The organism is Chitinophagales bacterium (assembly GCA_019638515.1).
Taxonomy (GTDB): Bacteria; Bacteroidota; Bacteroidia; order Chitinophagales; family LD1; genus UBA7692.
Genome location: JAHBTS010000008.1, coordinates 57,672 through 115,342 on the forward strand (window position 1 = coordinate 57,672; position 57,671 = coordinate 115,342).

47 protein-coding genes and 2 tRNA genes (2 of these 49 cut by a window edge) are annotated in these 57,671 nt (G+C 39.9%); 22 read left to right on the forward strand and 27 right to left on the reverse strand.

Annotated elements, in window-relative coordinates; all coding sequences use genetic code 11:
• A protein-coding gene (locus KF872_11895) for a hypothetical protein (protein MBX2904241.1) crosses the window boundary here: on the reverse strand, positions 1–295 show its 5' portion. Its footprint begins 1,250 nt before the window's first position; only the first 295 of its 1,545 coding nucleotides appear in the window; its start codon is at positions 293–295; its stop codon lies beyond the left edge, outside the window.
• 73 nt (positions 296–368) lie between these two features.
• Complete coding sequence (locus tag KF872_11900; protein MBX2904242.1) at positions 369–1,019, reverse strand: hemolysin III family protein; 651 nt, start codon at positions 1,017–1,019, stop codon at positions 369–371.
• 75 nt (positions 1,020–1,094) lie between these two features.
• Here KF872_11900 and KF872_11905 point away from each other — a divergent pair, with 75 nt between their 5' ends.
• Complete coding sequence (locus tag KF872_11905; protein ID MBX2904243.1) at positions 1,095–1,877, forward strand: T9SS type A sorting domain-containing protein; 783 nt, start codon at positions 1,095–1,097, stop codon at positions 1,875–1,877.
• Positions 1,878–1,881: 4 nt separating this feature from the next.
• Here the strand turns inward: KF872_11905 and KF872_11910 are convergent, their stop codons facing one another.
• Positions 1,882–2,052, reverse strand: a complete 171-nt coding sequence (locus tag KF872_11910; protein MBX2904244.1) for an AtpZ/AtpI family protein — start codon at positions 2,050–2,052, stop codon at positions 1,882–1,884.
• A 153-nt stretch (positions 2,053–2,205) separates the two neighbouring features.
• Here KF872_11910 and KF872_11915 point away from each other — a divergent pair, with 153 nt between their 5' ends.
• Both KF872_11915 and creD read left to right on the forward strand, forming a co-directional pair.
• A complete protein-coding gene (locus KF872_11915; protein ID MBX2904245.1) occupies positions 2,206–3,000 on the forward strand; it encodes a DUF4163 domain-containing protein in 795 nt (264 codons plus the stop codon).
• Positions 3,000–4,370: a cell envelope integrity protein CreD gene (gene creD, locus KF872_11920; GenBank protein MBX2904246.1), complete on the forward strand. Its 1,371-nt coding sequence runs from the start codon at positions 3,000–3,002 to the stop codon at positions 4,368–4,370. Before KF872_11915 ends, creD begins: the two co-directional genes overlap by 1 nt.
• A gap of 5 nt (positions 4,371–4,375) precedes the next feature.
• Here the strand turns inward: creD and KF872_11925 are convergent, their stop codons facing one another.
• Positions 4,376–5,668 carry an N-acetylmuramoyl-L-alanine amidase gene (locus KF872_11925; GenBank protein MBX2904247.1) on the reverse strand — a complete coding sequence of 431 codons (1,293 nt, stop codon included), beginning with the start codon at positions 5,666–5,668 and terminating at the stop codon, positions 4,376–4,378.
• Positions 5,669–5,809: 141 nt separating this feature from the next.
• Between KF872_11925 and KF872_11930 the strand changes: the two genes are divergently transcribed.
• On the forward strand, positions 5,810–8,449 hold the full coding sequence (locus tag KF872_11930) for an LPS-assembly protein LptD (GenBank protein MBX2904248.1): 2,640 nt from the start codon (positions 5,810–5,812) through the stop codon (positions 8,447–8,449).
• Here the strand turns inward: KF872_11930 and KF872_11935 are convergent.
• The 5 genes from KF872_11935 to KF872_11955 all read right to left on the reverse strand — a co-directional run bounded on the left by KF872_11935 (position 8,446) and on the right by KF872_11955 (position 15,843).
• The gene (locus tag KF872_11935) at positions 8,446–11,001 is read right to left on the reverse strand and encodes a DNA translocase FtsK 4TM domain-containing protein (protein MBX2904249.1); all 2,556 of its coding nucleotides are present in this window, start codon (positions 10,999–11,001) and stop codon (positions 8,446–8,448) included. The genes KF872_11930 and KF872_11935 overlap by 4 nt on opposite strands.
• Before the next feature lie 142 nt (positions 11,002–11,143).
• Entirely contained in the window at positions 11,144–12,430 is a 1,287-nt protein-coding gene (locus tag KF872_11940; GenBank protein MBX2904250.1) for an acetyl-CoA C-acyltransferase, read from the reverse strand.
• A gap of 46 nt (positions 12,431–12,476) precedes the next feature.
• Positions 12,477–13,880 carry a hypothetical protein gene (locus KF872_11945; protein MBX2904251.1) on the reverse strand — a complete coding sequence of 468 codons (1,404 nt, stop codon included), beginning with the start codon at positions 13,878–13,880 and terminating at the stop codon, positions 12,477–12,479.
• Between the two features lie 107 nt (positions 13,881–13,987).
• Positions 13,988–15,055: a glycosyltransferase family 4 protein gene (locus KF872_11950; protein ID MBX2904252.1), complete on the reverse strand. Its 1,068-nt coding sequence runs from the start codon at positions 15,053–15,055 to the stop codon at positions 13,988–13,990.
• Entirely contained in the window at positions 15,055–15,843 is a 789-nt protein-coding gene (locus KF872_11955) for a polyphosphate kinase (protein MBX2904253.1), read from the reverse strand. The genes KF872_11950 and KF872_11955 overlap by 1 nt, the downstream gene beginning before the upstream one ends.
• Before the next feature lie 124 nt (positions 15,844–15,967).
• On the opposite strand from KF872_11955, the gene KF872_11960 reads away from it, so the two are divergent.
• From KF872_11960 to KF872_12000, 9 genes are all read left to right on the forward strand, one after another.
• Positions 15,968–18,841 carry a gliding motility-associated C-terminal domain-containing protein gene (locus KF872_11960; GenBank protein MBX2904254.1) on the forward strand — a complete coding sequence of 958 codons (2,874 nt, stop codon included), beginning with the start codon at positions 15,968–15,970 and terminating at the stop codon, positions 18,839–18,841.
• Positions 18,842–19,249: 408 nt separating this feature from the next.
• Positions 19,250–19,331, forward strand: a tRNA-Leu gene (locus KF872_11965).
• Positions 19,332–19,443: 112 nt separating this feature from the next.
• Entirely contained in the window at positions 19,444–19,791 is a 348-nt protein-coding gene (locus KF872_11970; GenBank protein MBX2904255.1) for a hypothetical protein, read from the forward strand.
• A 61-nt stretch (positions 19,792–19,852) separates the two neighbouring features.
• Positions 19,853–21,109: a TolC family protein gene (locus tag KF872_11975; protein MBX2904256.1), complete on the forward strand. Its 1,257-nt coding sequence runs from the start codon at positions 19,853–19,855 to the stop codon at positions 21,107–21,109.
• Positions 21,110–21,126: 17 nt separating this feature from the next.
• The gene (locus KF872_11980) at positions 21,127–22,233 is read left to right on the forward strand and encodes an efflux RND transporter periplasmic adaptor subunit (protein ID MBX2904257.1); all 1,107 of its coding nucleotides are present in this window, start codon (positions 21,127–21,129) and stop codon (positions 22,231–22,233) included.
• Between the two features lie 41 nt (positions 22,234–22,274).
• A complete protein-coding gene (locus KF872_11985) occupies positions 22,275–25,373 on the forward strand; it encodes an efflux RND transporter permease subunit (protein ID MBX2904258.1) in 3,099 nt (1,032 codons plus the stop codon).
• Between the two features lie 51 nt (positions 25,374–25,424).
• The gene (locus KF872_11990; protein ID MBX2904259.1) at positions 25,425–26,294 is read left to right on the forward strand and encodes a carbon-nitrogen hydrolase; all 870 of its coding nucleotides are present in this window, start codon (positions 25,425–25,427) and stop codon (positions 26,292–26,294) included.
• 7 nt (positions 26,295–26,301) lie between these two features.
• Positions 26,302–26,970, forward strand: a complete 669-nt coding sequence (locus KF872_11995; GenBank protein ID MBX2904260.1) for an ABC transporter ATP-binding protein — start codon at positions 26,302–26,304, stop codon at positions 26,968–26,970.
• 87 nt (positions 26,971–27,057) lie between these two features.
• Positions 27,058–28,596 (forward strand): acyl-CoA carboxylase subunit beta, encoded by a 1,539-nt coding sequence (locus KF872_12000; GenBank protein ID MBX2904261.1) that lies wholly within the window; start codon positions 27,058–27,060, stop codon positions 28,594–28,596.
• A gap of 287 nt (positions 28,597–28,883) precedes the next feature.
• On the opposite strand, the gene KF872_12005 is transcribed toward KF872_12000, so the two are convergent.
• The 5 genes from KF872_12005 to recQ all read right to left on the reverse strand — a co-directional run bounded on the left by KF872_12005 (position 28,884) and on the right by recQ (position 33,157).
• Positions 28,884–29,024, reverse strand: a complete 141-nt coding sequence (locus tag KF872_12005) for a hypothetical protein (GenBank protein ID MBX2904262.1) — start codon at positions 29,022–29,024, stop codon at positions 28,884–28,886.
• 18 nt (positions 29,025–29,042) lie between these two features.
• Positions 29,043–29,948 (reverse strand): ethanolamine ammonia-lyase reactivating factor EutA, encoded by a 906-nt coding sequence (locus KF872_12010; protein ID MBX2904263.1) that lies wholly within the window; start codon positions 29,946–29,948, stop codon positions 29,043–29,045.
• A 73-nt stretch (positions 29,949–30,021) separates the two neighbouring features.
• Positions 30,022–30,273: a DUF167 domain-containing protein gene (locus KF872_12015; GenBank protein ID MBX2904264.1), complete on the reverse strand. Its 252-nt coding sequence runs from the start codon at positions 30,271–30,273 to the stop codon at positions 30,022–30,024.
• Positions 30,274–30,280: 7 nt separating this feature from the next.
• Complete coding sequence (locus KF872_12020; GenBank protein MBX2904265.1) at positions 30,281–30,916, reverse strand: transglutaminase family protein; 636 nt, start codon at positions 30,914–30,916, stop codon at positions 30,281–30,283.
• Between the two features lie 36 nt (positions 30,917–30,952).
• Entirely contained in the window at positions 30,953–33,157 is a 2,205-nt protein-coding gene (gene recQ, locus KF872_12025; protein ID MBX2904266.1) for a DNA helicase RecQ, read from the reverse strand.
• 172 nt (positions 33,158–33,329) lie between these two features.
• Here recQ and KF872_12030 point away from each other — a divergent pair, with 172 nt between their 5' ends.
• Both KF872_12030 and KF872_12035 read left to right on the forward strand, forming a co-directional pair.
• Positions 33,330–34,409, forward strand: a complete 1,080-nt coding sequence (locus KF872_12030; GenBank protein MBX2904267.1) for an NTP transferase domain-containing protein — start codon at positions 33,330–33,332, stop codon at positions 34,407–34,409.
• A complete protein-coding gene (locus tag KF872_12035; GenBank protein ID MBX2904268.1) occupies positions 34,406–35,119 on the forward strand; it encodes a glycosyltransferase family 2 protein in 714 nt (237 codons plus the stop codon). Before KF872_12030 ends, KF872_12035 begins: the two co-directional genes overlap by 4 nt.
• A gap of 3 nt (positions 35,120–35,122) precedes the next feature.
• Here KF872_12035 and KF872_12040 read toward each other — a convergent pair whose 3' ends face one another.
• The 3 genes from KF872_12040 to KF872_12050 are packed head-to-tail and all read right to left on the reverse strand — an operon-like array spanning position 35,123 to position 37,957.
• Entirely contained in the window at positions 35,123–36,094 is a 972-nt protein-coding gene (locus KF872_12040; GenBank protein MBX2904269.1) for a cytochrome c, read from the reverse strand.
• 34 nt (positions 36,095–36,128) lie between these two features.
• Entirely contained in the window at positions 36,129–37,040 is a 912-nt protein-coding gene (locus KF872_12045) for a lipoate--protein ligase (protein MBX2904270.1), read from the reverse strand.
• Positions 37,041–37,042: 2 nt separating this feature from the next.
• The gene (locus KF872_12050) at positions 37,043–37,957 is read right to left on the reverse strand and encodes a ceramidase domain-containing protein (protein MBX2904271.1); all 915 of its coding nucleotides are present in this window, start codon (positions 37,955–37,957) and stop codon (positions 37,043–37,045) included.
• Positions 37,958–38,034: 77 nt separating this feature from the next.
• Here KF872_12050 and KF872_12055 point away from each other — a divergent pair, with 77 nt between their 5' ends.
• Positions 38,035–38,904 carry a hydroxymethylglutaryl-CoA lyase gene (locus tag KF872_12055; GenBank protein MBX2904272.1) on the forward strand — a complete coding sequence of 290 codons (870 nt, stop codon included), beginning with the start codon at positions 38,035–38,037 and terminating at the stop codon, positions 38,902–38,904.
• Positions 38,905–38,914: 10 nt separating this feature from the next.
• Here KF872_12055 and KF872_12060 read toward each other — a convergent pair whose 3' ends face one another.
• Positions 38,915–39,904, reverse strand: a complete 990-nt coding sequence (locus KF872_12060; GenBank protein ID MBX2904273.1) for a hypothetical protein — start codon at positions 39,902–39,904, stop codon at positions 38,915–38,917.
• 305 nt (positions 39,905–40,209) lie between these two features.
• Here KF872_12060 and KF872_12065 point away from each other — a divergent pair, with 305 nt between their 5' ends.
• The gene (locus KF872_12065) at positions 40,210–41,034 is read left to right on the forward strand and encodes an SDR family oxidoreductase (protein MBX2904274.1); all 825 of its coding nucleotides are present in this window, start codon (positions 40,210–40,212) and stop codon (positions 41,032–41,034) included.
• A 19-nt stretch (positions 41,035–41,053) separates the two neighbouring features.
• Here KF872_12065 and KF872_12070 read toward each other — a convergent pair whose 3' ends face one another.
• Positions 41,054–41,716 (reverse strand): protein-L-isoaspartate(D-aspartate) O-methyltransferase, encoded by a 663-nt coding sequence (locus KF872_12070; GenBank protein MBX2904275.1) that lies wholly within the window; start codon positions 41,714–41,716, stop codon positions 41,054–41,056.
• A 150-nt stretch (positions 41,717–41,866) separates the two neighbouring features.
• Here KF872_12070 and KF872_12075 point away from each other — a divergent pair, with 150 nt between their 5' ends.
• Together KF872_12075 and KF872_12080 are read left to right on the forward strand one after the other, a co-directional pair.
• Positions 41,867–42,694: an endonuclease/exonuclease/phosphatase family protein gene (locus KF872_12075; GenBank protein MBX2904276.1), complete on the forward strand. Its 828-nt coding sequence runs from the start codon at positions 41,867–41,869 to the stop codon at positions 42,692–42,694.
• A 54-nt stretch (positions 42,695–42,748) separates the two neighbouring features.
• Positions 42,749–44,644, forward strand: coding sequence for a glycosyltransferase (locus KF872_12080; protein MBX2904277.1), 1,896 nt, complete (start codon positions 42,749–42,751; stop codon positions 44,642–44,644).
• Positions 44,645–44,654: 10 nt separating this feature from the next.
• Here KF872_12080 and KF872_12085 read toward each other — a convergent pair whose 3' ends face one another.
• The 4 genes from KF872_12085 to KF872_12100 all read right to left on the reverse strand — a co-directional run bounded on the left by KF872_12085 (position 44,655) and on the right by KF872_12100 (position 46,149).
• Positions 44,655–45,254 (reverse strand): 1-acyl-sn-glycerol-3-phosphate acyltransferase, encoded by a 600-nt coding sequence (locus KF872_12085; protein MBX2904278.1) that lies wholly within the window; start codon positions 45,252–45,254, stop codon positions 44,655–44,657.
• Between the two features lie 53 nt (positions 45,255–45,307).
• Positions 45,308–45,841, reverse strand: coding sequence for a transcription termination/antitermination factor NusG (nusG, locus tag KF872_12090; protein ID MBX2904279.1), 534 nt, complete (start codon positions 45,839–45,841; stop codon positions 45,308–45,310).
• A gap of 4 nt (positions 45,842–45,845) precedes the next feature.
• Positions 45,846–46,043 (reverse strand): preprotein translocase subunit SecE, encoded by a 198-nt coding sequence (gene secE, locus KF872_12095; protein MBX2904280.1) that lies wholly within the window; start codon positions 46,041–46,043, stop codon positions 45,846–45,848.
• Between the two features lie 35 nt (positions 46,044–46,078).
• A tRNA-Trp gene (locus tag KF872_12100) sits at positions 46,079–46,149 on the reverse strand.
• 162 nt (positions 46,150–46,311) lie between these two features.
• Here KF872_12100 and KF872_12105 point away from each other — a divergent pair.
• Both KF872_12105 and KF872_12110 read left to right on the forward strand, forming a co-directional pair.
• Positions 46,312–52,176 (forward strand): gliding motility-associated C-terminal domain-containing protein, encoded by a 5,865-nt coding sequence (locus KF872_12105; GenBank protein ID MBX2904281.1) that lies wholly within the window; start codon positions 46,312–46,314, stop codon positions 52,174–52,176.
• Positions 52,177–52,247: 71 nt separating this feature from the next.
• Positions 52,248–53,264 carry a glycosyltransferase family 9 protein gene (locus KF872_12110; protein ID MBX2904282.1) on the forward strand — a complete coding sequence of 339 codons (1,017 nt, stop codon included), beginning with the start codon at positions 52,248–52,250 and terminating at the stop codon, positions 53,262–53,264.
• Here the strand turns inward: KF872_12110 and KF872_12115 are convergent.
• The gene (locus KF872_12115) at positions 53,261–53,836 is read right to left on the reverse strand and encodes a pentapeptide repeat-containing protein (GenBank protein ID MBX2904283.1); all 576 of its coding nucleotides are present in this window, start codon (positions 53,834–53,836) and stop codon (positions 53,261–53,263) included. The two genes, KF872_12110 and KF872_12115, sit on opposite strands and share 4 nt — an antisense overlap.
• Before the next feature lie 92 nt (positions 53,837–53,928).
• Between KF872_12115 and KF872_12120 the strand changes: the two genes are divergently transcribed.
• Positions 53,929–54,078, forward strand: a complete 150-nt coding sequence (locus KF872_12120) for a hypothetical protein (protein ID MBX2904284.1) — start codon at positions 53,929–53,931, stop codon at positions 54,076–54,078.
• Here the strand turns inward: KF872_12120 and KF872_12125 are convergent, their stop codons facing one another.
• The 3 genes in view from KF872_12125 to KF872_12135 are tightly spaced (at most 49 nt apart) and all read right to left on the reverse strand, a layout consistent with a single transcriptional unit that may run on beyond the window.
• Complete coding sequence (locus KF872_12125) at positions 54,079–55,095, reverse strand: zinc-binding dehydrogenase (protein MBX2904285.1); 1,017 nt, start codon at positions 55,093–55,095, stop codon at positions 54,079–54,081. It lies immediately after the preceding gene.
• Between the two features lie 49 nt (positions 55,096–55,144).
• On the reverse strand, positions 55,145–56,137 hold the full coding sequence (locus KF872_12130; protein ID MBX2904286.1) for an SDR family oxidoreductase: 993 nt from the start codon (positions 56,135–56,137) through the stop codon (positions 55,145–55,147).
• Positions 56,138–56,157: 20 nt separating this feature from the next.
• Positions 56,158–57,671, reverse strand: the 3' portion of a protein-coding gene (locus KF872_12135) for a long-chain fatty acid--CoA ligase (protein ID MBX2904287.1). Its footprint extends 280 nt past the window's final position; only the last 1,514 of its 1,794 coding nucleotides appear in the window; the start codon falls outside the window, past its right edge; its stop codon occupies positions 56,158–56,160.

The window sequence follows — 57,671 nt, forward strand, 5'->3', positions numbered from 1 at the left end:
AGGCAAAAGGCGGATGCGAAACATAATAGTAATTGCCTTGTACATCTATCATTTTACCCGAAGTATTGGCATGGTTGTTTATGAATTTATCGGCAGGTTTATTGAAATTCATGGCGGGGTTAAACCCAAAATTTTCTATACCACCGGTATCCCAAATTTTTATGATGCGCAGCGAAACCGCAGTGCAAAATTCATGATGCTTAGAAAGTGGGCGATTGAGCTGTGGTAAGCGCACCAATATGCTTACAGCAAAAATTACAAGCAGTAATGGAAAAGTTCTGGTGGCAAAAATCATGTGCTGCAAGGTAGCAAAGAATGTTTCAAACTTTATTGCTATTTAAAAAGAGGTGTAATTATTGAGTGAAAACTTATTGCAAATAAAGAGGCACACTATAGTAAATGGCAAAGTAGTGTGTAACAGTGCCACCCAAAACAAACAAGTGCCAAATAGAGTGATGAAAAGATAGGCTATGCCACACATAAAAGATAACACCCAGTGTATAACTTAAACCGCCAACAATGAGCAGTGTAAGAATATCGGTTGGAATTTTACTCGCCAGCGGACCTACAATAAAAACTGCCATCCAGCCCATGCCTAAGTATAAAAAGAGCGAGAGCGCTTCAAAGCGACCCGTAAAGAAGATTTTCTTTACCACACCAACCAATGCAATACTCCACAACAGTACTAGAAATTTAGTGGCAGTTGCTTCATCGGCATATTTTTGCAGAATGGGCGTATAGCTTCCGGCAATCATAAAAAAGATGCTGATATGATCCCAAATGCGCAGTTTGAATTTAGTTCCCGGATTTTGAATGGCATGATACAAAGTAGATGAAATATACACCATAAGCATACCTACGCTAAACATGCTTACGCTCCATACCGTAGCCGCATTTCCTTTGTCTATGGCATACGTTATTAAAAAAGGAATGCCTATGAGTGCAAAAATTACACCCGCGCCATGTGTAACGGCATTGGCTACTTCTTCTTTAAATGATTGTATGCGTTCATTATCCATAGCTCTGCAATATATGCTTATGAAAACGAAGAATACAATACTTTTGTTCCATTCTTAAAAATTTAACTTACTGCAATGCGCATACTTATACTCTCTGTACTTTCTGTAGGGGTCTTAAATATTTTTGCCCAGCAATATCCATTTTCGGAAGGCTTTGGCGGAACTCTAAATGGGCAACTCCCCGCTGGGTGGAGTGGCGATATTGCCGTGCAAGGCTATCACGGCATGGGCGATGAAAAAGGATTGGCTGCCCAACTTAGCAGTAGCGATACTCAAGATTCTATTGTAAGCCCTGCAATTGGTTCTGTGAATGCTTCCACCGTTTTAGTGTTTTATTACAGGTGGGTAATGGATTTTATTTACCCTTCGGATCCGCGTTATCCCAATATAAACGATAAATTAGAAGTGCTCGTTTCTACCGATAGCAGCCACTTTTCGGTAGTGTACAGTATAGATTCTTTTAACCATTTGCCTACGCTAAATTTTAAGCGCGTGCAAGTGCCGCTTGGCAACTTTGCAGGAAGCAATATACAACTCATGTTTAGGTGTTCTTGGGGTGGAGGTAAGTATTTTCAAGATATAGATTCAGTGGTGGTGCAAAATGGCGTAAGCGCTGTAGCAGAAGATATAAACGTAAACGATTTTCAAGTATATCCTAATCCTGCAAAAGGCAGGTTGCAGGTAATGTTTAGCAACAGCACTCCGCACGAAATTTCAATTGTAGATGTATCGGGAAAAGAACTTTTTAGGAAGGAAATTGAAAATAATGAAACCATAGATGTTGCAGGATTTTCTTCCGGTATATACTTTTTAAAGGCAGGTGCAACCGTGAAAAAAATAATGGTAGTGCCGCAATAAATGGCTATTTAATGAAATCTCTTACAGCTCTGTAAATAGCAATAATTACAAACACCAATGCCCCCGCGGCTTTACCATAAGGTGTAATATGAAATTGATTATCTGCTAAATGCCCTAAGCCAACGCCAATACCAATTGTAACCGCCATTTCAATAGCCACGGTGGAATATTTCATATAACTGTTTATCGGCTCTTTTTGCTTCATGTCTTAAATGTAGTGAATACAAGGAATACAATAGCACTAAAAGTGAATGCGCGTTAAATAAACTAACTCCGGCAGCAGTACTTTATTTTCAAATTGAATAAAATAGTTTTGCAAAAAATATTCATGAAGCAACTACTTTTTATACTGAGTTTACTGAGCTTGTTTGCATGTAATAATGCCAAGCAGGTAGTAAAATATACACAGCAGCAAGTTTTGGTAAAGGACGATACCTGCCAAACCAACGATTGCACTACCGTGAATTTTAAATACATAAGGTTTGAAGGAATGGCTGCCGATTCGCTTAATAAGATTGTGCAGGAAATGATTGGCTCTTCGTATTTCAACGATTCGTTTGTGGTATATGCTCCTAAAGAAAATGCCGAAAAATTTATTGCCGTATATCGAGAAAGCAGAGACGAATTTCCCGACCATGCAGCGGTTTGGACCTTAGATAAAGATTTGCGCGTAGATACCATTTTTAAGAATGTAATTACCCTTCGCTACGATGAAAGCAGTTTTGCAGGAGGCGCACACGGCAATTATTACACTCAGTTTAATCACTTTCAACTAAAGCCATTTAAAGTGCTGTGGTTAGCAGATTTTTTAAACCAACCGCAAGATACGTTTCAAGTAATTAAAATTGCAGAATCGGTTTTTAGAGAGCAACAAAAATTGGGCGCTTACGATGATTTGGAAGAAGCCGGATTCTTTTTTGAAAAAGGTATTTTTCGCCTAAACGAAAACTTTCATTTTACAGATAAGGGAATTGAATTTCATTTTAATATCTACGAAATTCAGCCGTATGCAAATGGCGAATATGGTTTGCTTATTCCTTACAAAAAAGTGGAGCATTTAATCAATAAAAAAATGCTGCAACCGTTTAATACATCTAATTTAGTTACCTCAATTTTTCAATAATGCAAGAAACTCCTTCTACGTTCGATCGCTTCAACAGTTGGTTACGCGATTCGGTTACAATTAAGTTTTTGATACTCGGATTTTTAATACTGCTGTTGCTTATTCCTTCGAGCATGGTAGATAATCTTATTTACGAACGGCAAAGCCTTCGCGATAGTGCCATTCAAGAAATAAGCAGCAAATGGGGAATGGAGCAAACCATTGGCGGCCCTGTAATTTCGGTGCCTTATACCGCTAGCGTAAAGAACGAAAAAGGAGAAATGGAAGCCAGAACTTACTATGCTCATTTTTTGCCTGAGCATATAAAGGTGAATGGTGAAATTTTTCCGCAAAAGAAATACCGCGGTATTTATGTGGTGGTGCTCTACAATGGTAAACTGCATGTAGAGGGCGATTTCAGCAATTTCAATTTGCAGGCATTAAATGTGGCGCCACAGTTTTTGCAATTCGATAAAGCCTTTGTAAGTGTTGGGTTGAGCGATATGAAGGGCATTAAAGAAAATATATTGTTGAAATGGAATGGAGAAGAAAAGCTTTTTGGCCCTGGTATTCCATCTGCCGATATTTTTAGTTCAGGCATAAGCGTGCCTATAAATTTAAGTACAGAAAGTTCATATAAGTTTAGTTTCGATATAGATATAAATGGTAGTGAGCGTATGCGCTTTTTACCATTCGGTAAGGTAACAGAAGTAGCGCTAAAAGGCAATTGGGGCGATCCTTCGTTTGAAGGTGCTTTTTTGCCCGATAAAAAAGAAATTACGGCTACTCATTTTACTGCTGCATGGAAGGTGTTGCAGCTAAACAGAAACTATGCGCAGCAAGGAGTTGGCGCATTTTTACCATTTGCAGGAAACAAGTTTAGTGAAGAAGAGAACTTGCGAGGTTCATTTGGTGTAAAACTCCTAATTCCTATTGATGAATATCAAAAAACAATGCGCAGTTCTAAGTACGCTATCATGTTTATTTGCTTAACATTCCTTACGCTCTTTTTTACCGAAATCTTAAACAGAAAACTTATTCATCCTATTCAATACTTATTGATTGGTTTTGGAGTAGTGTTGTTTTATGTTTTACTGCTTTCTATCAGCGAGCATTTAAAATTCGATTGGGCATACCTTATTGCAGGTTTAAGTATTCTTTCACTCATTGTTTTTTATGTGTGGAGTATGTTGCGCCATGTAGGTTTAACGGCTGTGGTAGGAGGTGTGGTAACGGTGCTTTATTTGTTTTTTTACTCGTTGCTGCAATTGGAACAGTATGCGTTGCTGTTTGGCAGCATTGGTTTGTTGCTAATCTTAGCTACGGTAATGTTTCTCACTAGAAACATCAATTGGTATAAGTTACATGAAGGGGAAGGGAGAAACTCCTAATGTACTTATTTTTTCAGCGCTTTGGTGGCATTTACATCTAAGCGCTTCCCGTTTTTATAGGCAATAACAAAGGCATCGGGAAAGCCGTTTGCAGCAGCTTTAGATTGTAGTTTTTCGGCTTCTTCGTAGCTGTTGAATTTTCCGGCCATAAAACGGTGTATGCCATTGGGAAGTGTTTCTACTTCTATATTTCCAAACAGCGGTTGTAATTTAGGATAAGCAGAAAGCGGTTTAGCCGAAGCTAAAAGTTGCAAGTAAAAGGCATATTCACTTTGCACAGAAGCAGCGGTTGCAGGTACTTCTTTTTTAGTAGAGGCAGTGGATGCTTGTTGGTTGGAATTGTTATTGCTTGGCTTGGTTGCCGATGTAGCAGCGGGCTGGGTGGAAGCAGCAGCGGTTTCCTGCCGGGCTGTTTTAGCAGCTGTTGGTTGGGCAGTTATTGGTGTTTCGTCATCGTTAGTAGTTGCCTTTTTGGGTGGCGTATTGGTATTGGCAATAATAGAATTATCGGCTTCTTGGTTGCTGCTTGTTTTGGTGGCAGTTGTATTGGTAGCTACTTTCGTACCTTTTTCGATGGTGTTTTTATAGTCGGTAAAGGCATTAAAAATACCATCGGCAATTTCTTCTTGACCCTTACTGCTGGCTAAATATTTTTCTTCGGTAGGGTTAGAAATAAAACCAATTTCTGCCAATAGCGAAGGCATAGAAGTTTTGTAGAGTACAAAGAAACCGGCCTGCTTTACACCCCTGCTTTTGTGCATACCGGTAAGTTTTGTTTCTATGCGTGCGGCAATATCAATACTTTGGTCTAAAAAAGCATTTTGCTTCATGCTCATAATGATGTGTCCTTCGGGAGAATTGGGATTGAAATCATAGTTTTTATCCACATCATCTTCTAACTCAATAACGGCATTTTCGCGTTTGGCAACCTCAAGGTTATCTTCAGATTTGTGCAAGCCGAGTACATACGTGCTGCTGCCTGTGGCAGTGCGGTTGGTAGAGGAGTTGCAATGGATAGAAATAAACAAATCTGCCTTGTTTTTATTGGCAATATTGGCTCTTTCTACTAAGGGGATAAATACATCGGTACTGCGTGTGTAAACGATTTTTACTTCAGGGAAGGCTTCTTTTACTTTTTTGCCTAAGTTGAGTGCCACAGCGAGCGCTACGTCTTTTTCTTGGGTTTTGTTTAACCCAATTGCTCCGGGGTCTTTTCCGCCATGCCCTGCATCAATTACAATAGTTTTTACTGTAAAATGCGGAGTAGCAATGCTCACTTTTACCAACAATACACTCAAAAAAAATAATATAAACGCAGTACGCACGTTTCGTGTTTTTTTAGCTTTGATGCCTGAATAAATAAAATCCACATTACACAAGGTCAAAAATATACTTCTTATTATCTTCTAAAACTGTTGAATATCACCACAGTTGCGCTATTGTCTATTTTTTTATTTTCAACAAGTGCAGTGGCGCAGCAGGGCGGAAAATCTACTTCTACCCGCCAGGCTTTAATGGGTGTGCGCGATACTTTGGCGGTTGCCGATACGCTTGCACCTAAGCGCGATACTGCCAAGGTAGAAAAGGTAGATACGCTTGCTTTAAAATTTGCAGATAGCGAGATTAAGAACCCTATCAACTACACTGCCGAAGATTCAATTGTGTATGATTTAGAAACGCGCACCATGCTGTTGTACAATAAGGCAGATGTAAAGTACGATAACATTGCGCTGGCAGCCGATTCTGTAGAGTTCGATTGGAAAACATTTACACTTTCTGCCGGAGGAAAGAAAAACGATTCTACCGGAGAGGTATCGGGCAAGCCGGTGTTTACTGAATCGGGAAAAGAGTATCGCGCAGGGCGAATGGCATACAATTTCAAAACCAAGCGCGGAAAAATTTTTGATGTAATTACCCAAGAAGGCGAGGCGTATATTCATAGTGAAGCTGTGAAGCGAAATGAATTTGAAGAATGGTATAGCCTTAGAGCCAAATACACTACATGTAATTTAGATCACCCGCATTTTTATTTTCAGTCTAAGAAGGTAAAAGTGGTGCCCAATAAAGTATTGGTTACAGGACCCGCCAATTTGGTGGTGGGTGGGGTGCCAACACCTTTGTTTATTCCTTTCGGTATTTTTCCGGCAAAGCAGGGCAGGCGTTCTGGTTTAATTATTCCTAAGCCGGGGCAAGATGTGCAGTATGGATTTTTCTTGCGCGAAGGCGGTTATTTTTGGGCTGTAAACGATTATTTCAATTTGAAGTTTACGGGCGATGTTTTCACCAATGGTACTTTTGGTGTAAATGTGGGTTCGCAGTATAAAGTAAACTACAAGGCCAGCGGTAATATTGCTTTTACTTATTACCGTACCCAGCCTGCCGATCCGGATTTGCCCAATGCAAAGGCCACCAATGCTTTTGGCTTTCAATGGAATCATACGCAAGACCCAAAGAGTATGCCCAACTCTAATTTTTCGGCAAACATAAATGCACAGAGTAGTAATTTTTACAATGCTTCCCGCGTAACCGATTCGCGTGTGTTGCAAACGCAGTTTAATTCCGGAGCTTCGTTTTCGCGCGTGTTTCCGGGCAAGCCGGTTTCGCTTTCGCTAAACTTTAACCATGCTCAAAATTTGTTGAACAAAACGGTGAGTATTCAGTTTCCTGTATTCCGTTTGAATGTGTCGCGCATTACTCCGTTTAAACAAAAAATATCAACCGGAAAACCAAAGTGGTTCGAGAATATCGGTTTTCAGTATTCGTTTGAAGCTAAGGCTGTGCTGAATACATACGATAGTTTATTTTTTAGGAAAGAGACTTTTACAAGAGATTTAAAGTATGGTATCAACCAGAACTTTTCAATAGATGCACCTATTACTTTTTTTAAGTACTTCAATTTTAATCCGGCATTCAACTATCAAGAACGATGGTATTTTCAAAAAGAAACCAAGCAGTGGAATCCGGATACTGTGTATGTGGTAAATGAAGGCACCGGAAAAATAGATACGCTCAACGGAAGAGTGCTCAACGATACTACTTTTGGTTTTTATGGAGTGCGCGATTTTTCGGTATCGGCTTCGCTTACTACTAAAGTTACGGGTGTATTTAATTTTAAGGGAAAATGGGTGAAAGCAATACGGCATATTTTTACGCCTTTGGTGGCATTTACTTACAAGCCCGATTTTGGTTCGCCACTATGGAAATACTATACCAATGTGCAGTCGAATGCGCAAGGCGATATGCTTAATTATTCACCTTATCAGATTTCTAATCCTGTGGGTTATGGAATACCATCGCAGGGGCAGGTTGGGCAAATTAGTTTTCAGTTAAATAACAACTTTGATGTAAAGGCGTATTCTAAAAAAGATACGGTAAATCATGTGCAGTATCTTGGCATTTTGGAGCGTTTTAATATCAGTGGCGGCTATAACTTTTTGGCCGATTCTTTGCGCTTGCAGCCGTTTGTATTTGCAGGTAACTCACGCATTTTAAGCAACTTGGTGTTAAACTTTAATTTTGTTTTCGATCCTTACGCTACCGATTCCAATAACCGAAAAATAAATACATTCTATTACAGTAAAACGGGGCAGTTGCTGCGTTTTTCATCGGCTAATTTTGCGTTGAATGCTACGTTCCAAGGTAAGCGTAAAAGCGGTGCTGCTGCGGCTGCTCCACTGCCTAAGGGTATGAGCGATTATGTGTCGCTTAATCCCGATGATTATTACGATTTCAATATTCCGTGGACGGTAAATGTGGCGTATAACTTTGATATTACACGCGGTACAGTGCAAAATCCCGATACGGTGGTTACCACACAATCGCTGCGTGTTGCCGGAGATTTTAACCTAACGCCCAATTGGAAATTTGCAGTTAGCACGGGGTTCGATTTTATGCAGAAGTTGCCTTCGCTTACCAATCTTTCGGTAATAAGAAATTTACATTGCTGGGAGCTGAGCTTTAACTGGACGGCCTTTCCGGTACAGTTGCAGCAATTTGTAATTGAACTGAAAGTAAAATCGAGTGTGTTGCAGGATTTGAAACTTACGCGCAGGCGTACCTTCTTGCAAGGTGGTTTTTAGCCACGCAATTTTTGAAGAAAGGCTTCTAACTCTGCTTCGGTTTTAAACTTTACTTCGCGGGCTTTACTGCCCACGTTTTCACCAACAATTCCTGCTTCTTCGAGTTGATCCATCAAGCGTCCGGCACGGTTGTAGCCCAGTTTCATTCTGCGTTGAATAAGCGAAGTAGAGCCTACTTGGTTTTGAACAATTATTCTGGCGGCATCTTCAAATAATTCATCGCGTTCTCCATCGGCAAAGAAATCGTCTTCGCCTCCGCTTCCTTTTTCGCTTTTAGGGTCAATATATTCAGGTAGTTCAAATGCAGTTGGGTAGCCCAATTGCTCTGCAATATAATTGCGCACCATTTCAACTTCTGGTGTATCTACAAAACCGCATTGTAAGCGCAGCATATCGCTGCCTACGCTCAAAAGCATATCGCCTCTACCAATAAGTTGTTCTGCTCCACCTTGGTCTAAGATAGTTCTGGAATCTATTTTAGAAGTTGTTTTAAATGCAATGCGCGCTGGGAAGTTGGCTTTAATAGTACCTGTAATAATATTTACCGAGGGGCGCTGTGTGGCCAAAATTAAGTGAATACCAATGGCGCGTGCCAACTGTGCCAAGCGGGCAATAGGCATTTCTACTTCTTTGCCTGCCGTCATAATTAAATCGGCAAATTCATCTACTACCAACACTATGTAAGGCAAAAATTTATGCCCGTTTTGCGGATTTAGTTTACGGCTAATAAACTTGGCATTGTATTCTTTAAGGTTGCGCGCTCCTGCTTTTTTCAGCAATTCGTAGCGGCTGTCCATTTCTACGCAAAGTGCATTGAGTGTAGTAACTACTTTTTTGGTGTCGGTAATAATGGCATCGGCTTCGCCAGGCAGCTTAGCAAGGAAGTGTTTTTCTAATGCTTCGTATAAACTCAATTCTACCTTTTTGGGATCTACCAATACAAATTTTAATTGCGAAGGATGTTTTTTGTAAAGCAATGAAACTATAATAGAGTTGATACCAACCGATTTTCCTTGCCCTGTGGCGCCCGCCATAAGCAAGTGTGGCATTTTGGCAAGGTCGGCTACGTAAATTTCGTTGCTAATAGATTTACCCAAGCAAATAGGTAAATCGGCTGAGGTGTTTTGAAATTTATCGCTCGCCAAAAGGCTTTTCATGGAAACTATTTCTTTATTGATGTTAGGCACTTCAATACCAATAGTTCCCTTGCCCGGAATAGGTGCAATAATGCGGATTCCAAGTGCTGCAAGGCTTAGAGCAATATCGTCTTCTAGGTTTTTAATTTTTGAAATGCGCACACCCGGTGCCGGCACTATTTCATACAAAGTTACAGTAGGCCCAACTGTGGCTTTAATTTTTGAAATCTCAATTTGGTAGTTGTTGAGTGTGGCAACAATTTGATTTTTATTGCGCTCTAACTCTTCTTTGTCTAGGTTTATTTTTTCGGAACCGTGCTCTTCGAGCAAGTTCAATGTGGGCATTTTGTAATTCGATAAATCTTCGGTGGGGTCGTAAGGTGTGGTGAGGTTGTGGTTTTGTACCACTACTTCTTCTTGTTCTCCGGTTTCAACAATATCTAAATCTAAGTTTTCTTCAACACTTGCAGGCGGTGCAACCACTTTGTTTTGCACGGTTACTACTTCTATGGTTTCATCAAATTCGAGATCGAGCGTGTTGGTATCCGTTTCTTTTTCGAGGTTATCTTTTGCAAAAATATTCTCGGAAGGGTCGCGATAATCGGGGGCGAAATCTACGGCTTGCGCAGTAGCGTTTTCTACTGAGGGTGCAATGGGTTGCTCTTTGCGTTTAAACCAGTGCAGCATATTGCCAAAGCTAATGTTGTAAATAGCTACGCCAATTACCAGTGCGGCAACAACTAGGGTTGCAAATACTCCGGGAATGCCTACTAAACCGGTAAGCCAGCCATAGCTTCCGGTTAAGAAATTACCAATGGCACCGCCCCACGCCAATACCGATTGTGGAAAGACCAAATAGTTGGTGAAGGCTAGTGCAGCAGAAAACCAAATGGCGAGCATAAGACCGTTTATGCTCATTTTGAGCACGTTGAAAATTCTTTTTTGCAACAGCAAGTTGAAGCCCGCGGCAAACGAAATGGCAACAACAATAAAAGATGAAAAGCCAAAGAGATTATTGAAAAACAAATTAGCTAATACAGCGCCCAATCTGCTCAGTGCATTTTTAGCTTTTACAGAATCATCGGTAAGTGTTTCTAATGAATTTCCATGAATGAGCGATTGATCTTCTTCTACGGTAAAGAGGAAAGAAGTGAGTGCTACTGCCAAAAAAAATGAAAATAGCAGCAGCAGCAGACCTGTAATTTTTAAGGCGCGTCCGTCCTTTAAAAAGTTGGGTTCTTCAACCGGAGTATCAAAGTTTTCTTCCTTTTTTTTCACGGTTTTTTTGTTGGTGTTATCTTTTGACTGTTTAGGCTTTTGAGGTTTTTCTTTAGCTTCTTCAGCTATATCCGGTTCTTGGGTGGCAGCCTTCTTTTTTTTCTCTTTAAATGTATTTTCAAAAACAACTTCTTCCATGGATGCTAATTCAACGAAACGAAATTTCGTTCATTGCATTCATATTGGTGCAAAACGATATAAACAGGCAAGAAAGTGTGTATAGGGAATTGTACCATTAGCCAAGCAGCGGTTGCGATAGATAGCGTACGCTGCTTGCTTTTTAAGCCTCGTATTTTTCTAAAATCATGGCATGGCCGTGTCCTCCGGCTGCACAGGCGGTAATGAGTGCGTATTTGCCATTTTCGTGGTGCAAACGGTTAGATGCAGTGGTTACTAAACGCGCACCGGTGGCTCCAAATGGATGACCGATGGAAAGTGAACCGCCCCAAAGGTTAAATTTGTCCATTGGGATATTTCCGATGGCTTTGTCGCGCCCTAATTTTTGGCGTGCAAAATCATCGCTGGCAATACATTTTAGGTTAGTGAGAATTTGGCCTGCAAAGGCTTCGTGAAATTCAAATACATCTATATCGCTGAGCGATAAACCTGTTTGCGTTAGTATTTTTGAAGTAGCATAAGTTGGACCGAGCAGCAACTCGTTTTCCATATCTTGAGCCACAAAGTTATAGGCATGTATTTTTGATTTTGGAAGAAGTCCGAGTTCTTTGGCTTTTTCTTCGGTGGTAATTAGCACACATGCTGCGCCATCGGTTAAAAACGATGCATTAGCAGCAGTAATGGTGCCCCCATTTTTTACAAAGGCAGGTTTTAATTTTGAAATTTTTTCGGAGGTGGTGTCGCCTCGGTAGCCATTGTCTTTGGTAATCTTTTTAAAAGATGGTGGCAATTCTACCGGCACTACTTCGCGTAGCAGTGTACCGTTATCGAATGCTTGTGCCGTAAGTTGGTGCGAGCGGGCGGCAAAGGCATCTTGTTCTTGGCGATTAACACCGTAGCGGGCTGCTAAAATATCGCAATCTAAACCCATTGTTTTTTGAGTTAAAAACTCTGCAATGGCGGGTGCTTCGGGAACAAAATCTTTTGGTCGTAATCCTAAAATAAATTTGAGCGTGTCTGCAAAGCCTTTTAATTTTTGAGCTTTAAAAAGCTTTTTACGCATGGCTTTGTTGAATAGAATAGGTGCATCGCTGCAACTATCGGTGCCGCCAGCAATTACTACTTCGGCTTGCCCGCTTTGTATAATGTTGGCGCCTGTTACAATTGCTTGGTTGGCACTAATACATGCCATAGTAACTGTGTGGCAAGGCGTGCTTTGCGGAATGCCGGCAGTAACGGCAGCTTCGCGCGCTACGTTTCCTGTTTTTACATTTTGTATAGTAGTGCCCATTACTACATAGTCCACTTTTTCTGGCGCTAAACCTGTTTTATGCAATAGGCCTTTTATGGCAAACTGCCCAAGTTGGTAGCTCATTAAATCCATGTAGTCGGTACCGGAACGCAAAAACGGAGTACGGCAACCATCTATTACAACTATATTCTTACTCATAATTTTGTATGAAGTGTTTAAAGATATTAGGCGTGAATTGATTGAATTAGCTCAATAATTCTTGTTTGGCTTTAATTAAAATCTCCTCTACTCTTTCGTGCGAAATTGCTTCTGCATAAACGCGGAGCAGTGGCTCTGTTCCGCTGGCGCGAATCATGAGTGTTTCTTCATCTTGTAAATAATATTTCCATCCGTCAATATCCTCTACTTTTGTTACCGGAATATCTCCGAACTTCTTGAAGTCGCCTGCTTTGCAACGTGCAATTATTTCTTGCTTTTTGTTCTCTTCTAAATGTAGATCTAAGCGGTTGTAGGCAAACTTTCCAACAATTTCATATACTTCTTCAATAAGTGCTTCGAGCGAAGTGTTTGTTTTGGCAAGGTGTTCAATTAAAACTAAGCCATCCCAAATGCCATCGCGCTCAGGAATGTGCCCTTTTACGGCAATTCCGCCACTTTCTTCGCCACCAACCAGCACGTCTTCTTCCTGCATAATTTCACAAATGTATTTGAAGCCTATTTTGGTAACTTGAACCGGTAAGTTATAGTGTTCGCAAAGCTTTTTTACCTTGTTTGAAACAGAGAAAGCAATTACTACTTTGCCATTTAATCCTTTGTATTTGTGCAGCACGTGAATAAGCAACAAAATAATATGATGGGCATCTACAAATGCTCCTTTGCGATTGTATAAGCCAATTCTATCGGCATCGCCATCGGTAGCGATGGCAACATCAATATGTTTAGATTGCTTTATGTACTCAGAAAGTTCTTGCAGGTTTTTGTGAATAGGCTCGGGGGCTTGGCCGTAAAACGAAGGATTGTATTCGCAATGCAATAAATCGGCATGCGGCATGAGGCGAGGGAAAATACTTTGCCCGGCACCGTACATGGCATCGTATGCTACCACTAGTTCCGAATCGCTGATGCCTTCTAAGTCGAAGTACGCAGAGGCGTGTTCAAAATACATGGTTTCTAAATCTACATATTCCAGTAATTGCAGTTCGCTCCAGTATTCTAAACTTTTATCGGCAAGGTGGTATTGCTCGGGCACTAGCTGTTCAATTTCTGTGATGTGTTTTTGAATAAGTGGTCCTCCGTGCTTGCTTTTTAGTTTGTAACCATTGTATGAAGGCGGGTTGTGGCTTGCCGTAAAAATTACACCTAGTTCGCAGTTTAGTTTTTTTGCAGCAAGCGAAATCATGGGTGTGCTTACAAAGTTGGTATCGTAGAATACTTTAATGTTGTTGGCGCAAAATACGTTAATGGCAGTATGCGCAAAGAGGCTGCCTCCAAAACGGCAATCGAAACCCACTACTACCGATGGGTTTGAGTTGTGTTGAAGCATCCAATCGGCAGTGGCTTTAGCTACCCGCATTACATTTTCTACCGTAAAGTCTTTTGCAATAATGGCACGCCAACCATCGGTTCCGAATTTAATTTCTTTGTTCATTGTAACGTAATTAAGAAGTCGAAAATAGAAGGCAATTCAAGTTTTGCAAAATGAAAATATAAATAGGCTGCTTTTAGTGCTCGAAAGCTGATGAAGTGCCCAATATACTATTTAAAGAGTTGTAAGAAGTTTGGTGTGTTTGCTTTTACCGAAAAGTGAGTTTGAATTTTTTGCTGAGCATTTTCTCCAAATGCGGTGCGGAGGTTTGGGTTGCTTAAAAGTTGCAGCAACGCATTTTCCCAATCTTGATTGGTGCTGCACAAAAAACCGTTTTGCTGGTGATCTACAATTGCGGTATTTACGCCCACGGGAGCTACTATGGCAGGAATGCCCAAGCTCATGTATTGCAAGGCTTTAAATCCACATTTGCCGCGGCTCCAATCGTCATCGGTAAGTGGCATAATGCCAATATGAAAGCGGAGTAAATCGTTTATTTCGGTTTCCTTTTTCCATGGAATAAATTCAACATTCTGTAAACTTAGTTCGGGATCTTTGTTTGAAATAATTACTAAAGAAAAGTTGATTTTGGATTGTACACTTTGTAATGCCGGAATAATATCGTTTAAGTATTTTAAGGTAGTGTGCGTGCCTGTCCAACCAATTTTTATTGGTGTGGTAGATTGATCTTTTTTACCACTGTGATAATTTTCTAAATCAATAGTTGTGGGATTGATTACCACATTTGAGTTGAACTGCTTGGCATAATTTGCCAAGAAAGCATTGCCACAACTGCATTTGTAAGCCCATTTGCAAATAAGTGCCGTTTTGCTGTGCCATTTAATAGATGCCACTATTTTGTTTTCTCCCGAAGTGTTTGGAAGCCATATTGCATCGTCAAAATCAAAGATTACTTTCTTTTTAAACAGCTTGCAAATAAGCCATTCAAAAATGGGAGGACCCAAAGGACTTGCTTCGCGGTGAATAAATACAAAATCGTATTTCCATAATTGAAAAAGGATAGCAAATCTCCGTAAAAATCCGGCTAAAATACCTATTACTTTCTTGAGTGTATAGCCCGGTTTATATAGGATTTTCCAAGTGCTAATGGAAATAAAACTTTGTACCGTAAAGGTATGTTTATTTGCGAGTAGGGCATTAAAATACTGTTCGAAACGGAATCGCTGCGAAGGCGCTTCGTTTATTGGATAGGGTACAAGAAATAAAATATTGCTCACTATTGTTTTTTCCCTTTTTTGGTTGCTGGCGTTTGTTCTATTAAACCTGCTTCTACTCTTGGATATTTCATTTTTAAATCTTCTAATGCTGCCACTACTTTTTGGGCAATTAGCAATTCTTTATACCAATTTTGATCGGCAGGTACTATGTGCCAAGGCACAGCATTACAATGTAAAAATACATCTTCGTATGCTGCCATATAATCGTTCCAGTATTCTCTTTCTTTTAAATCTTGTTGGTTGTATTTCCAGTTTTTAGTAGGGTCGGTTATGCGTTCATTTAGGCGGCTCAGTTGCTCTTCTGGCGAAACATGTAAGTAGAACTTAAGTACCAAAGTTCCTGATTCTACCAATAGTTTTTCGAATGCGTTGATGTGCTCGAACCTTCGTTTTACCTCTGCCATATCTACCCAGTTATGAACTCTTTGAATAAGCACATCTTCGTAGTGCGATCGATTAAAGATATGTATCATGCCTTTTTCGGGCACTTTGCTGTGTATGCGCCAAAGAAAATCGTGTTTCATTTCCAACTCGGTTGGTTTTTTAAATGAATACACTTTACAGCCAATAGGGTTTACGGCATCAAAAACATTCTTTACGGCTCCGTCTTTTCCGGCAGCATCCATGCCTTGTAGAATTACCAATAATGCATGTTTCCCTTCGGCATACATTAAGTTTTGGAGGTCTTCCATGCGAAACTGTAATTGCTGTAACAATTTTTTAGAAGGCTCTTTTTTGAAATTTTTGGGAGCGCGAGTATCAATTTTATTAAGTTTTAGCTTGTTCATATTACTATAAGGATGTTTTAAGCAAACGAAGTTAATTTTTAGAAATTGAAAACTGTTTTTGGTAATAAAGCCGTAACAAAAATCTTGAAAAGTAAAGTTACTTTTGCGCCCCATTTTATTTTTCATGATTCGTAGATTTATAGCAATTGCAGTTTGCCTTACCATCGCACAGTTTTTATCGGCACAGCTTGTACTAAACGAGGTTTCGCAAGGAAGCACGGGCAGTAGAGAGTATGTAGAGTTTGTGGTGGCAGGTACACCATCGTGCGCTTCTTCGTGTGTTGATTTGCGTGGGTGGATAATAGATGATAATAATGGCTTTCATGCTACCGGAAATGGGACCGGAATTGCGGCAGGCTGCTTGCGCTTTCGCAATATAGCACAATGGGCGTGTGTTCCTTATGGTTCAATTATTTTAATATACAACGAGAATGATAAAAACAATTCTATTGCACTGGCAGATGATCCAACAGATGCCAATAACGATAGCGTGTATGTAATTCCGGGTAATTCTACGGTGTTAGAAGGAAATGCCAATTTGCCTTCGGTACCCAATGGCCCATCTTATTCTAGCATTACTTTTACCTCTCCCGGTTCCTGGAATTATGTGTTGATGGGTAATAGCGATGATGCATTTCATTCTGTTTCTCCGGCAGATTTGGCCAATCCGCATTTTGCACTTGGTTGGGGAAACAATACAAGTAATGTGAATATCTACTTTAGTGGTACTGCGGGTGGCAAGGTTTTCTATAATGGAAACGGTACAAATAACAGTCCTTCTTTACAAGCCAACTGGGTTTCGGCAAGCGTTGCCGGCAATGAAACGCCTGGAGCTCCCAATAATGTTGCCAATGCCAATTGGATAGCATCGTTGCGCGCTCAGTCTGCAACTGCTGCTCCGGTTTATACTAATAATGCAGTATGTATTTTAAATGGAGAAAGTATTGTATTGGCAGGGCAGCCAAGAACTACTGCGGGTATTTACAACGATACATTACAGGCAGCCAATGGTTGCGATAGCATTGTTTCAACAACATTAAGAGTAAGTACACCAATTACATTTCCAATTAGTGCACCACCTGCCTGCGATAGCTTTGTGTTTCAGGGTATGGTTTTTAGAAACGATACCATTGTGCGCGATACACTACAAACCTCGTTGGGCTGCGATAGTATTTACAGAGTAGCCACTATTCAGATAAAGCATTCTAAAAGAGATACCGTTGCTGCCTGTATAAATCCGGGCGGCAGCTATTTTGCGGGCGGTGCAAACCAAACTGTACCCGGTTTTTACAGCGATGTTTATACTGCTGCCAATGGTTGCGATAGTGTAAGGGTTACCAATCTTAAACTAGTGTCGCCAACTACGGTTTCGCAAACTGTGCAGGCATGTGGTAGTTATGTGTTTAATGGAAATACCTATACAAGCAATACTATAGTAAGCGATACCCTTCAAACTTTATTGGGGTGCGATAGTATTTATGCAGTATTGAATATTCAAATTACAAGTGTATTGCGCGATACAATACAAGTATGTATCCTTTCGGGCGATAGTTATTTTGCAGGAGGTGCGCTTAGAACAACAGCAGGATTTTATAGCGACACTTTTCATGTAAGTAGTTGCGATAGCATACGCGTGATAGCTCTAAGCGTAGTAGCACCAAGTGCCCAACAGCAAACTGTTTTGGGTTGTGGTAGTGTGGTGGTCAATGGTATAACTTATACAAGCAATACGGTTGTAACCGATACCATACAATCTGTTTTAGGGTGCGATAGTGTGTGGATGCAGTTTACCATTCAGGTAAACCAGGTGGCTGCTACAGTACAAAACGTGTGTATTAACCAAGGGCAAAGTTATTTTGCGGGAGGTGCGAACCAAACTACTTCGGGAACTTATACCGATACGCTGCCTGCTGCCAATGGTTGCGATAGTGTAGTTTCTACCGTTTTAGATGTAATAACAATTGCTAATCAAAATAATTTGCAGCAAGGCTGCGACTCTGTGGTTTTTAATGGTGTAACATATCTGCAAAGCACCACGGTGTTTGATACGCTTCGCAATAGCGCGGGATGTATTACACAAATAACTGCTACTGCTATTGTGGTAAGAACCGCCACTGAAGACACTGTGTATGTTTGTATCAATTCCGGTGGGCAGTATTTTGCGGGCGGAGCTATGCAAACAACAGCAGGACTGTATAGAGATAATTATGTGAGTAACGCAAGTTGCGATAGTGTTGTAATTACAAACTTATCGGTAGTTTCATTCACTAGTTTTGATACAACAATTGCTGCATGCGATTCATTGTTTTTTAATGGAAACATGTATTACCAATCTACCCAGTTGGCAGATACATTGAGGAATGCAGGCGGCTGCGTAACGGCAGTTTCAACCTATCGCATCAATATCGGTAATGAAAAGTACGATAGTGTTTATGCCTGCATAAATCCTGGCGAAAGCTACTTTGCAGGTGGAGCTAACCAAACTGCTTCAGGCACTTTTATTGATACAATTACATCTTCCAACATTTGTAATACCTACCGAATTACATACCTTACACTCATTGTTCCGCTCAGCGACACATTGCCATTGGTTACAGCCATAGATGCTTATGATTGGAATGGCGAAACTTTTACAAGCGATACACTAGCTCAAAAAGTAGTGCTGTCGAAAAATGGCTGCGATAGCATTGTGCGCATACAACCAATTAAAATAAACAAAGTATTGCCATACAATATTTATATGCCCAATGTTTTTTCGCCTAATGATGATGGTGTGAATGATATTCTGCTGCCATTGCATACAGATAATATTGAAGTTCTCGACTTTAAGATTTTTAACCGCTGGGGCGAATTGGTGTATAGAGGAACCGAAGGTTGGGATGGCTATTTTAATGGTGCCAAGCAAAAGCCCGACACTTATGTTTATACCCTGAAAGCACAAGAAAAAGTGCTGAAAACAGTAGAGTTTCTTACCGGAAGTATTACGCTGATACGCTAAAGGTTACAACGTACATTTAGTATTTTTAGAAAGTATTTTCCGATCGCTTTCAATACTGGTGCAGGCTTGTGAAGCCACTTTTTTTGAAGCGTTTTTTACATCTATTGTATAGCCATCGGTGCAAGAACAGCGATACTGTGTACAAGAGCTTATTGTGAAAATAGCAACAGCTAAAACAATGGTTGAATAAATCAGTTTCATAATTCCAAATCTATGTTTATTGCTCGAAATGCAAAATACAGGAAAAAATAAACTAGCAGAGGATAGGCTATAAGCTATGTAACTGAATGTGAATTTTAATTGGAAATAATCGGAATTTATATTTTCGCGCCCATCTGAAACAATTGCTTTATTCTTTGAAAGAAAAAGTTTTCTGCTGATGCAGAAGTAAAATTAAACTGCGCTATTGCCCGGATGGCGAAATTGGTAGACGCGCTCGTTTCAGGTGCGAGAGCCGCAAGGTGTGGGGGTTCGAGTCCCTTTCCGGGCACAAGAAAGCGAAGGTGTGTACCTTCGTTTTTTTTATTTAACACTTTGCCGATAAAAGTGCTGTTACTTTCGCATGGGTGAAAAATTTCGTTTCGAAATTATACTGCTTGATTATGGCTATTGCTACGCTGAATTCGAGTGTAGATGTGCCCGATAATTTGCTGTATAAAAGTGTTGCAAGCAATCGTATTGCAGGCTTTAACGAAATGGAAAGCATTGCAGAGGTAATTGTAGAATTTGCATCGGAAACTAATCAACCTTTCCAAGAGCGAAGGAGTGATGATAGTAACGATGAACATTTCATTAAAAAGGGCAATAGCTTAAAGTTTGCACAGTCTTGTACCATAGAGTCTTTCATTTCTTCCACACGTGTTTTTTTACAGCGCAGAATAGAAGTTCCTTCGCAATACGCATGTAAGTTTATAGAAGAAATTACACCGCCTCCTCCACAGAGTTGTTAGGTTTTTTCTATGCCCATTCAAAGGAGTGGGATTCGCAGTTTTTCTATTAAAATTTTATGGAATGAAGACACTTTTTTTAGTGGCTTCGGTATGCTTGTTTACTATAAGCAATTATGCGCAGGATACGTTGAAAGTAACGCTTGCCGATGCTGAAAGCCGCTTCTTAAAAACTAATTTATTGGTACTTGCCGGGCAATATAATGTAGATGCTCAGCAAGCATTGATAGCCCAAGCTAAGCTATGGGAAAACCCCCGATTTAGTGCAGAATTGAATGCTTACAATGCCGATGCTAATCGAGCATTTGATGTTGGCAGGAACGGGCAAAAAATATTTTCGCTAGAGCAAGTTTTTTACATAGGTGGAAAGAAAAAATGGGAAGTTGAGTTGGCTCGCCAAAATAAAAATGTGGCGGTATTTGAATTGCAAGATTTACTGCGAAGCCTAAAGCTCCAACTTCGTAAAAATTTTTATTCGCTCTACTACGATGGGCAAACCATGAAGAAATTTAATACACAACTTGGTTTGCTGAAAGATATAATTTCTGCCTACGAAGAGCAAGTTCAAAAAGGTAATATATCGCTAAAAGAAGTAGTGCGTCTTAAAGCAATTTACTACGAATTAAATAATCAAAAAACAGAACTGCTCAAGAGCATAATTGATGCTCAGGGGAACCTGCAAGTGCTTTTAGATACTGAAAGCTTTGTGGTGCCAATGGTAGATTCCGGCTTTACCGGAAGGTATAAAAATGCCGTGCTTTCTGTGGAGCAATTGGTAAGCGATGCATTTGCCAATCGCCCCGATTTCAGTATTGAAAAAAGTAAAATGCAAAGTGCAGAAACCAATTTAAAATGGCAGAAGAGTCTTGCCGTTCCGGATTTATCTGTTGGAGGTGTGTACGATCAGCAAGGAAGTGCTTTTAAAAACTATGTGGGGCTAACATTAGGCATGAATTTGCCGTTTTGGAATGTAAATCAAGGCAATATAAAAGCAGCTAAAATTGGCGTGAATGCCACTCAGGCACTTTTGCAACATACAGAGCAGGCACTTAAAGCCGAAGTAAAGGCAGCGTATGAAAAGGTAAAGCGTGTAGAAGAAGAATATCAAACAATAGACAAAACCTATTCTCCTGCATTTGAAGCATTGAATAGTGGTGTAATTGCCAATTTTCAAAAGCGGAATATTTCACTCATCGAATTTGCAGACTTCTTGGAGTCATATAATAATTCGCAAAGTGAGCTAAATAAACTTTACAAAGCACGGATTGCCGCTTACGAAGATTTGAATGCAGCCGTTGGCAAAGAAATTTTTAATCCATAAAACTAATGAGTAACCGTATGAAAAGTAATAGATGTAAACTAATGGCACAACTGCCAATTGCAATAATTAGTAGCATAATAGTAATGATAAGCGCTTGCGGGAAAACGCCTAAACCCGCAACAGAACAGCAGTTTGAACTTTCTGATACCATGTTAGAAAGAACACGTTTTGCTACTGCACATACTGTAAAGCTGCGCAACGAACTTAAAATGTTTGGAAAAATAAAGGCCGACAACAACAAGTTGGTTGAAATAGTGCCGGTGGTTGGCGGTTATGTAACAGCGGTGAATGTGGAGTTGGGCGATTACGTAGAAAAGGGGCAAACCCTTGCCATTATTAGAAGTGGAGAAGTGGCAGAATATGAACGCGAAAAGCTTTCAGCACAAAGTGATGTGTTATTAGCAGAGAAAAATTTGCAGGTAGCAAGAGATTTGTTTAATAGCAAACTCACTTCAGAAAAGGATGTAATAGCAGCTCAAAAAGAATTAGAGAAAGCACAGGCAGAACTAAAGCGCATTACTGAAGTGTTCTCCATTTATAGCCTTTCAAATAATGCGGAGTATTATGTAAAAGCGCCCATTAGCGGTTTTGTAGTGGAGAAAAGCATTAATCGCGATATGCAGTTACGTAACGATCGCAGCGAAAACATTTTTGACATTGCTCAAATAGACGAGGTGTGGGCAGTAGCTAATGTAAACGAAAGCGATATAGCTAAAATTAAGCTGGGTTACGAAGCCGATGTAAAAACAATTAGTTATCCCGATAAAGTTTTTGTAGGTAAAGTAGATAGGATTTTTAATGTGCTTGATCCGGAAACGCGCTCCATGAAAGCGCGCATTAAAATGGCAAATAAAGACTACCTCCTTAAGCCGGAAATGAACTGTTATGTTACACTTAGGTACGAAGAGAATACAAGCATGATTGCTGTTCCTGCTGCTGCTTTGGTGTTTGATAAAAGCAAAAATTTTGTAATGATTTTTAAAGACCGAAAGCATATAGAAACACGGCAGGTAGAGGTGTTTAGGCAGGTGGGAGATATTGCCTACATAGCATCCGGCTTATCGGAAGGTGAAAAAATAATTTCTCAAAACCAACTGCTTATTTACGATGCACTCAACGATTAGTGCAAGTACATTTTCTTAATGGCAATTAAAGTAGTAATAGTATGAATCGGTTTATTAGAAATATAGTTGGCTTTTCGCTCAAGAATAGATTCTTCACCTTCTTTATGGTGGGGGTATTAGTAATAATTGGTATAGTGAGTTTCACCAAAATGCCCATAGAGGCATTTCCAGATGTTACCAATACACAAATAATTATTGTAACGGAGTGGAATGGGCGCAGCGCAGAGGAAGTGGAGCGCTTTGTTACAGTGCCCATAGAAGTAAGCATGAATGCTGTGCAGCGCAAAGTAAACGTACGCAGCGTAACCATGTTTGGACTGAGCGTAATAAAGATAATATTCGAAGATGGCGTAGAAGATTTTTTTGCCCGCCAGCAGGTGAATAATCAATTGCGGAATGTTATGCTGCCCGATGGTGTAGATCCAGATGTGCAGCCGCCTTACGGCCCCACCGGAGAAATTTTTCGCTATGTACTTAAAAGTTCCGATCGCGACACGCGCGAATTGCTTACACTGCAAAACTGGGTGATAGATAGGCAGCTTAGGCAAGTGCCTGGTGTGGCGGATGTGGTGGCATTTGGAGGGCAAGAAAAAATTTATGAAATACAAGTAGATCCCTATAAACTTCAGAAGTATGGTATTACACCATTGGAGGTGTTTGAAGCTGTGAGCAAAAGCAATTTGAATGTAGGAGGAGATATAATCGAGAAAAATGGACAAGCCTATGTAGTGCGCGGTCTTGGACTACTTTCATCTAAAGAAGATATTGAGAATATTATTGTAGATGATTTTAACGATAACCCCATTTTGGTTCGCAACTTGGCAGAGGTAAACGAGAGCAGCGCTCCACGCGTTGGGCAAGTTGGCTTAAACGAAAATAATGATGTTGTAGAAGGAATTATAGTAATGCGCAAGGGCGAAAATCCGAGCGATGTATTAGCTCGTGTAAAGGCAAAAATTGCTGAAATAAACGAAACCATTTTGCCCAAAGATGTAAAAATGGAAACCTTCTACGACCGCGATAACTTAATGACTTATTGCACGCATACAGTAATGCACAACCTTATAGAGGGTATTGTGCTGGTAACTGTTATAGTGTTCATATTTATGGCAGATTGGCGCACCACATTTATAGTGGCGCTCATTATTCCGCTCTCACTTTTATTTGCTTTTATGTGTTTGCAGCTAATGGGCATGAGCGCCAATTTGCTTTCTCTAGGTGCCGTAGATTTTGGAATTATTATTGATGGTGCAGTTGTAATGGTAGAAGGCATGTTTGTAGCGCTCGATTCACTGGCGCATAAGAGTGGCATGGAACGCTTTAATAAGTTGAGTAAGTTGGGCTTAATTAAGCGCACCGGAGGCGAAATGGGCAAAGCTGTTTTTTTTAGCAAGCTCATCATTATCACTGCCTTGTTGCCCATTTTTTCTTTTCAAAAGGTGGAAGGAAAGATGTTTTCTCCCTTAGCTTATACGCTTGGCTTTGCCTTACTGGGGGCACTTATTTATACCCTAACTTTGGTACCGCTTTTGGTTTCTATATTGCTGAAAAAAGACGTAAAGGAAAAGCACAACTTTTTTGTAGTAGCCATAAATAATAGTGTTGAAAAGGCGTTTGGATGGTGCTTTGGAAATAAGCGTTTGAGCCTTACTATTTCTGTAGTTTTTTTGTTACTCACATTGCTTTCTACCCAATTTTTAGGCACAGAATTTTTGCCACAACTCAATGAAGGCGCATTGTGGGTAGAAGCAAAACTGCCTATGAGTTCATCGCTAAGCGAAACGGTAAAAATGGTACATACCTTGCGTAAAGAGTTAATGAGTTTTGATGAAGTAAACGGTGTGCTGTCGCAAACAGGAAGAAGTAACGATGGTACCGATCCCAGTGGATTTTACTATGTGCAAATGCAAGTAAATCTAAAACCAAAAGAAGAGTGGAAACGAAAAATTTCTGTGGACGATTTAATTGAACAAATGGATGAAAAACTGAAGCACTACCAGGGAATAGTGTATAATTATTCGCAACCTATTATTGATAATGTTGCAGAGGCGGTTGCCGGAATAAATGCATCGAACGCGGTGAAGATATATGGCGATGATTTAGATAAGTTAGATGAATATGCCAATGCAGTAATAGCGCAAATACAGCATGTGCGTGGTATAAAAGATGTAGGCATTTTGCGCAATATAGGCCAGCCGGAAATGAGTATTGTAATGGATAAAGAAAAAATGGCGTTGTATGGCGTACAATTGGCAGATGCGCAAGCCGTAATAGAAATGGCAATTGGTGGTAAAACGGCTACACAGAAATACGAGGGCGAGAAGAAATTTGATGTGCGGATACGATACAAAGAAGAATACCGGAAAAGCCAAGAAGATATAGAGCTATTAATGGTGCCAAGTATCAGAAGAGGAAAAATTCCATTAAAAGAAATTGCTACCATTAAAACTCTTACAGGGCCTGCTTTTATTTATAGAGATGGAAAAAGATTTATTGGCGTAAAATTTTCGGTGCGCGAGCGCGATCTCGGCAGTACTATTCAAGAGGCACAAGCAAATGTTGCCAAAGGCATTAAGTTACCTCAGGGTTACAGCATTGCTTGGACCGGAGAGTTTGAAAATCAGGTACGTGCCACCAAGCGTTTACTACAAGTAGTTCCAATAAGTTTGGCGGCAATTTTTATACTGCTCTTTATTACCTTTGGCAATGCGCGCGATGCTTCTTTGGTATTGGTAAACGTGCCATTTGCGCTCATTGGAGGTATTTTGGCATTGCATGTTACAGGTATGAATTTTGGTATTTCTGCCGGTGTTGGATTTATTGCGCTGTTTGGAATTTGTGTGCAGAATGGTGTAATTCTTATTTCAGAATTCAACAAAAATTTGCACAATAAGATGAGCTTAGCCGATAGTATTTTGTTAGGAGTGCGCAATAGAACGCGCCCCGTGGTAATGACCGCTATGATGGCTGCAATAGGTTTACTGCCAGCAGCTATTTCAACCGGCATTGGCAGCGAAAGTCAAAAACCGTTGGCAATAGTAATTATTGGTGGTTTAATTACGGCTACGGTACTTACGTTGCTTATTTTTCCGAATGTGTATTGGTTGTTTTATAGAAAGCAACACGATATGTTAAGATAGTTTTAGGCAACTGTTTTGCAGAAAGGCTATCTTCGCAACTTCATTTAAGTTATGAAGAAAGTAAAAGTTGGATTAGTGCAAATGAGTTGCACTGCAGATGTAAAAGCAAATGTAGAAAAGGCAATAAATGGTGTGCGCGAAACTGCGGCCCAAGGTGCTCAAATTGTATGCCTGCAAGAGCTGTTTACCAGCCTGTATTTTTGCGATGTAGAAGATTATGAGAATTTTAAACTGGCAGAAGCCATTCCCGGAGAAACTACCAACACGCTGTGTGCTTTGGCAAAGGAATTAAACGTTGTAATTATTGCTTCGCTGTTTGAAAAAAGAACCGAAGGTTTATACCACAACACCACAGCAGTAATTGATGCCGATGGAGCTTATTTGGGTAAGTACCGCAAAATGCATATTCCGGACGATCCTGCTTATTACGAGAAGTTTTATTTCACTCCGGGCGATTTAGGCTATAAAGTTTTTCAAACAAAGTTTGCGAAAATAGGTGTGCTTATTTGTTGGGATCAGTGGTATCCGGAGGCTGCACGCATTACCGCACTCATGGGAGCCGAAATTTTGTTTTATCCTACCGCAATCGGTTGGGCTACTTCGCAAGAAGAAGCTACCAATATCGAGCAGTACGGTGCTTGGCAAACTATGCAGCGAGCACATGCTATTTCAAACGGTGTGCATGTGGTAAGTGTAAACCGTGTGGGCTTTGAGCAAAATGGTGCTATGAAGTTTTGGGGCGGTAGTTTTGTGAGCAATCCGTTTGGCAGTTTGCTTTATTTGGCTTCGCATGACAAAGAAGAAAATAAAGTAGTGGAGTTAGATTTAAAGGCTACAGATTTTTACAGAACACATTGGCCGTTTTTGCGCGATAGAAGAATAGATTCTTACGCACCAATTACCCAACGTTTTATAGACTAATGCAAGCATGTTGCGCGCTACCAACATAGAAAAAAGTTATGGGGCACTGCAAGTGCTAAAGGGCATTTCTCTAGAAGTGGCACAGGGCGAAATTGTTTCGCTTACAGGCGCATCGGGTGCAGGAAAAAGCACACTGCTTCACATTCTTGGCACATTAGATAAACCCGATAAAGGCGAAGTGTTTTTACACGATAAGAATATTTTTAAGCAAGGTGAAAAGCAGTTAGCCACCTTTAGAAATAGTGCCTTAGGTTTTGTTTTTCAGTTTCACCACTTGCTGCCGGAGTTTACAGCATTAGAAAATGTGTGTATGCCTGCTTTTATTGCAGGAAAAGATAAAAAGGAAACACAAGAGCGTGCAAAAGAATTGTTGGCACTGCTCAATGTTGCACATCGGCTTCAGCATAAACCAGCAGAACTTTCTGGCGGGGAACAGCAAAGAGTGGCGGTAGCACGTGCATTTATCAATAAGCCATCTGTAATTTTAGCCGATGAGCCTTCGGGAAATTTAGATACAGCCAATGCCCAAAGTTTGCACGAATTGTTTTTCGATTTGCGCAAGGCTTTTAATCAAACCTTTATTATTGTTACGCATAATCAAGAATTAGCACAAATGGCCGATCGCTGTATTCATTTAAAAGATGGGCAAATAGACCATACGTACATACGTTCATAGGTGTTTTCTACAGTATAATTTTCGGCAGCTAATTTTTCTCTTTTTTCTTTTGGCGATTGCTCTATGTTTGTTCAATATTAGTACAACATGAAGCCGTTAGAAATTCTTCAACAAAAACAAGCGCAAGCATTGCTTGGCGGAGGCAGCGATAAAATTGATGCTCAGCATAAAAAAGGAAAACTTACTGCCCGCGAACGCATAGATTTATTACTCGATGCCGGAAGTTTTGAGGAAATTGGCATGTTGGTAGAGCATCGTGCCCGCGATTTTGGTATGGATAAACAAGTGTTTTTGGGCGATGGTGTGGTAACAGGTTATGGCACTGTAAATGGTCGTTTGGTGTATGTTTTTTCTCAAGACTTTACAGTTTTTGGAGGCGCATTAAGCGAAACACATGCCGAAAAAATTTGCAAGATAATGGACTTGGCAATGCGCAATGGCGCTCCGGTAATTGGCTTAAATGATAGTGGTGGTGCTCGCATTCAAGAAGGAGTGGTAAGCTTAGGAGGTTATGCCGATATTTTTTATAGGAATACGCTTGCAAGTGGCGTAGTGCCTCAAATTTCGGCTATTTTGGGACCGTGTGCAGGTGGTGCTGTGTATTCTCCGGCAATTACGGATTTTATTATGATGGTTGAAAATACTTCATACATGTTTGTAACAGGCCCCAACGTGGTAAAAACCGTTACACACGAAGAAGTAAGCAGCGAAGAATTAGGCGGAGCCAATACACATGCCGCTAAAAGTGGTGTTACGCATTTTTCGTTTGCCAACGAAGTTGCCTGCATTCAAGGAATAAAAACCTTGCTGAGTTTTATTCCTCAAAATTGTGAAGAAGAAGCTCCGGCACTTACTTATGAAGTATCTGATGAAGTGCGGCCGAAATTAAATGCTGTTATTCCAGAAAACCCGCAGCAGCCTTACGATATACGCGATGTAATTGCAGAACTTGCCGATGCAGATTCATTTTTTGAAGTGCATAAGGATTATGCAGAAAATATTGTAGTGGGCTTTGCAAGAATGGCAGGTAGAAGTATCGGAATTATAGCCAACCAACCTGCGGTATTGGCTGGTGTGTTAGACATAAATGCATCAAAAAAAGGAGCGCGGTTTGTACGTTTTTGCGATGCTTTCAATATCCCATTGCTTACATTGGTAGATGTGCCGGGTTTTCTTCCGGGAACCGATCAAGAGTGGAACGGAATTATTACCAATGGTGCTAAATTGCTATTTGCTTTTTCTGAAGCCACTGTGCCAAAAGTTACGGTAATTGTGCGTAAAGCGTATGGTGGAGCTTACGATGTAATGAATAGCAAGCACATAGGTGCCGATATGAATTTTGCTTGGCCACAGGCCGAAATTGCAGTAATGGGTGCCAAGGGTGCTGCCGAAATTATTTTTAAGAAAGAGATTGCCGCTGCCGAAGATAGAGTTGCCAAATTAGCAGAGGTAGAAATGCAGTATAAAGAAACATTTGCTAATCCTTACAAGGCAGCAGCACGCGGGTTTATAGACGAAGTAATTGAACCTGCTGCTACACGCAAAAAACTAATTAGCACGTTTAAAATGTTGGAAAATAAAGCGGTAAAGCTGCCTCGTAAAAAACACGATAATATTCCTCTGTAAGAATATTGTGTTGCAAAGATAGGTTGAAGGGAAGTTACCTTTTCACGATTTCTACACCATCTACAAAGTAGTTTGTTTCACCCTGCCAAAAGAAGTTTTTTAGTACTTCATGATAGTGTAGGCTTACATATTTTCCTTCGCAGTTTTTAAGTTGTTGTGCTGTGGCTTCATCTTTTACAGAAAAATGCCAGATGAGATTTACACCAACTGTTTCGGGACTTGGCTGTAAGCCCCCAATATTAAGTTCGCCTTCATACGTTTTAAAGAAATAGCCTTCTTTGTGGAATTTAATGAGCAGCCCTGCTGCGGTTTCCTTCGCTGTAAGTATAGCCGCTAATAAAGTAAGCTATTACAGCAATTACAATTAAAATAAACGCAAACCATAGGAAGATTTTAGTAAGGAGGCTTTTAATAGAATTAGTATCCATAATTAAGAGTTTAAATTGTTATCTAGTCGCAGTTGTACTGTTTTTATACTCTGTGTACACCTCTCTTACAATACCATCGCTCAAACCGATTTTTGGAACGTATATTTTTTTTGAATTGGTGCAGCGCATGAGTGTAAGAAAAATTTCTCCGGCAGGAATAATTACATCGGCACGGTCGGGGTTTAAATCTAAGAGTTTAATGCGATCGTCTATGGAAAAAGATTTTATGTGTTGAACTATTTCGTTCAATGTATCAAAACTCATGGCTTTGCCGGATTTTAGCTGTGCAATTTTCGATATGCGGTTAATGTTTCCACCGGAGCCAATCATCGAAAAATTTTCAACTCCTTTTAGTTGTTTTTTCAACCAATCTTTTAGGAGTTTCCAATCTTTTGGGGTTACTTGATTTTGTAAAATTCTAATGGTGCCGATATTGAATGATGTGGCGGCTATGGCTTCTTTATTCACAAAAATAGTAATTTCTGTGCTGCCGCCACCAACATCTACAAATACACAGTTGGTACCTATTTTGGCAGCTTGTGCATGTTGGCTGTTAAATATCATACTGGCTTCGCTGTTGCCGGTAATAATGCCAATTTCTATACCGGCTTCTTCGCGTATACGCTTTACGATTTCTTTTCCGTTTTTGGCCTCGCGCATGGCGCTGGTGGCGCAGCCTTTGTAGTGTACTACTTCGTTGGCAATCATAAGGTGTTTAAACCCTTTCATGGCTTCAACCAATCTATCTACTGTGGCTTTGGGAATTTTATGTTCAGAAAATGCAGTGCCGCCCAAGCGAACGGGTACTCTAATGAGTGCACTTTTTTTAAATAGGGGAGTAGTGCCGTTTTCTACCACATTAGCAATGAGTAAACGAACAGAGTTGGAGCCAATATCTATGGCTGCTACTTTTTTAATTTCCAATGCGCGTTATTTTCAATCAAAAAACATTTCAAAAATTTTGAAACCGAAATAGAGTTTTCAACGCGTGTGGAAGTTACCGAAGATGCTGTAATGTGCCGGGTTCGGCATCTATTTCAATTGTCTTAAAAGGGGCGTTTGCTCCTTTTAAAATAGTTATCTTGGATTTTGGAACTTTGAGTTGCTGGCTTAAAAACTGAATGAGTTCTTTGTTGGCTTTGCCTTCGGTAGCAGGTGCTTTTACTTTTACAACTATTTTGCCTGGTTCGGGAGTTGTAATTTCGTTTTGCTTACTGCCTGCTTTTACCTGAATATGAAGGGTAACCATGCTGTTGTTATTCAGCAAGCGTAAACGATTGCTGCTCAAAAAAATGAGGATAATGTGCTTTTAATTCTGCCACAAATAAATCGTATGGGAAATCGGCAAATTGGCCGTATTCGTGCAGGTATTCCATGTATTGCTTTCCATCTCCGGTAAACTGTTGGAAAACAGAATGGTGAACTCCGTCAAAATCTAAAGCGGGTACATTAAATTTTTGGCAGAGCGATTGGTTGAATGCGGGAGTGCATTTTACCCAATTCCCATCAATTAAAAACTCGTTGTAGCCGTGAAAAACAAATTTGTCGGTACGCAGTTGTTCGCGAAATTTTTCGGTGGAAATATGGTTGCGAACAATAGAGAAACCTAGGCGCGATGGTATGCCGTGTACTCTTCCAACGGCTGCCAGCAGGAGCGATTTTTCTACGCAATATCCCGATTTTCGTTCGAGTGTTTGGCTGGCCGAAATTTGTTTGGGATCTAAAACCAAATGGTAGGGCGAATACCAAATTTCATCGCGTACGGCATAGTATAAATCTACTGCTTTTTCGCGATCCGACTTACCGGCCTTGGTTCTGGTTTGTGCAAATTCAATTACGCTTGGGTGGTTGGAGTCTATAAATTCTGTTGCCCTTAAATATTCATTCATCATGTTACATTATTCGCTTCGGTACAAGTATATTCTTTTTTAGTTGGCTAATTCGCTCATGAATTTCATGCGTATGAGGTGTATATTTTCGATGTCCACATCATCGTTTTCAAATTCGTTGTAAGCGGCATCTAATGAGTCGGTTGGTGCGGTACGGAAATAGTCGAAAATATCTTTTACCAAGTCTTCGTCCATTACATCAAACAAGTAATAGTCTAAGTTTAACTTGGTGCCGCTGTTTACAATGCTTTCGAGTTCTTGTATTAGCTCGCTCTTTTTCATGTTCATGTTGCGGGCAATATCTTCGATGCTAAGGCGCTTATCAATCATTTGAATGATTTTTATTTTTTCTGCGCCTTTGCTTGCCACTCCTTTTACAGTAAAGTCTGCCGGCCGGTCTATTTCGTTTTCTTCTACATATTTACTAATGAGTGCAATAAACGGCTTGCCGTATTTTTCGGCTTTGCCTTTGCTTACGCCATTTATGGTTGCAAGTTCATCTAAAGTTATTGGGTATCGAGTAGCCATTTCTTCGAGCGAAAACTCTTGGAAAATTACATAAGGTGGAAGGTTGAACTGCTTGCCTGTTTTTACTTGCAGGTCTTTTAGCATTTTAAAGAGGGTATCGTCTAATGCTGCAGTTTGTTTTCCCGAAAGTTCGGTAACTATATCGGTTGCATCGTCTTCATAGTTATGGTTTTTACTTACCTTAATGCTGAATGGTTTTTTAAGATATTCTAAACTTTTCTTGTTTAGTTTGAGCATGCCGTATTGCTCAATGTCTTTATCTATTAGTCCACGCATCATGGCATTGCGTATTACGGCATTCCAGTAGGCATCGTCATATTCTGCGCCAATGCCAAACCAGTCTTGTTTATCGTATTTAAAGTCGGTAACTTCTTTTACTTTTTTGCCTGTAATTAGTTTTACGATGTAAGGTAAATCGTGGTTTTCTTTTACTACTTGAATTACTTTAATGGCTTGCTGTACTTGCTTTTGTACTTCAATTTTTTCTTTCGGATGGCGGCAGTTATCGCACATGCCGTTGCAACTGTTTTCGCCAAATTCTTCGCCAAAGTAGTGTAGTAAAAATTTTCTGCGGCAACCGGAATCTTCTATGTATGCTACTGTTTCGTTTACTAACTGCAATCCTCTTTCGCGCTCTGCTACTGTTTTGTCGCGCAGTAGTTTTTCGAGCTTCGAAATATCTTTGTAACTAAAGTAGGTAATGCATTCTCCGTCTAAACCATCGCGTCCTGCTCGTCCGGTTTCTTGGTAATAGTTTTCTAGCGATTTTGGAATATCGTAGTGAATAATATAGCGAATATCCGGTTTGTCTATACCCATTCCAAATGCAATGGTGGCAACAATTACGTCAATTTCTTCCATAAGGAAGGCATCTTGTATGCCTGCTCTTTTTTTGGTGTCTAAGCCTGCGTGGTAGGCATCGGCTTTTATACCGTTTACGCGTAATACACTGGCCAAATCATCGGCTGTTTTTCTATTGATTACATAGATAATACCACTTTTCCCGGTACGTTGTTTAATGAACTGCACCATGTTTTTTATAGCGAGGTTGGGATTCTTTTTGGTGCGGATTTCATAGTACAAGTTGGGGCGATTAAAACTTGACATGAAAATATTGGGGTCTCGCAGATCGAGTGTTTTTACAATGTCATTTTGTACTTTTGGCGTAGCTGTGGCGGTGAGCGCCATAATAGGAATATTGTCTCCCAACTTCTCTATTACTTCCCTAATTTTACGGTATTCGGGTCTAAAATCGTGTCCCCACTCCGAAATGCAGTGTGCTTCGTCCACGGCAATGAAACTCACTTTTACTGCAGAAAAAATTTCGATAGTTTCTTCTTTGTTAAGTGTTTCGGGGGCTACATAAAGCAACTTGGTTTTGCCATCGTGTACGTCTTTTATTACTTGTGTTCTTTGCGTTTTATTGAGTGAAGAATTAAGGAAGTGGGCAATGTCGTCTTTGGCAGAATAGTTACGCACCAAATCTACCTGATTTTTCATGAGGGCAATTAGTGGCGATATAATGATGGCTACGCCTTCCTGAATTACTGCTGGCAGCTGGTAGCAAAGCGATTTGCCTCCACCGGTGGGCATCAGTACCAAGGTATCTTTACCCTCAAGTACAGATCGGATAATATTTTCTTGGTTGCCCTTAAATTGGTTAAACCCAAAATTTTCCTGAAGCGCCTCCGTGAGTGTTTGTTCATCAACTTGCATAAGCACAGTTTTTATTTCCGTGTAAGTTATAGTAAAACTTTTTTATTAAGCTAAACTTTTTTGTTCTTAAATAGCGTTTTAAAAAAGGGAGCCGAAATTAAAATTTTAATACCAAACAAAGAACCATACTTTCGCGCTCGCAAAAAGTTTGTAATAAGATAATAAGTATAAAATGAGCCACACGTATGTTGTGATTATGGCAGGCGGAATCGGCAGCCGTTTTTGGCCTAAAAGCCGTGCTGCTAAGCCTAAACAATTTTTAGATATTTTAAATGTAGGGAAAACACTTTTACAGCTAACGCTTGAAAGATTATTGCCTATTTGCCCTATCGAAAATTTTTATGTGGTAACTGCCGATATTTATGAAAAAGCTGTAGTGGAGCAATTGCCTGAATTACCAAAAGAGAACATAATTAAAGAGCCTGTACGCAGAAATACAGCGCCTTGTATTGCTTATGCTTGCGATAAAATTATTGCACGCGATAAGAATGCTAATGTCATTATTGTTCCTTCGGATCAGCTAATTGTGCATACCGATAAATACCTGCGTATTTTGCGCAAGTGCTTGGCATTTACGGCAAAGCAAGAAGTGCTGGTTACTATTGGTGTAAAGCCTACCAAACCTTCAACCGGATACGGCTATATTCAATACCTAGAGGCCGTAGAAGATGAAGGCTTTCATAAGGTAAAAACTTTTACTGAAAAACCTTCGTTGGAAATAGCAAAAACATTTATTGAAAGTGGCGATTTCCTTTGGAACTCAGGCATGTTTGTGTGGAAGGCCAAAACCATTTTAAAGGCATTCCATAAGCTATTGCCGGAAGTAATAGATGCGTTTGAAGGCGCACATGATGCTTATGGCACTAAGAGCGAAAAAAAGTTTATAGAGAAAGCCTATTCTGTAGTTACCAATATTTCTATTGATTATGGCGTAATGGAAAAGGCTAATAATGTTTATACCATTCCGGCCGATTTTGGCTGGAGCGATATTGGTACTTGGGATTCGCTTTTTGATGTGTATGAGAAAGATTATTTGGGCAATGCCGTAAAAGGGAAAAATGTGAAGATATACGATGCTCAAAATAATATGATAATGGCAGACGATCAAAAACTAGTAGTGCTGCAAGGTATTGAAGGTTTGTGCGTAGTAGATACCGGAGATGTATTGCTAATTTGCCAGCGCTCTAAGGAACAGGAAATAAAGCAAATTACCATAGATTTAAAAGTTGCCGGACTCGATAATTTTTTATGAAGCTATCCATTGTAATTCCTGCATACAACGAAGAAACCACTATTCACCATATTTTAAATAGCGTGAAAAATGTGGTACTTATTGGTGGTATTGCAAAGGAAATTATTGTGGTAAACGATTGCTCTACCGATAACACAGAGCAAGCAATATTAGACTACATAACTGCCAATGCTGCGCTCGATATTCGCTACTGTAAGCACGAAGTAAATAAAGGGAAAGGTGCAGCATTGCATACAGGAATTGCGGCAGCATCGGGCGCATACATTGTAATACAAGATGCCGATTTGGAGTATGACCCCAACGAATACAATGTGTTATTAAAACCAGTGCTGGATGGCTTTGCAGATGTGGTTTACGGTACGCGGTTTATGGGCGGAAAACCGCACAGAATCTTGTTTTTTTGGCATACGGTAGGCAATAAGTTTCTAACATTTTTAAGCAATATGTTTACCAATTTGAATCTTACAGATATGGAAACATGCTACAAACTTTTTAGGAGTGAAGTGGTAAAATCGCTTGATTTAAAAGAGCAACGATTTGGGTTTGAACCCGAAGTAACTGCTAAAATGAGTCGCTACCCAAAAGTGCGCATCTACGAAGTGGGCATTTCGTATTACGGACGCACGTATGAAGAAGGCAAAAAAATTGGCTGGCGCGATGGTTTTAGAGCCATTTGGTGTATTTTAAAATATAATACTTGGGCTAAGTAGCTGCTATAAATCTTCTTTATCCCATTGCCTGTTTACCTCATTACTAATGGCAGGGATAGTTCTCATGTATTGCCAAAGCGCTTTCACTTCGCTATCCGGTAAACCAGCGTAGGGAAGCATTGGATAGCGCACAGGTTTGCCGTCTTTTCTTTTAGAAGAAACCAAGGCATTTTTAAAATCCTCTTCTGTCCAAGTTCCAATTCCGGTTTTTTCATCTTGAGTAATATTGGCGGTGTAAATTTCATTGCCATTTAAAGTAAACATGGTGTTTCCACCGCAGAAAAAGCCGGGTGTTTTCTCGGGTTCAGTAAAATTGAGCGTTTTAAAGTCTTGGCTGTGGCATGTCCAACAATCGTAGCGCCCGAGTGCTAAATAACGCCCGTATGCAACAAGGTTGTTGGTGTCGGGCATTTCGATAGGTTGGCTGGGATACTCTAACTTTTTAAATGCAACGCGGCATAAAAATTTTGTAAGAAAAGAAGGTGCGCTTTCGGGCTGCTCTTCTTTAGATGGTTGCACCTGTGGCAGATCGCTTTTTAAATAAGCAATAATGGCTTGTAGGTCGTAATCGCTTAGGTTGGGGTATTTGGGCATGTAAGTGGGCAAGTAAGAACCATCGGGGCGGCAGCCTGTACGAAGCAAATAAGCAATATCTGCAGCACTCCATTTGCCAATGCCTATTGCGGAATCTTGAGTAATATTGCGGGAGTATATTTCTCCAAATTCTTTGGCAAGGTCGGTTTGTTTTCGCCCGCTAAGTTTACCATCGCTTCCCAAGTGGCAAACATTACATTGTACGGCAGCAATCTTGGCACCGTGAGCAATTAGTTCGGGAGTGGGAGTGGCGGCATTAAAAGTAAACGACTCTTTTTCATAAGTAGGTAAGCTTGAAAAAGAAATATACGATGCGCCAGTGCCTATTAGAATAAGTAAAACAAGCAATAGCAATCCTAAGATTTTCAATAGTTTTCGCATGGTGAATTATTTGTATGCAAAAGTAAGAAATGAATTATTGCATGCAATGTGTAAGGCGTGCAATTTCTTCGGGATGCAACGTGAGCGCAAGCGCGTATTTGGTGAAAGTTTGGTTTGCAACTTTTTCAATAAACAAAAATGCGGGGTCGTGATATTGTACATGGCTTACTTTACCTTCGGAAATTGTAATAGAGAAGTATTGATTGGAGAGTTGGGTTTGTGGTGAGCGTCCAAAGCGCCACGAGTAGTCTTCGTATTTTTCGCGCTGCAATATTTTTACGGCTTCTATTGCTTGGGGTTGGAGTAGCTGTTGCTGTTGTGTAAGTGTAGCCGCAAGTTCTTTTTTTACCTGCATTACACTATTTAGTTTTGGGTTAAACATAGCAATATTGGCAACGCTACTGCGCACGGAACTAACTGCCTTAGTGCTTATGGTATAGGTGTTTTCTTTTAGTGCAGCACTTATTTTTTGTAAATCGGCATGTACTAAAAGTGTACCGTGGCTAATGATATTTTTTCTATCGGTAAACTGTGCATTACCCGAAATTTTTTTGCCGTTGGCTATTAAGTCATTTCTAGCGTTAAACGTTGCGGGAATGCCATTGGCTATTAAATACTGGCGTATTGGCTCGTTGAAGTAGCGATAGTTGTTTACTTTCTTTTCTTCGAACTTAGAGATAAAAGCAAAATTCAAATTGCCTGCATCGTGAAAAACTGTACCGCCTCCGCTTACTCTGCGCACTACTTTTTCGGCTTCGTTCCACCAAAAATTAAAGTTCAATTCCTTGTAAATACTTTGGTTTTTGCCTACTACGGCACAACTGTTGTTTACATACAGTATTAAATAGTCACTTTCGGCACAATCGCAATGGCGCACCAGCCATTCTTCTAAAGCGGCATAAAAAAAAGGCGATTCTCCTTCAGGAACTTCAATAAGTGTAAGCACTTTTAGTATCGAAGTTTTTCAGAAACCGGAGCAGTATCTGTGCGGTAATACATATACATAAACAAGGCGCTAGATGCGGTAAGAATATGCCAAATGGCATGGCCTTGCAGCCAGCTTTCGGGAGAGCATATTATGTGCGACCGATCGAGCATCCATATAGTAAAACCGCTTGCTAAGCATACAAAGCCACCGATTATGTAATTTGAAAATGCTGCCGATTTTTTAATGAATACTTCATAATAGAGATGGCTTGCAAGCACCAATAAAATCATGATTGGAAAAACGGTATTGATATTGAGCGTAGCCCAAGCAGTATAAATTAGTACAAAGAAAATGGCAGCAACAATTAAGCCCGTTACATGAAAACTTTTCCATTTCCCGAATAATTTAATGGTAGGAAAAATTCGGTATAAACTAAAAACTAGAATGGTTAGAACCAAAGCGTACATGCCCATTTGATCGTGCTTTTGGAATACAGATGTGAGCGATGCATGATATAAAAAACTTCCAATGCCAACATACAAAGTACAAAACCCAAATACAATAGAAAGTATAGGATAGCGTACTAAAAAGTTATCGCTTTTTCTGCGCTCCATACCTTGTTTTAAATCGGCAAAACCAAGCGAAATTATAACTAAGCCTACAGGTATGTAAGCTAAGTTGCTCCATGTATTTGCTGGTTGTTTTATGAGTGCATCTACTCGGTTTAGCTCACAAAAATGTAATGCATTACCACTAGCTGCCGCCAGTGTAACCCAAATGTTTTCTGCACCTAAAATGGTATAGCAGGTTATGAGAGCTGCCACCAATAGTATAAAAATTATGCCCGATGCAAGAAAATTTCGCCACTTTAAGTGCTCCAAATACAAGCGGGTACGCAGCACTTGCCATTTAACTCGTATGCTTATTTTACTCATGATTTTTTAAGAGTGTACGAAATAAACAAAAATGTGTTTTGTAAGCACAAAAATGTTGTTCAATTTGCACACCAGAAATGATAGTACCTCCAATTAAACTTATTGAATGCCCCAGAGATGCCATGCAGGGTATTCAGCAATTTATTTCTACCGAAAGGAAAATTGCATACATCAATAAGTTGTTGAAAGTTGGGTATAGTGCTATTGATTTTGGGAGTTTTGTTTCGCCCGATGTAATACCACAAATGGCAGATACTGCCAAAGTGTTGCAAGGATTAGAACTTACCGATAGTTCGGCACCGCTTATTGCTATTGTGGCTAATGAAAGAGGTGCATCAGATGCTTGTGTGTACGATGAAATTAGGTATCTAGGTTTTCCCTTTTCTATAAGTGAAACTTTCCAGATGCGCAATACACATGCCGATATTGCCACAGCAGTAAAGCGGGTAGCAGCCATAAAAGCACTGGCAGATAAACACGGAAAAGAGGTGATTATCTATATCTCTATGGGTTTTGGAAATCCTTATGGCGACCAGTATAGTCCGGAAATTGTTGCTTACTGGGTTGAAGAATTATCTGCATTTGGTATTAAAATTTTCATGTTGAGCGATACTATTGGCGTAGGCTCTCCTGAAAATATTTCATATCTTTTTTCCAATTTAATTCCCGCACACCCCGATTTGGAGTTTGGTGCACACTTGCATACTGCTCCGCATAATTGGCGTGTAAAAGTTGAAGCTGCATTCAACAATGGATGCAGACGCTTTGATGCTGCTATTAAGGGATTTGGTGGTTGCCCAATGGCAAAAGATGAACTTATTGGTAATATGCCAACAGAGAATTTGGTAAACTATTTTGAGCCGGCAGATTTTGGTTCACAATTTAGTTTAGATGCTTTTGAAGGTGCATTGCGCGAAGCGGCAAATGTGTTTCCTGCTACACATTAGTAGCGTGTTCTTAAAACAAATCCTTAAATACATTTTTTTTCCTATTTGCCATGTTGCGGCTGCGCAACTTTGTTACCAATGAGTTTTTATTGATGGTTTCAAACTCGCTGATTATATCTTCGTTTATAGCTTCACTGAACTTAGAAAACTCCTGAATTGCTTCAAAATATTTGCTTTCTAACAGTTTGCGGTTGGCTTTAAAATCTTTATTGGCTTTTCTAAGCAAGGGCTTAGATAAATCCAAGTAAGTTTTTAGTGTTTCTACATATAATTTGTTTTCAAACAGTTTTTCGTAGCAGTTAGCCAACCCGTTTAAAATTTGCAGCTTCACTTCGATGTTGCTGGTTTCGTTGAGTAGCTTTTTGTAAGTAGTAACTGCTGATAGATAAATGTGTTTTATGCCATTTGGCGTTTTAGCAAAGTATTCGGCATAGCGCACTTTATAGTACATGAGGCAGAGATCGCTCAGGTATGGAATGTGTTCAAAATACTTATTTATTTCGGTATAGTGAAGTTCAATATTGATTACCGTTTTGGTATCGAAAGTACTAAGCACCATTAACTGATGCCTAATATGAGCCAATAGATAAATATCTAAGGATTTTTCTGCATACTCTAATGCCGATTCAAATTCTGCCAAGGCTGCTTTATGCAAAGTTTGCTGCCAAAGTACATACGCATTGCGGAGATGTGTAATTGCTACTACGCGCATACGGAAAAAACTCTGGTTATCGTCAAGTTGTACCACATCGGTACCCATTGCCGATAGCAACTCTGTATAAAGCCGCCTTTTCAGATTAAAATAAGCAGGGGATGATTCGCCATATAGTTTTCGGCTTAGCAAATTGTCTTTATCTATGTTGTCGTAAAAAACGAGAGAAAACAGTTTAAACAATTTTGAATTGTCACCTTCACGAGTACTACCCTTAATTCGGTCGTGTACCGACTTAATCTTTTTAGTGGTTTTTATGTGTGTAACAATTTCAAAAAAATATTTCATACCCAAATAGTGGAAATGGAATATGCAAAGGTAACTTGCAGTATAGGAAACTCGGCTGTTTATGTGAGTACTTTTTGATTTTTAAGCACTTAACTCGTTGAATATCAACAGCACTTTTTTCTATTGTTTAAAAACTTATGTGAAGTTGAATGCGAAATAAATATTATATATTGAGAGTTCTACTGCGTTGGAATTTTCTCCTGCCTACGGCATATTTTTTATGTAGCAATTTATACGAAAAGAAATTGCGTGCAGGATTCCAAAAACCAAAATTTCGTTTAGGTTTGAATTTCATAAAATAAAAAATGGCTCAGGATTTATTAAAAGGAAAGAGAGGCATCATTTTTGGTGCATTAGACGAAAATTCTATTGCATGGAAAGTAGCTTTGGCAGCCCATGCGCAAGGTGCGGTATTTACGCTTACCAACGCTCCGGTGGCATTGCGTTTAGGTACTATCAACCAATTAGCTGCGGCTACGGGAGCCAAGGTAATTCCTGCCGATGCCACGTTGGTAGAAGACTTAGAAAAGTTAGTAGCAGAATCGCAAGAAGTGCTTGGTGGGAAATTAGATTTTGTATTGCATAGCGTAGGCATGAGTCCTAATGTGCGCAAGGGAAAACACTATACCGATTTGAATTACGAATGGCTACAAAAAACAATGGATATATCGGCTGTTTCGCTTCACAAAGTATTGCAAGTGTGCTATAAGCAAGATGCCTTAAGTGAGTGGGCAAGTGTAGTGGCGCTTACTTACATTGCTGCACAGAAGGCATTTCCGGGATATGGCGATATGGCAGATGCAAAGGCCACTTTAGAATCTATAGTTCGTTCGTTTGGCTACTACTATGGCAATGCAAAAAAGGTGAGGGTAAATTCGGTTTCGCAATCGCCTACTAAAACTACTGCCGGTTCGGGTATAAAGGGTTTTGATACCTTTTATGAATTTGCTGAAAAAATGAGTCCGCTTGGTAATGCCAGTGCCGAAGATTGTGCCAACTATTGTATTTCGTTGTTCAGCGATTTTTCGCGTATGGTTACTATGCAAAACCTCTTTCACGATGGCGGCTTTAGCAATGTTGGCACCAGCGATGCCATTATGAATTTGTTTCTCGAAAAAGAGGGGCAATAGAAGTTCGTTAGTAAAGCAGTTAAAACACTTTGCCTTTCAACATAGGTACAAAACGGAAGGTGTGAAATACCTCTTCTTCAAATTCTCTTGCAGAGATTTTGGTGAAGCGTTTCATAATGGTTTGTTCACCTTCTACGTGTGGTATTACCAAATTACCGCCAACGGTTAATTGCGCTAATAGTTTTTTGGGAATTTCGGGTGCTGCAGCTGTAATAATTACATGGTCGAAAGGGGCAAAGTGTGGCAAGCCTTCAAAGCCATCGCCAAAAAAGCATTTTATACTAAAATAGCCTAAGTCTTGCAGTAGCGGACGTGTAATGTCAAACAGTTTTTTTTGTCGTTCAATAGAAAATACTTTTGCGCCCAATGCTGCCAATACCGCAGCTTGGTAGCCGCTGCCGGTTCCAATTTCCAATACCTTATCGCCCGCTGCAACTTCTAATAACTGCGATTGAAAAGCTACGGTATATGGTTGCGAAATAGTTTGGCCAGCACCAATGGGGAATGCCATATCTTCATACGCATGGTTATCAAAAATGGTGTCGGAACCAAGAAAAAAGTGGCGCGGTACACTGCCAATGGCGGCTAGCACACGTTCATCGGTTATGTTTTTGGTTCTTAATTTTTCAACCAATGCTCTTCGCAATGCTTGGTGCCTGTATGTATCTGTTTTCAAATTCATTAGAGGAAAAATGAAATGCTTATCTTTAAAATCTGAACCTCGAACTTAGCACACATTTAAAGTAACTTTTCAACATTTTTTTTTTGCTTCATGTACTTGTCTAAAAACAAATTCACTGTATTTTTTTTGTGGTGTTGGGTACTGTTTCCTATGGCTGTTTTTGCTCAGCAAAATTCAGGTAAAAAGGAGATAAAAATACTTACCTACAACGTAAAATTCTTGCCCAATTTTTTAGCGCATATAAAGCACTTTCCGGTAAAGCGTGCTCCGTATATTGCCGATGCAGTATTGCTCGATTCGGTAGATGTAGTAGTGTATCAAGAAATGTTTGATGCTCGTGCAAGAAGAATATTGGAAAAGAAAATGGCGCACGATTTTCCTTACATGATAGGACCGCGTGGTCATAAACCCAAAGGGTGGAAGCGAGGCAGCGGTGTAATGGTTATGAGCAAGTACCCACTTAAACCGTTGGGGAAAACAGTATATTCAAAATGTAAGAAGATAGATTGTGTGGCGCGCAAAGGAGTAATGGTAGTAGAAGTGGATTTTAATGGGCAGCCGCTTCAGTTCTTTGGAACACACATGCAAGCCGGAGGTGGCTTAGAACTTAAAAAAATGCAGCACAAAGAATTTGGTGAAGTAATGCGGCATTATGAAAAGAGCAACGTGCCTCAAATTAGCTTAGGCGATTTTAATACCCATAAGGAGGATACAGTTATGTATAACAACTTACTGCGTGAGTTGCAAAGCCAAGATGGACCACTTACCGGAGCATTGCAGTTTACATCGGATCATACATTAAACGATATGGATGAACCTTCCGATAAAAGGAGTGTGATAGATTATATTTTGTATAGAGGAAATGGCATTGCATTAAAGTCTGCTACACGCGAGGTACGGGCTTATAGAAAGCAATGGAGCAAGAAGCATAAAGATTTATCGGACCACTTTGCTGTATTAGCAACGTTTGGTTTTTAAAATTTTAGGTAGAAAAAATTATTGTTACATAACAAACACTAACTTGCCGGCTCAATGCAGCTTTCTATAGTTATTGTAAACTACAATGTAAAACACTTCTTAGCGCAGTGCCTCAAGAGTGTATTTGCTGCCGTTAAAAACATTACTGCCGAAGTGTTGGTTGTAGATAATAATTCTACTGATGGGTCTGTAGAAATGCTTCGCCAAACAGAGGGTATCGTATTTATTGAGAATAAGGAAAATACAGGATTTGCTGTTGCCAACAATCAGGCAATTAGGCAGGCAAAGGGAAAGTATGTTTTGTTGCTTAATCCCGATACGGTAGTGGCAGAAGATACTTTCGAAAAATGTGTTTGCTTTATGGATGCGCATGCCCAGGCAGGCGCTTTGGGTGTACACATGATAGATGGCAGAGGAAATTTTTTACCGGAAAGTAAAAGAGGATTGCCAACGCCAATGGTTGCGTTTTACAAAATGTTTGGCTTCAGTTCGTTGTTCCCAAAATCAACTGTATTTGGACGCTATCACTTAGGTTTTTTGAGCGAAAAAGAAACACACCATGCCGAAATTTTATCGGGGGCTTTTATGTTTATGCGGGCAGAGGCATTAGAAAAATCGGGCTTGTTAGATGAGGCATTTTTTATGTATGGAGAAGATATAGATCTTTCGTACAGAATAGAAAAAGCAGGCTATAAGAATTATTACTTCAGCGATACAAGCATTATTCATTACAAGGGCGAAAGCACTAAAAAAGGAAGCCTGAATTATGTAAAAGTATTCTACCAAGCCATGATAATTTTTGCCCGTAAGCATTTTGCAAAAGGTGGTGCGGGTTTGTTTTCATTGCTTATCAATATCGCAATTGTAATGCGCGGTTTGCTTACGTTGGTAAGCTCGCTTTTATCTTCATCGCTTTTACCGCTAATAGATGGCGCACTTATGTTTGCAAGTGTTTATGCAGTAGAAAATTATTGGGCATCAAACATAAAATCGGCACCGGAGTACTATCCCGATATTTTTCTTTTTGTAGTGGTGCCGATATATATTGTTATTTGGATTTTAAGTGTATTGCTAAGTGGCGGTTACGAGCGACCATACAAAATTTCGCTGTTGTTTAGAGGCTTGCTTTGGGGTACTCTATTTATTACTGCCATATATGGTTTGTTGCCCAACGAATGGCGTTTTTCGCGTGCAATAATTTTGCTGGGAGCTGTGAGTAGTGCATTGGCAATGTTGTGTACCAGAGTAATCTACAATCGGATAAAACATAAGCAATTTTCAATAGAAGCAACCAGCAAGAAAAACATTGTAATTGTGGCAAATGGGCAAGAAACTTCACGCATACAAGGTATCTTGGTTCATGCAGGTATAGATGCAACTATTTTTACTACTCAAAGTATAGAAGAATTGCCGACAATGGTTCGCTTTTTTGATGTAAGTGAGGTAGTGTTTTCATCACAGTTATATTCCTTTAAGGAAATTATTGAAACCATTAAAGAAATGGGTAATACCTTGGAGTATAAAATTGTAAACGAAGGCAGTGATGCCATTATTGGAAGCAACTCCAAAAATAGTGCTGGCGATGTGTACGATACTGAGCAAAGTTTTGCTATTGGAAATTCTCTTACGCGCAGAAAAAAACGAATGGCTGACATGGCTGTAGGTGTATTATTGGTGCTGTTTTTTCCATTCTTTTTATTGAAAAAAAATGGGAAACGTGCACTTGCAAATGTTGTACATATTTGGTCTGGAAATAAAACATGGATAGGTTATTGCGGCAGCAGCAGCGACTTTGCTAATTTGCCTCAATTAAAAGCACCTGTATTTACAATTGATGAGGTAAAGGGAAGTGAAGCAACAACACGTGCTAAAGAACTAAACCGTTTTTTTGCAGCAAGCTATACAGTTGGGGCAGATATTGCCATGCTGCTCCGCCATGTAACCAAGTAAATGCCCCTACTTATTGTTTTCTCTTTTTATCGAACTCTTTATCGGTAGTAAACTTTGCAGGATATTTTCCTTTTATATCGCGATAAAAATCCATAATGCATTGCATATCGGCTTCCATATCACCGGTTGGTTGAAAAACTAAACCAACGCCTGCTTCTTTTTTGGCATAATCTAAGTAACCCAAAGCAATAGGTACTTTAGCACCAAGAGCAACATAATAAAAGCCGGTTTTCCATTTATCGTTATAGCTACGAGTGCCTTCGGGAGTTACTAATACTACCAGTTCTTTTCTCTCGTTGAATAAATCAATCATGGCATCGGTCATGCTTCGTCTTTCTTCGCCTTCTTTGCGCGGGCTACGGTCTATAGCAATGCCGCCAAGTGGCCCTACAAGCAAGTTGAAAGGAAACTTCATCCATTCTTTTTTTACGGTAAAGCGAACAGGAATACCCATAAGGTAAAAAGCTGCACGGGCGAGCGGTAAATCCCAATTGCTAGTATGCGGCACAGCCAACATTACAGCACGGTTAAAGTTCTTTGGATTTAAGCCATTCAGATTCATTTTCCAGCCCATTATTTTCATAAAAAGGGTACTGAAAAAATACATCATTGAATCAAATTTTAAAGTGCTTAATTAAACAGGAATGGTGAAATTGCCACGTTTTATGCAATTTTTTCTACCTGCATAAAGGTAACTTCTACCGGAGTTTTTCTGCCAAAGATTTTCACTTCTACTTTCAATTTTTTCTTGTCGTTGTGAATTTCCTCGATAGAACCGATAAATCCATTAAAAGGACCATCAATAATTTTAACATCTTCGTTAATAATAAAAGGCTCTGCCAATTGTTCTCCGGAGTCTAGTAATTCATCTGCTTTTCCAAGGAGTTTAAGTTCTTCTGCATGGCTAAGTGTGCCAAGGTATTGCAGCACTCCGTGTACTTGCTTTATTTGTCCTAAAATATCGTTGTTAATTCGGGCAATATCAACTTCCATATAGATATAGCCAGGAAACATATTCTTTTCCTTAATAGATTTTTTCCCATTCTTAATGGTATAAATCTTTTCGGTAGGGATAAGGATATTTGAAATGATATCATCCCACTTCGCACGGGTTATTTCTAACTTAATGTGGTCTTTTATTTTCTTTTCCTGCCCGCTGATAACGCGCACTACATACCACTTTTTCCCTTCGCTCATGGCTTTATTTTACTATGATTTTGTAAAGATTTTCTAATCCGATTTTGCTTGCAATATCCATTGCAGAAACCACAATCGAAATAAGAACTGTAGCTATTAAAACCACCACAGCGCTTTGTTGTAGCTCTGCAGCAGTAGGCCAAGTTACTTTATGAAGTAATTCATCGTAAGCTTCCTGAAAATAAAGTTTAATTTTATCCATAACTTTTTGGTTTGAAACTCAATAAAGTTTCTTAGCACGGGCACAAGGATTCGAACCCTGATCAAAGGTTTTGGAGACCTCTATTCTACCATTGAACTATGCCCGTAGAAATTTTAGCCCGCAAATATACGAAGCCAATGAACTTATACAAGTGTATTTTAAAAATAGATATTTTAAGGTGTTGGCAACCACTTTAAAAGAATTTTAATCTTATTGTGCGATAATTAAGAATAGATTTTATTTTCGCCACCGTTTAAAATATCTCTACATGACATCTTTGAATATACACAAGATTTTACGTGCAGTTTTCTTTTCACTCTTTTTACTAATTGGTGTTAATGCAAGTGCCAGCCATATTATGGGTGCCAATATTACCTATGAGTGTGCAGGGCCGGGTCGTTACATTGTAGTACTCACCATGTTTCGCGATTGTGGTGGTATAGCAGCTGAAGGTAGCCAAGTACTAAATTACAAGTCTGCTCAATGCGGTGTTAATAGCAGCATTACACTTAGTAAATTTGCAGGCCCTATTGATGTAACACCTATTGCACAGTCGTGCGGTATTCCATCTAAATGTGCTAGCAGCAGCGGGCAGTACGGTGTGCAAAAAGTAGTGTATAGGGGTACGCTTACTTTGCCAGCTGGCTGTGGAAACGATTGGGTTCTATGGTGGGATTTGTGCTGTAGAAATGCAGCCATCAATACATTAAGCAATGCTGCCAACCAAAGTACTTACATTGAAACCAAATTGGACAATACTTTAAGTGTATGTAATAACTCTCCGGTATTCTTAAATGACCCCATTGCTTATTACTGTGTAAATCAAAATGTAATATACAATCACGGAGTAACCGATGCAGATGGTGATTCATTAGTATTTTCACTTATTGCTCCACGCGATATAAATGGTGTGCAGGTAACTTATAGCACTCCATACGGACCTACGAATCCAATAGCTACAGCTTCTGGCTTTAATTTAAATTCCGCTAATGGAGATATTACTTTTACACCAACTCAGGTGCAAACAGGCGTTACTGCCGTATTGGTTCAGGAATATAGAAATGGAGTATTGATTGGTTCTATTGTACGCGATATTCAGTTTACAATATTGAACTGCAATAATAACCTTCCCACTGCAAGTGGTATCAACGGAACTAATAGTTATGTAGATTCAATATGTGCCGGGGCGCAAATATCGTTCACAGTAAATAGTGCAGATGCAGATGCCGGACAAATAGTGAGCATGTCGTGGAATAACGCTATAGTAGGCGCAAGTTTTACTACTACTACGGGTAATCGTCCTACAGGAACCTTTTCTTGGACACCTCCATTAAATACACCAACCGGTAACTATATTTTTACGGTGAAAGTGGAAGACAATGCTTGTCCTTTAAGAGGAAGCAATATTTACTCTTATACAGTATATGTAAAACCCAATCCTAACCCTCCGGTTGTAGGTGGTGGAAGCCAAACAATTTGTGAAGGACAACAAGTTACACTTTCTGCTACTACACAAGCTACCAATGGTGTAGCTTATTCATGGACAGATGGGCAAACCACTTTCCCTGGGCAAACTGTAACAGTTTCGCCTCTTACAACAACAGTTTATACAGTAAGTTTATCTTATACCGATGGATGTACTTCATCAGATAATGTATTGGTGAAAGTAAACAATAAGCCAACAGTAGTAGTGTTTCCTCCGGCTCCAACTATTTGTGCAGGAGGCTCTATTCAATTAACTGCAAGCAGCCCAACTGCTACAGGCTTTACTTGGACACCTACTGGTGCCGGTTTAAGTTGTACCAACTGTGCAAGTCCAATTGCTTCACCTTCTACAACCACAACATATCAGGTAGTTGGTACAGATGCTTCTAATTGCCCAAGCGATCCGGTTTCGGTTACAGTTACAACTAGTACACCTCCGCCTTCGGCAAGTTGTGAAGTTATTTATGTTACTACTGCGGGTACTGGAGATGGTACGCAACAAAACCCAACTAATTTGGGCGATGCATTGGGCAAAGCTCGCTGCAATAACTCATGGATAAAAATGGCAGTTGGCACTTACGGTATAGATACTGCAATTACCAATATCTCAAGCTATACTACATTGGAGGGTGGTTATGATCCTACAACATGGACAAAATCGAGCCAGCCAGGTCTTACCAAAATTTTCAGAGGTACTAATAATGTTGAAGGCTTGCCCAATGCACCACGTTTAGTAGCTATTTATTTGAATTCTGCTGCTTATGTACGTTTCCAAGATATTACTATTGAAACTGCCGATGCGCCTTTGAGTTCCGGTTATGGTATTTCAACTTATGGAATACATATGACTAATTGCTCAAATTATGATTTTGTAAGAACACAGATTATAGCAGGTGATGCTTCAGCCGGTGCAAGCGGTGCAAGCGGCAATAATGGTACAAATGGGGCTAATGGTATTACGGCAAGTGGAAGAAATGGAGCTTCGGCTCCGGCAGGTCCTAATGCAGGAGGTGCCGGTGGTAGAGGAGGTTCCGGAGGCTTTTTCTCCGGAAATGATGGCAATGCTGGTAGTAGTGGATCTGGCCCTAACCCCGGATTTGGTGGTGCTAAAGGAAATGGAGCATCTGGATGTGCCGCTACTTTTGGTAATTCAAGCAATTATGGCAAACCAGGTGGTAATGGAGGTAGTGGAACTGCTGGTTCAACAGGTGCTAACAACACATTGCCCGGAACATTTGTAAGCGGATTCTTTAATCCGGCTGCACAAGGTGGTAATGGTACTAGCGGTACCGATGGTTCTGGTGGCGGTGGTGGCGGTGGTAATGGAGGTGCTAGTGCCGATACTGATGGTGGTGGCGGTGGCTCCGGTGGTTCCGGAGGTATGGGCGGACAAGGTGGTGCTGGTGGTTATGGCGGTGGTGCCAGTTTTGGAGTGTACTTATATAATAATGGTACAGCAGGTAACTTTACTCAAACCAACGTAGCAGTTGGTACAGCCGGAGCCGGAGGAGCCGGAGGAACTGGAGGAGTAGGGGGAACCGGAGGAACTGGAGGCGGTGGTTACCAAGATGGTTTTGGCGGCTTATGCGATAATGATACAGGAAATGGTGGAAATGGTGGAAATGGCGGAAATGGTGGTGCCGGTGGTAGCAGTGTTGCTGGTATAGCTCGCAATCTTTATTTTGATGGAGGTAATGCAGCAGCAACAAACGATACTGCATTTAACTTATCTGCACAGCAAATCATTACTGTTACCAATACTAGTTGTACTAATACCCAAATAACATTTAATGAGCAAAATAGTCAGCAAGGCAATTGGGATTTTGGTGCAAATGCTACACCTCAAACAGCTACAGCTACTCCAAGTACAATAGTATATACTAATACCGGTAGAAAGGATATTACTTTTGGAAGTAATTTCTACGCAGGATTTGCCAATATAGCTATCAATCAGGCTTCATATATTCCTGATATCGTAACAACTGCTAATCAGTTTGCTACCGATTCTTTCTTTGTATGTGCAGGTGAGGCTGCTACTTTCCAAGCCCAAATAAATGGAGCTACCAGTTACGATTGGGATTTTGGCGGAGCTCTTACTCCTTCAACTTATACAGGTGCTCAATACCAAACACTTACTAATTTAGTTTTCAGCACTCCTGGAACTTATGAAATTAGACTTAGAATATTTTCAGATTGCTGCGGTTTTTCTCCATATAAAACGGTGTATTTAAGAGTAGATCCACAGCCAAGTTTACAGCTTTCGGGACCTAACTTTTTATGTTCAGGTACGGATGTTACGCTTACTGCAACCGGAGCACATGCTTACACTTGGACTCCCGGATTTGGTTTGTCTTCAACTACCGATAGCGTAGTAGTTGCTGCTCCAACTTCTACAGTTACTTATACAGTGGTGGGTACTGCTGCAAATGGAGTTTGCCGTGCAGTAGATAGCATTACTGTAAATGTAGCTCCAACACCTACTATTACATTTAATGCGGTAGATGCCAATTGCGGTAACGATGGTGCTATTACTGCTATTCCGGCACCACAAGGAAATTACAATTACTTGTGGGATGATTCTTTTGCTTCGCAAACGCCTAATCTCACCAATATCTTAGCGGGTGTTTATACCGTTACAGTAACCGATGCAGTTTCGGGTTGTAGTGCAGTAAAATCTGGTTTTGTGAATCCGGGAGCTAGTAGCTTAATTGCATTTGTAGATAGCACTAAAGGTGTTTCTTGTTATGCTGCTTGTAATGGATTTGCGCATGTGCGTGCAATAAACGGTGTAGGCCCATTCACATATTTGTGGAGTAATGGAAGCACTGCCGATACTGCACATAATCTTTGTGCAGGAACATACGCAGTTACCATAACAGGTTCTAACCAATGTTTTTCTGTTGCAAATGTTACTATTACTCAAACTGATACTTTAATTGCAGAAATTCGTGATAAGGGCGACAATGCTTGTTGGTATGATGCAAAAGGATATGCTTGGGCAAATGGACATGGCGGTTTAGGACCATTTACTTATACTTGGAACGATCCACTTGCTCAAGATTCAAGTTGGGCATTAAATCTTGCTACCGGTACCTATTCTGTTACAGTTCAAGATAGAAATGGCTGTACAGCATCTACTTCGGTAACTATTGATGCTCCGGATTCTTTGCAATTGAATGCTACCGTTAGAAGTATAACTTGTAATGATGCTAACAATGGTTTAATTACACTTGCACCAAGCGGTGGCACTACACCATATTCAGTACAGTGGACTCCTTCTTCATTTACAGGCTTATCACTAACAGGTTTACAAGCCGGAACTTATACTGTTACAATTACAGACAGCAGTGGTTGTACCAATACAGAAAGCTATGTGATTGTAAACCCTTCACCGCTTACTGCTAATGTAACATTCGCTAATGTAAAATGCGATCAGGCAAACTCCGGATATGTTGCCATTAACCCAACCGGAGGCACACCGGGTTATACTTATGTTTGGAACCCTGCAGTTACACAGTCAAATGATTCTGCTATCAATTTGGGTGCAGGTACCTATAATTTTGTAGTAACAGATGCTAATGGCTGTAGCGCTACTGGAAGCCAAGCTATTACACAGCCGCCACTCATAAATACAACTCCGGTAACCGGAACTCCAAACATTTGTTTTGGAAGAGCTGATGGCACCATATCGTTCCCGGCTACTGGCGGCACTCCTCCATTAAACTATATTGTGGATAACGGTACACAACAATTTACTAGTACAGATGGCACATTCACAGGTTTACCTGCCGGAAACTATACTGCAAGAATTACAGATGCAGGAGGTTGTGATATAACCGTAGGTACCTATAATGTTTTGGCTGCTGCAAGAGATGAATTTAATTTAGTAGTAGATTCTACTTCTTGTTTTGGAAATTTTGCTGATGGAAAAGTTACTATCGTAAATGTAAATGCGGCTAATCCACCTTACGAGTTTTCATTTAATGGTGGTGCATTTGGTACCGATACATTCTTTGATAGTTTAGATAATGGTGTTTATACAGTAGTGGTTAAAAACAAAAACTTCTGTGTAGATACATACAGTGTAGCTGTTTTTGAGCCTGCTCAGATTTTAGCATCAATTACACCGGCCGATGATACTATTTTCTTAAACTTGGGTGAAACTGTAACACTTTCTACTACTGTGCAAAATGTTTCATCACCTGTTTATGAATGGACTCCGGTAAGCGGTTTAAACTGTACAGATTGTCCGGATCCAACAATTAAGCCAATTGTACACCAATACTATACTGTAAAAGTGCGCGATGCTAATAACAGTAATAATGAATGTTTTGGTGTGGCTTCTACATTCTTGTATGTAGCTACAAAAACCAAAATGCCAAATGTGTTTACACCAAACAGCGATGGTAAAAACGATAAATTTTTCCCTGTATCTAATTATGCTCCTGAAGTTTCTGCATTTAGAGTATATAACCGTTGGGGACAATTAGTGCACGATACTAACGAAGGGTGGGATGGCTCATTTAAAGGAGCACAACAGCCTGCAGGAGTGTACGATTATTACATTGTTTATTATGAAGAAGATGCTGCTAAACCTGGTGAAAAAATTGAGGTGAAAAAGCAAGGCAGTGTTACTTTGTTGAGATAATAACCACACTTTAAAATTTAAAAGTCCGCCCGGTTTGTTGGCGGACTTTTTTTTGCTTCTATTGTAGCGGAATGGAAAGAAAATTTCTCATTATTCGGTTTTCTTCAATTGGCGATATTGTGTTTACCACCCCGGTAATCAGATGTTTGCGAAAGCAGTATCCCGATGCCGAAATTCATTTTCTTACCAAGCCGGAAAACAAGATTATTATTGAAGGCAACCCGTATCTTAATAAAATTCTGCTGCTTCAAGAGTCGCTGTTTAAAACCATTTCAATGTTGCGGGAAGAGAAGTATGATGCCGTCATAGATTTACATCACAATCTGCGAACATACATTATTAAAGCACTTTTATTAAGGCCGTGCTATTCGGTTGAGAAACTGAACTGGGAAAAGTTTTTGATGGTAAATTTTCACTACGATACTTTACCAAAAAACTTGCATGTGTTTGAACGCAATCTGGCAACTGTTGCGCCATTAGGAGTAAAGAATGATGGTGAGGGAATGGATTATTTTATTGCTCAAAAGCATGAGGTGGCAGTTGAAAATTATGGATTGCATGCGGGCAATTATATAGCCTGGGTGGTGGGAGCTAAGCACTTTACCAAAATATTGCCGATTGAGAAAGTACAGGATACCATAGCATTATTTCAGCAGCACTTTCCCGATAAGCAAATTGTGTTGCTCGGAGGTAAAGAGGATGTGGATTTTGGAGGCGAAGTACATCGCACATTTTCTAAAAATGTACACAATTTTTGCGGTAAGTTTAATTTGAGTCAGAGTGTTTCTATATTGAGCAAAAGTACATTGGTAATTGCTGGCGATACCGGTTTGCTGCATATTGCAGTTGCATTAGGCAAGCCTGTGGTTTCGCTTTGGGGAAGTACTATTCCTGAATTTGGTGTGTTCCCTCGATATGGAAAAAGTAAAGCACAGCCACATGCTATTATTGAAATCAATAATTTAGCGTGCCGCCCTTGTACTAAATTTGGTAAAAGCGCTTGCCCTCAAAAGCATTTTATGTGTATGAAAAGTATTGATGCCATGCAAATCGTAAATGCCATTCACGATATTTTGAAGCAAGGCTAATAATCAATTTCAATATCGTATTTATCTAAGAGCGTGGCCGCACCACTCAGTGAAAATTTGGCTTTTCTCACTTTGTTTTCATCGGGGTTGATGGTGAAATTGTAGGCAGTTCTAAAATCGCAATGTTCAAGTATTGTGGAGTCGAAGATTGTATGTTGAAGGTTGCAGTCGTTGAAAGCAGCGTTGGATAAATCGGCCTCTGCAAAGTCGCATTCTATAAGTTCACAGTGTGTGAAGATGGTTTTCTTCAATTTAGTTTTATAGAAAGAAGCGTGATTAAGCACACAAGAATGAAAGGTGAAAGAAAGTGCAAATTCATGGCAACTATCGAACCTAATTCCAAGCATTTTGCAGTTTTGGAATTGTATATTTCTGAATGCTGTTTTATGCGTTTTTACTAAACTTAAATTGCATTCATTAAAAGTACAATCAATAAACTTATACTCCGAAAGGTTACTTTCTGCAAAGTTACACTGGTTGAAGTTACAGTTTTCGTATTCGCCTTTAGGTAAGGTTTCGGGAGATGCAGTAAGTTTTGAAAATGTTTGGTTTTGGAAATAGTTTTCAGCCATAATTCTTTTAATAGTGTTTGTTGCATCGGTGAAATACAGAGATAAAAATATACAGTAATAAACAATGTTATATTCGCTACAAAATTAGGGCTATGGATTTTTTGAAAGATCTTTTTCAGTTTATGATGGAGCGCAAGAAATGGTGGTTATTGCCTATGATTATTGTGCTATTATTAGTTGGGATTTTAGTAGTAATTGGAGGTGGTTCTGCTGCGGCACCGTTTGTATATACATTGTTTTAATTACCACGTTACGGCAATTTTTCCGGTACTTTTTCTACTCTCTAAAAAGTCGTGTGCAGCTGCAATTTCTGAGGCATTAAAAACTTTACCTATGGTTGGTTTAAACACACCTTGCTCAGTAAGTTGAATTACTTGGTTTAAGCAATGTTGCAATGCTTCGGGTTTATTATCTGCAATACGCAGCATGTTTAAACCAATTATGCCTTTACTGCTTGTCATAAACATTACGGGATGATAAATGCCAAAGGCGAGGAGTGCACTTATTTTTCCAAAAATATTTTTACTGCTTAAATCGGCTGCACCATAGCAAACTATTCTGCCGCCTGCTGCCAATGAACGAAAACCTTTCCTCACATAACTGCCACCAACGGCATCGAAAATTACATCTACTCCTTCGCCTTTTGTAAGCTGCTTTATTTCATCTTCAAAATCCTGTTCTATATAATTTATAGGATGCTGAACTCCTTGTTGCTTCAATAATTCTAACTTGGAACTGCTACCTGCTGTTGAAAAAATTTCACAACCTCTCCATTTTGCAAACTGTATGAGTGCGCTGCCCACGCCACCTGCTCCTGAATGAATAAGCACCTTATTGCCGGGAAACAAATTTACGGCAACAGCTGCTGCATAGTATGCTGTGCAATATTGCGTGGTAAGTGCGGTGGCGTCAGCAAATGAGATATTCTCCGGAATTTTTGCAGCAGCTCGCGCATCGGTAACTGCGTATTCGGCATAGCCACCAAAACGTGTCATGGCGGTAACTCGGTCGCCAACAAGCAGGTGTGTTACACCACTGCCAACTTGCTCTACTGTTCCTGCAACATCGTAGCCCAAGAGAGCCGGAATTGGCGGAGCATCTTGGTACATGCCTTTACGCGCCATTACATCTGCAAAGTTTAATCCAAAGGAATGTACTTTTATGAGCACTTCATGTGCTTTTGGAAATGGTTTTTCGGTTTCGCGTAGTTTAAATGCGCTATTGCTTGCTCCGGTATTAACTAAGTAAATCGCCTTCATTTTTTTTAAATAGATAGACGAACAAGGTAGCAAATTATTTAAAGAGAAATTACGTGGTGGCGTAATGCGCTTTAAAATAGGCAACTGTAATTTCTAAGCCATCTCGAAAACTGAATTTTGGGTCGTAGCCAAGTAAGCGATTGGCTTTAGAAATATCGGCCAATGAATTTTCTATATCGCCCTTACGGGGTTCACGATAGGTAGGTTGGTGTTGGCTTTCCAACATTTTTTGAATAGAAAAGAACAAAGTATTTACTGAGTAGTTTTCTCCAAAAGCAATATTGAAAACTTCGCCATTGGCATCGTTGTTGCTAAACATTGCTTTTACATTGGCTTGTACGGCATTTTCCACAAAGGTAAAATCGCGTGTTTGCTCTCCGTTGCCATTTATGAAAACTTGTTTGGTGTTTAAAATACAGTCTGTAAAAATTGGAATTACGGCAGCATACTGTCCGTTAGGATCTTGGCGTGGACCAAAAATATTGAAGTACCTTAAACCAACAACAGGCAATGCATAATTGGTATGGAAAACTTTGGCATACAACTCGTTGGTGTATTTACTCACGGCATAGGGCGAAAGTGGGCTTCCTATCTTTTCTTCACGTTTGGGAAGGTTAGGCTCATCGCCATACACGCTAGATGATGATGCGTACACAAATTTTTTAACGCCTGCTTCTTTGGCTGCAATGAGCATATTTAAAAAACCATCCACATTGTGCAAATGCGTGTCGGCAGGGTTGGCCACCGAGCGTGGTACCGAGCCTAATGCTGCTTGGTGCGAAACAAAATCTATACCCTCGCAAGCTTTAGCACAAACAGTTTTGTCTGTAATGCTACCGTCTATAAATTCATAAGCCGGATGCGAAAGAAAGAGGTCTATATTTTCTTTTCGTCCGGTTAATAAATTATCGAGAACACGTACTTTTTTTGCTCCGTATTTCAGTAAATATTCTACAATGTGGGAGCCAATAAATCCGGCTCCCCCTGTTACCAAAAAGCTATAATCTGAAAGCGATTTTGAATGATATGCAGTTGAATACATTTAGTGTAATTATACTCACATTAGTTTGAGTACATTTTTTCTATTAATGCCTTATATTTTTCGTTTACTACTTTGCGTTTTACCTTCATGGTAGGAGTAAGTTCGCCTCCTTCAATTGTCCATTCGTGCGGTATTAACTCAAACTTCTTAATGGTTTCCCATTGTCCGAAGTTTTTGTTTAGTCTATCTACATCGGATTTAATTAAGCTAATAACCTCTTTTGAGTTGGCAATAGTGGCATTGTCGCTTGCGCTTACGCCATTTTTTTCGCACCAGTCTTTTAAGTTGGCAAAGTTAGGAACTATGAGTGCGCTTACATAGTTTTTACCTTCGCCTACTGCTACAATTTGTTCTATGAAAGAACTTTCTTTCATTTTATTTTCCAATGCTTGCGGTGCAATGTATTTTCCTCCACTTGTTTTAAATAACTCTTTTACGCGGTCGGTTATTTTCAAATACTTTTTGCCTTTGTAATCAACAAAAGTTCCTACATCTCCTGTTTTGAGCCAGCCGTTTTCTAATACTTCGGCAGTAGTATCGGGTTTGTTATAGTAGCCCAACATTACGTTGGGGCCTTTTACAAAAATTTCGCCTTCGCCTTCGCGCATGCCTTCGCGGTGGTCGAGTCTTACTTCCACACCTTCAATTACCGGGCCCACGGTGCCGAACTTTACATAGTTGCGGTCAAATAGATTTACGCTAATTACTGGTGAAGTTTCTGTTTGTCCGTAGCCTTCGCAAATTAAAATTCCCGCACAAGTAAATACTCTGGCTAAGCGTGGTTGTAGCGCTGCAGCTCCGGTGCAAATTCCTTCACATTGTCCGCCTAATGCTTCGCGCCATTTGCTGAAAATAAGTTTGTCGAACACCTTCATTTTAAGCGAATCAATCAAACCATAGTTTTTCTCTACATCGTATTCGTTGGCAAACTTCAATGCACTTTGGTATAGTGTTTTTTTGAAGCCTGTAAGATTAGCTCCAGCACCTTCTAATTTCAAATATACTTTCTCTAAAAGGCGCGGAACAGAGGTGAAGAAATTTGGTTGAACTTCTTTTAAATTGGCAGCAATAACTTCTAAGTTTTCTGCATAGTAAATAGAAACACCCGCTGCGCTATAAACATAAACTACCATTCTTTCAAAAATGTGGCAGAGTGGTAAAAAGCTCAATACTCTTTTTTCGGAGTTGAGCGGAAGCAATGGCAATACGGCCTTTACGTTGCTAATAACATTATCGTGCGAAAGCATTACACCTTTAGGATTTCCGGTAGTTCCGGAAGTATAAATAATTGTAGCAAGGCTTTCAGGTTTTATAGAATCTGCAATAGCTTGTACCTTGCTAAAATCTTCGCCTTCACCAATTTTTAGAAATTCAGAAAAGTGCTTGCACCCTGCTACTTGGTCGAAACTAAAAATATGCTGAAGCGTTGGCACGTCATTTTTAATGGCAGATATTTTTCCGAATAAAACATCATCAGAAACAAACACCGCTTTCACTCCTGCATCATTAAAAATATAACGGTACTCGCCTTCGC

What these genes read in the sequence shown, in the direction of transcription:
- KF872_12030 (MBX2904267.1), top strand. Translation starts at nt 33,330, where the DNA reads ATGAGCCACACGTATGTTGTGATTATGGCAGGCGGAATCGGCAGCCGT.
- KF872_12060 (MBX2904273.1), bottom strand. Translation starts at nt 39,904, where the DNA reads ATGAAATATTTTTTTGAAATTGTTACACACATAAAAACCACTAAAAAG.
- KF872_12055 (MBX2904272.1), top strand. Translation starts at nt 38,035, where the DNA reads ATGATAGTACCTCCAATTAAACTTATTGAATGCCCCAGAGATGCCATG.
- KF872_12105 (MBX2904281.1), top strand. Translation starts at nt 46,312, where the DNA reads ATGACATCTTTGAATATACACAAGATTTTACGTGCAGTTTTCTTTTCA.
- KF872_11970 (MBX2904255.1), top strand. Translation starts at nt 19,444, where the DNA reads ATGGCTATTGCTACGCTGAATTCGAGTGTAGATGTGCCCGATAATTTG.
- KF872_11975 (MBX2904256.1), top strand. Translation starts at nt 19,853, where the DNA reads ATGAAGACACTTTTTTTAGTGGCTTCGGTATGCTTGTTTACTATAAGC.
- KF872_12080 (MBX2904277.1), top strand. Translation starts at nt 42,749, where the DNA reads ATGCAGCTTTCTATAGTTATTGTAAACTACAATGTAAAACACTTCTTA.
- KF872_11935 (MBX2904249.1), bottom strand. Translation starts at nt 11,001, where the DNA reads ATGGAAGAAGTTGTTTTTGAAAATACATTTAAAGAGAAAAAAAAGAAG.
- KF872_11910 (MBX2904244.1), bottom strand. Translation starts at nt 2,052, where the DNA reads ATGAAATATTCCACCGTGGCTATTGAAATGGCGGTTACAATTGGTATT.
- KF872_12015 (MBX2904264.1), bottom strand. Translation starts at nt 30,273, where the DNA reads ATGGTTACCCTTCATATTCAGGTAAAAGCAGGCAGTAAGCAAAACGAA.
- KF872_12050 (MBX2904271.1), bottom strand. Translation starts at nt 37,957, where the DNA reads ATGAGTAAAATAAGCATACGAGTTAAATGGCAAGTGCTGCGTACCCGC.
- KF872_12065 (MBX2904274.1), top strand. Translation starts at nt 40,210, where the DNA reads ATGGCTCAGGATTTATTAAAAGGAAAGAGAGGCATCATTTTTGGTGCA.
- creD (MBX2904246.1), top strand. Translation starts at nt 3,000, where the DNA reads ATGCAAGAAACTCCTTCTACGTTCGATCGCTTCAACAGTTGGTTACGC.
- KF872_12085 (MBX2904278.1), bottom strand. Translation starts at nt 45,254, where the DNA reads ATGATGTATTTTTTCAGTACCCTTTTTATGAAAATAATGGGCTGGAAA.
- KF872_12000 (MBX2904261.1), top strand. Translation starts at nt 27,058, where the DNA reads ATGAAGCCGTTAGAAATTCTTCAACAAAAACAAGCGCAAGCATTGCTT.
- KF872_11990 (MBX2904259.1), top strand. Translation starts at nt 25,425, where the DNA reads ATGAAGAAAGTAAAAGTTGGATTAGTGCAAATGAGTTGCACTGCAGAT.
- KF872_11940 (MBX2904250.1), bottom strand. Translation starts at nt 12,430, where the DNA reads ATGAGTAAGAATATAGTTGTAATAGATGGTTGCCGTACTCCGTTTTTG.
- KF872_12040 (MBX2904269.1), bottom strand. Translation starts at nt 36,094, where the DNA reads ATGCGAAAACTATTGAAAATCTTAGGATTGCTATTGCTTGTTTTACTT.
- KF872_11905 (MBX2904243.1), top strand. Translation starts at nt 1,095, where the DNA reads ATGCGCATACTTATACTCTCTGTACTTTCTGTAGGGGTCTTAAATATT.
- recQ (MBX2904266.1), bottom strand. Translation starts at nt 33,157, where the DNA reads ATGCAAGTTGATGAACAAACACTCACGGAGGCGCTTCAGGAAAATTTT.
- KF872_12120 (MBX2904284.1), top strand. Translation starts at nt 53,929, where the DNA reads ATGGATTTTTTGAAAGATCTTTTTCAGTTTATGATGGAGCGCAAGAAA.
- KF872_12075 (MBX2904276.1), top strand. Translation starts at nt 41,867, where the DNA reads ATGGCTGTTTTTGCTCAGCAAAATTCAGGTAAAAAGGAGATAAAAATA.
- KF872_12020 (MBX2904265.1), bottom strand. Translation starts at nt 30,916, where the DNA reads ATGATGAATGAATATTTAAGGGCAACAGAATTTATAGACTCCAACCAC.
- KF872_11955 (MBX2904253.1), bottom strand. Translation starts at nt 15,843, where the DNA reads ATGAACAAGCTAAAACTTAATAAAATTGATACTCGCGCTCCCAAAAAT.
- KF872_11945 (MBX2904251.1), bottom strand. Translation starts at nt 13,880, where the DNA reads ATGAACAAAGAAATTAAATTCGGAACCGATGGTTGGCGTGCCATTATT.
- secE (MBX2904280.1), bottom strand. Translation starts at nt 46,043, where the DNA reads ATGGATAAAATTAAACTTTATTTTCAGGAAGCTTACGATGAATTACTT.
- KF872_12005 (MBX2904262.1), bottom strand. Translation starts at nt 29,024, where the DNA reads ATGGATACTAATTCTATTAAAAGCCTCCTTACTAAAATCTTCCTATGG.
- nusG (MBX2904279.1), bottom strand. Translation starts at nt 45,841, where the DNA reads ATGAGCGAAGGGAAAAAGTGGTATGTAGTGCGCGTTATCAGCGGGCAG.
- KF872_11980 (MBX2904257.1), top strand. Translation starts at nt 21,127, where the DNA reads ATGAAAAGTAATAGATGTAAACTAATGGCACAACTGCCAATTGCAATA.
- KF872_12110 (MBX2904282.1), top strand. Translation starts at nt 52,248, where the DNA reads ATGGAAAGAAAATTTCTCATTATTCGGTTTTCTTCAATTGGCGATATT.
- KF872_11915 (MBX2904245.1), top strand. Translation starts at nt 2,206, where the DNA reads ATGAAGCAACTACTTTTTATACTGAGTTTACTGAGCTTGTTTGCATGT.
- KF872_12130 (MBX2904286.1), bottom strand. Translation starts at nt 56,137, where the DNA reads ATGTATTCAACTGCATATCATTCAAAATCGCTTTCAGATTATAGCTTT.
- KF872_11900 (MBX2904242.1), bottom strand. Translation starts at nt 1,019, where the DNA reads ATGGATAATGAACGCATACAATCATTTAAAGAAGAAGTAGCCAATGCC.
- KF872_12035 (MBX2904268.1), top strand. Translation starts at nt 34,406, where the DNA reads ATGAAGCTATCCATTGTAATTCCTGCATACAACGAAGAAACCACTATT.
- KF872_11960 (MBX2904254.1), top strand. Translation starts at nt 15,968, where the DNA reads ATGATTCGTAGATTTATAGCAATTGCAGTTTGCCTTACCATCGCACAG.
- KF872_12125 (MBX2904285.1), bottom strand. Translation starts at nt 55,095, where the DNA reads ATGAAGGCGATTTACTTAGTTAATACCGGAGCAAGCAATAGCGCATTT.
- KF872_11995 (MBX2904260.1), top strand. Translation starts at nt 26,302, where the DNA reads ATGTTGCGCGCTACCAACATAGAAAAAAGTTATGGGGCACTGCAAGTG.
- KF872_12070 (MBX2904275.1), bottom strand. Translation starts at nt 41,716, where the DNA reads ATGAATTTGAAAACAGATACATACAGGCACCAAGCATTGCGAAGAGCA.
- KF872_11985 (MBX2904258.1), top strand. Translation starts at nt 22,275, where the DNA reads ATGAATCGGTTTATTAGAAATATAGTTGGCTTTTCGCTCAAGAATAGA.
- KF872_12115 (MBX2904283.1), bottom strand. Translation starts at nt 53,836, where the DNA reads ATGGCTGAAAACTATTTCCAAAACCAAACATTTTCAAAACTTACTGCA.